The sequence below is a fragment of the Streptomyces sp. NPDC101132 genome (assembly GCF_044759225.1).
In the GTDB taxonomy this organism is placed as follows: domain Bacteria; phylum Actinomycetota; class Actinomycetes; order Streptomycetales; family Streptomycetaceae; genus Streptomyces.
This window is the reverse complement of sequence record NZ_JBIVYX010000003.1, coordinates 81,641-136,947: the sequence shown is the minus strand read 5'-3', so window position 1 is coordinate 136,947 and position 55,307 is coordinate 81,641. Positions and strand designations below refer to the sequence as shown.

Genomic DNA, 55,307 nt, shown 5'->3' with positions numbered 1-55,307 from the left:
CTGAACATCGCCGCCGGGCAGGGTGCGTGGGCGAAGGTCGCGCACGGCACGATGCCGCTGCTGTGGGTGGTCTTCTCCGAGATCGGCGCCCATATCTACGCCGTCCGCATCGGCGCCGTGACCGGCCGGCGGATGGACAAGATTCGGGCCTCCCGCTGGCTGCTCGCCTTTCCCTCGACCTTCTCCCTGTGGCGCCGGATGACCCTATGGGAGATCACCTCCTATGCCGATGCCCTGGCACGTGAGAAGGAGCGCCAGCTCGCCCGCGCCGACCTGCGCGAAACCTACGGGCGGCGGTGGCGGGCAAAGACCCCACGCCGGGAGCGTGTCCTGCTCCGGCTCGGTGAACTCGCCCCCGAAGGCTCCCAGGAGGCGCCCGAACCTCCCCTTCCGCCGGAACCGCCACAACGACCGGAGGTACCGACGAAGGAGCACAAGGCGCCGCGGAAGCGCTCCAAGACCAAGAAGGCGCCACGCACTGCTGAGGAGCTGCTGGCTGAAGCCCGCGAGGTCACGGCGGCCTGGCCCGATGCCGCGATCAACGCCGAGGCGCTCCGCACGCACCTGCGCTGCTCGGCCGCTAACTCGCGCGCCCTGCGAGACCAGCTCCTCGCCGACCTCGCCACGGACCGAGCCCTCAGGCCGATCGGATCCGACACCGACGAAACCGCCGCCGAGGTGGCTGAGGAGGTCGCAGCATGAACACCTTGTTCACCACTCTCGGCACGGCCTTACCTCTCGCGGCTGGCTGGTCCGGCCACGTGCTGTGGCTCCGGCGCCGCCTGCACGCCGCCCGCCGCGACCCGCTCACGGGCCTGCGGACCCGCGACGCATTCACCCACCGTGCGGCCGCCCTGCTGCGTGACGAGCGGGCGGTCGTCCTCCTGGCGGATGTGGACGGCTTCAAGCAGATCAACGACCGGCACGGCCACGCCGCTGGCGATGCCCTGCTGAGGGCGACCGCGGACCGTCTCGCCCACTACGTCGGCCCCGACGGGGTCGCCGGACGCCTCGGGGGCGATGAGTTCGCCGCCGTCGTCCTCGACCCGCACGGCACCGCCGAGGACCTCCTCGCCGCACTCCATGCCGTCCTCGCCCGCCCTGCCGACCCCGCACACCCGCAGGTCCGTACGACGGTCTCGCTCGGCTGGGTGCGGGCGGCGGACTTCCGCGGCGAGGACCTCTCCCAGCTCCTCGGGCGAGCGGACGAAGCGATGTATGCGGCGAAGCAGGCTCGCGCCGGCATCAAGCGAGCAGGCCTCGGGCGGCTGTTCGCCTCCATGGCCGGCCGTCGCTCCGGCCGCCGAGGCGCCCGCACCGATACGACCGCGACCGGGGTGGCCGCCTGATGGGCCCCCTCACCTTCGCCAAGTGCTTCGACCCGACCGGGGCGGTTCACGGGATACCGACTTACCCATGGCGCTGCGCCCCCGCGGGCCTGGCCTCCCGCCGTCAGCTCCGCGCGCAGGGGTTGCGACCAGGCGGCCAGCCCGTTGCCGCGCAGCTGATGCGACCCCGCTTCCGGCGCGAGCCGCTGGTGGCCTACCTCTACCGGATCGACCGTGCCAAGCCCGTCCGCCCGATGACCTCCCGCAAGTGGGGCGCCCTCGCCCTGGCGATGCTCGCCCGCCGCACCTGCCCGCAGTGCCGGACCGACGCCGGATACGTCATCCCCGCCTCGCTCGGCATGTGCGTGTCCTGCGCCTACCCCGACGACCAGCACGCTGCCTGAAACCCCGACTCAAGGAACCTGAACATGCGTCCCGTCACCCTCTACAGCCTGATGCACCGGACCGGAGAGACCCGCACCGCCCACTGGAGGCCGGAGCGTCTATCGACCGACACCGCCCGCTCGTGCATCCGGCGCGGCCGCCGCAACGCCGCGACCGTGAACGTCTACGAGACCACCGACCGCCAGGGCACCGCCCTGCACGTCGCCTACGTCCACCACGGGTCCGACCTCTACGAGGGGGTCGACTTCGTCACCGACATCTACGAGATCCCCACGACGGCCCTCACCGACCTGTAGGGGCGCTCGGCACATCGTCACGCCATGGCCAGAGCTATCACCACTTGGTGATAGTTACGGCCCCCTGGCTGCCTGACCATCGACGTCACGGGCCCGGCCGCTCACCTCTCACAGCGCCGGCCGGGCCCGCCTTTCCCTTCACTTCGGAAGGACCCTTCAGTGAAGCACCCCGACGACGAGAACGAACTCTTCTCCCGACTCGAAGCCGACATGGCCGCCGACTTCGGCGCCGACGTGGTCGACCTCGACAAGGCCCGCACAGCCCGCGCCGAGTCGCCCGACTCCGCCACCCGCCCCGGACCCGACCCGTCGGGCATCGGCACCGCCGACGAGTCGGGCGACCCGTCGGCCCGCCGGTTGGTCGACGGCCCGGACGTGGCCGGGCCCGGCTACCTCGGGCGACTGGCCGGGGCCAAGCGGCGGGCGATCGTGCCCGCGTGGCTCAAGTCGACGGCCGAGTTGAAGACCGCGGCCGGGTGGGTGGCCGGTCACTACGCCCACCTGACCGGGTACCACGCTCTCCGAACCCCGGTCTATGCCGGGCGTCTCGTGTTCCAGGCGCCGCGTGGGGCCGCCCGATTCGTGGGCGGGACGCTGCGGTGGGTGGCCGACCGGGAGGGCGAGCCGGTCCGACTGGCCGCGGTCCGGCGCGAGGACGTCGGCGAGTACCTCAAGCTCTCCCGCCAGCGCGACGGCCGCGTGCGCCTGCGGACCCTGGTCGCCACCCTCGCCAGCCTGATCGGGTTGGGCGCTGCCCTCGCCCTCTACGTCCTGGCCCCTGGGTGGCTCCAGGCCGTCTCCCTCAGCGCGCTGCTACTGGCCCTTGGCGCGGCCGGCGAGCAGGCCGACGCCCCGGTGGTCCACAGGGCTGTGGAGATGACCAAGGCACCCAAGCTCACCTCCGACATCGTCCTGCGCGCCCTCGGAGCCCTGGGCATCGCCCCGATCTCGCAGGCGCAGGCCAAGGGCCGCGATGGGTTCACCTTCACCGCCCCGATCACCCGCGACGGGCCCGGCTGGCGAGCCGAGGGAGACCTCCCCTACGGCGTGACCGTCACCGACGTGATCGAGCGCCGCGACAAGCTCGCCTCCGGCCTGCGCCGGCCGCTGGGGTGCGTGTGGCCCGAGGCCGTCCCCGACGAGCACACCGGCCACCTCGTCCTGTGGGTCGGGGACCAGGACATGACCAAGGCCAAGAAGCCCAAGTGGCCCCTGCTCACCGCCGGGTCCGTGGACCTGTTCAAGCCCGTCGCGTACGGCACCGACCAGCGCGGACGCTGGGTGGAAGTCACGCTCATGTTCATCGCCGGGGTGATCGGTGCGATCCCGCGCATGGGTAAGACGTTCCTGCTCCGCCTGCTCCTGCTGATCGCTGCTCTGGATCCGCGGGCGGAGCTGCACACCTACGACATGAAGGGCACCGGCGACCTCGACCCGGTCGGCAACGCCGTCTCCCACCGCCACGCCGCCGGTGACGACGACGAGTCGATCGCCTACACCCTCGCCGACTTCCGCAGCCTGCGGGAGGAGCTGCGGCGGCGGGTGAAGGTAATCCGCTCCTTGCCGCGGGATATCTGCCCCGAGAACAAGGTGACCAGCTCACTTGCCGACAAGCGGTCGTTGGGGCTGCACCCGATCGTGGTCGGGGTGGATGAGTGTCAGGTGTTGTTCGAGCACCCCGAGCACGGCAAGGAGTTCGAGGAGATCGCCACCGACCTGGTCAAGCGCGGCCCGGCCACCGGGATCGTGCTGCTGCTGGCCACGCAGCGGCCGGACGCGAAGTCCTTGCCCACGGGCATTTCGGCGAACGCCTCGGCCCGCTGGTGCCTGAAGGTCATGGGACAGACCGAGAACGACATGGTCCTGGGCACCTCCTCCTACAAGCGCGGCATCCGGGCCACGATGTTCGCCTGGGGAGACAAGGGCATCCACTACTTCATGGGTGAAGGCGCCGACGCCCGGATCGTCGCCTCCACCTACATCGACGCCCCCGGCGCCGAAGCCATCGCCGCCCGCGCCCGCACCGTCCGCCAGAAGGCCGGACTCCTGACCGGTCACGCCCTCGGCGAGGCACCCGAGGCCGTCACCGGGCCGTCGTACGACTTGCTCGCCGACATCCTCGCCGTCGTCCCCGCCGCCGAGAAGCGGGTGTGGAACGAGCGGATCGCCGCCCGCCTCGCCGACCTGCGGCCCGAGGTCTACGACGGGTGGAAGGGCGAGAACGTCACCAGCGCCCTCAAGCCCCACGGCATCAAAACCGTCGACGTCGCCGGCACCACAGACGAGGGACAGCGCACCACCCGCCGCGGCATCGCCCGCGCCGACCTCACCAAGGTGGTTGCGGAGCGTAGCGATAAGCCGGGCGCCGCATAGTCCCGAACTGGTGCTACCGGTAGCAGGACGACCTGCTACCGGTAGCACCCCCGCTAGCACCCCAAACCGCATCTGATCTGGTCGCTAGCGCATAGCAGTCCACCTGCGAAAACCCTGGAAACCTGCCTGGGAGGGCCCTTCATGACCCCTGCCCTGCTCGCTATCGCATGCCTGCTTGCCGTCACTCTCTGCTACAGCGGTCTGTGTGCGGTCTCGCCGTTCGGGGCCTGCCGCAAGTGCCGAGGCTTCGGCTTCGCCCTCACCACCGACCGCAAGGGCCGCCCCAAGCGCGGCAAGCACTGCCGCCGATGCGACGGCCACGGCAAACGCATCCGCCTCGGCCGCTGGCTCTACAACCGCGCCGCGCGCATCCACCGCGCCGGCACCCGCTAACCCACGGAAGGCACACCAATGATCTTCACCATCTCGGCCGTTCTGCTCTTCGGCGCCGGATCGTATGTCGCCATCCGCACCAAGGCCGCTGGCGCCGGCGCCGCGGTCGTGCTGTTCCTCTTCGGCTTCTTCGCCGCCGGCACCGGCGCGTACGAGCCCATCACCAACGTCGTGAAGTCCACCGCCGAAGCCCTCACCGACCTCGCCAACTAGGAGCCCCGGTGCACGAGAACAAGCCGGTCGTCCACCACACGGTGCCGCTCCCGCCGCCCGCGGCGCCGTTGGTACCGCAGCACCACGTCAACCCGCCCGCGACGCTGCCCGAGGTGCAGACCGTCCAGCTCCCCGACGGCCGTCTCATCACTGGCTACGCCCTCACCCCCACCAAGACTCCGGAGCCCTACCGCGCCCGCCCGGCCATCAGTCCGCTCGCGGTGAACGTCGCCGTCGGCGGCATCGGCTTCCTCGCCGTCTGCGGCGGCCTGCTCCTGCTCACCACGTTCCTCACCGCCCTCGCGGCGCTGGTCCAGCAGCTCGTCATTCTCGCCGCGGTCCTCTTCGGCGGACTCATCGTCGTCGCGGCTCTGCGCCCCGGCTACGGCAGCCGCGCGCCGGCCGGGACGACGGTCCACATCCGGCGGGCCGTGATCAAGCGCAACCACTTCCACCACTAGCCAGGAGGAGCAGTGTTCGAGATCCGCATCATCTGCGAACCCACGGACAGCGACCGCGTCAGCGCTGCCCTGGCCACAGCCTTCACCACCGGCCACGTGCGTCAGTACGCCACCCGCGACGGCCGGCGTGCCCGCCTCTACCTGACCGCGAACCACCGCGCCGAGCCCGAGCAGCAGCTCACTCCCGAGGAGGCGTACGCGCTCGCCCCCAGCATCATCAGCGAGATCGGCTGGACCGCCCGGACCGCCGCCGACCGCCCGCTCTACGAGCAGCACGACCGGGAGTTCTGGCTCCGCAAGGCCGCGTTGCTGGACCGGATCGCCCTGAACGACGAGACGGACGGCACCCCCAACGACGCCGCCGACTTGGCCGTCCGCGCCGCACAGCGACTGATCGAGCTGGACGCCGCGCCCGCCAACAGCGACCCGCGCCAGTACATCCGCCAGCAGTACGCCACCTGGATCCACCAGCAGTAGCAACGCCGCGGCGGCGGGACTCCCCACCAAGGTCGCCCGCCGCCGCGGCCCTCCCTGCCGTCCGAAGACAGACAGGAGACCTCAAGCATGACCGAAGCTGTCCCCATCCGGCGAGAGCGCACTCCGCGCCTGCTGGATGCGTACTGCTGCCAGGGCGGCGCCGGCATGGGCTACCACCGCGCCGGGTTCGCCGTGACCGGCGTCGACAAGGACGCCCAGCCCCGCTACCCCCTCGCCTTCCACCAGGGCGACGCCATCGACTTCATCCGCACCTACGGACCAGGCTTCGCCTTCATCCACACCTCGCCGCCGTGCCAGCACGACACCGACTGCCAGCGCATCCAGGGCAACACCCACCCCGACCTGATCGCCCCCACCCGCGACGCCCTCAACTCGACGGGGCGGCCGTGGGTGATGGAGAACGTCCGGGGCGCCGCCCACAAGCTCCGCGAGCCGGTGATGCTGTGCGGGGCGATGTTCGGCCTGGCGACGTACCGGCACCGGTACTTCGAGACCGGCGGCGGCTTCACCCTCACCCCACCCCCGCACCCGGCCCACACCGCGCCGCAGGCCAAGATGGGCCGCCCAGTCCCCGACGGCTGGTACGGGCAGTTCGTCGGCAACTTCTCCGGCGTCCCCCACGCCCGCCGCGTCATGGACGTGCCGTGGATGAACCGCGACGGCATCCGCGAATGCATCCCCCCGGCCTACGCACAGTGGATCGGCCGCCAGGCCCTCGCACACCTCAGCGCAGGGGCGGTGGCCGCCTGACCGCCACCGGGCACCTGAACACCGCGCTCCGGCTCGCAGGTGCCGGCCTGCGGGTACTTCCGCTGCGGCAGGTCAAGCCGCGGTTTGAGAACTGCCCGGCGCCGTGGCACGACTGGGCCGCCGTCACGCCGACCCGGATGTCCTCACCTCGCCCTCGTGGGCAGGGGCCTGTCGGCAGGCCCACGCCGTCGCCTACCACCCCGGCGGCGCCGGGCTGACGGTTCTGTGGATCTCGATAGCGCCGAGCCGTCGCCTGAGCCTAGGAGGGCCTTCCGGCGACGAAGGTCGTGGCCACCCCCCGCGGCGAGCATCGGATCTGCCAGGGCGCCAAGGCTTCGGCGAACGGCGTCCGCAACGCCGTCGCCATCAAGTCCACGAGCGCTAACCCATCAACCAGATGGCCGCGACCTTCGTGCAGGCCGTCCCACGTCTGACCGGGACGGGCTGTCAGGCGCCTCGGTGGGCGCGCCAATGTGCGGCGAGCCAAACCTCGTGCTCCGGCCTGAGCTGGGCCACTGGCCGCTTGTCCTGCAACGCTGCATACATCGGGTAGCTGGCCAGTTCGTCAGCAACATCGATGAGCCCGGTATCCGGTTTGACGGTGATCTGGCCGCGGTCGAAGAGGCTGTGAATGTCGTTCCTCAGCAGCAGTCCGCCCCAGTCATGGTGCTCGCTCTCATCGGCATAGCTGTACAGGTGCGCTGCCTGGAGTGCTGCCGCGGGCGTCGGCCCGGTGAAAGCGCATACCTGGCCGTGGTCCTTGAGCAGCTGCTTGCGAAAAGGGGCTTGGCCCACCCGAGTACGGACGGTCGCCGTGCGGTGCCCACCTGCGATGCGCCGCCGGGATCCCGACGGCTCGCTGTCTCCCCCGCCCGCGGCAGGCTCTTCCGCCGGGGCCAAGTCGGCGGCCTCGACGGGGGCGAGTGCGAGGAGCGCATCACGCAGTGCCTCCCAGCGGGCCGAGCGCATGCTCAGCTGGGAGTCGGGCGAGTCACACAGGGCCCGCAACTGGGCACCGGTCAGCAGGCCTCGGCCGTCCATCCAGGTTTCGCCGTGCTGAGACCGGTAGGTGGTGACCTGCTTGGACCGGCTGGCCGGCACCTCGAAGAGAGCACCGCACTTGTTGCACCGGCAGGCGGGCTTGAGCTTCTTGCGCCTCTTGAAATCGGCCTTGCCGCAGTGCGGGCACGAGTAGAGCGTCTTGACCGTCGAGCCGGTCTCGATCCCGGAGATCACCCCAAGGCCCAGCAGCTGTTTCTTGTCCCACAGGGCAATCACGTCGCCCGCCTTCAAGTTTGCGTGGTTGGGAACGGTGTCGTCCCAGCTGTAGTGCCGGGACGGGTCGTCGTCATAACCGTCGTTCCCTCCGTGCTGCCGGTCCTCTCCCACAGCCAGCACCAGCCACGCCGTCGTCACAACGCCCCCCGAACCATCTGCTGAGCAACCCGGGACAGCCGCCCTCTCGCCAAAGAAACGCGGCTGCCCCGGCCAGTCCCTTCCACTGAACTGGAGGCATCCAGCATGACCCAACCCACCCACATCCGGCGAGGCCGAAGGCCCCGCCTTCTGGATCTCTGCTGCGGCGCAGGCGGCCTCGCGTCCGGATACCAGCGGGCCGGGTTCGACGTCGTCGGCGTCGACATCGCCCCGCAGCCCAACTTCCCCTTCGCCTTCCACCAGGCCGACGCCCTCACCTACCTCGCCCACCTGATCGACAGCGGCGAGATTCACCGCTACGACTTGGTCCACGCCTCGTGGCCCTGCCAGCGCTTCGCCCGCGTCACCGCCTGGCGCGGCGACCGGGACGAGCACCCCGACCTCCTCACCCCCGGTCGCCAGCTCCTGGACCAGGCGGGAGTGCCCTGGGTCATCGAGAACGTCCCGGAGGCGCCCCTGCGGCCCGACTACGTGCTGTGCGGGACGCAGTTCGGCCTGCGCGTGCGGCGCCACCGGGTCTTCGAGACGTCCTGGGGCGGCGGCGGGGACCTCCTTCCGCCCTGCTGGCACCACAAACAGCTGCTGGCCTTCGAGCACAAGGGCGAACGCGCCTACGCCAACGCCATGGGCTGCACATGGATGACCAACAAGGAAGCCCGCCAAGCCGTACCCCCCGCCTACAGCCACTGGATCGGCCAGCAGTACACCGCCCTGACCCGGGAGACCGCCGCATGAGCAGCCAGCTCGACATCGCCCTCGATCTGGCCACCATCGGCCTGCCGGTCCTGCCCCTGCGCGCCGGGAAGCGCCCCCTCAGGAACTGCCCGGCCTGCGCCCGCAGCGCGTGCGGCGACCGGCCGCACATGAAGGCCGCCGGTCCCTGCCAGTGCCCGGCCCCTTGCCACGGTTGGGCCGCGGGCACGACCGACCCGGACGTCCTCACGTCCGCAGCGTGGGCGGGAGCCTGGCGGCAGGCTCACGCGGTCGCCTACCACCCCGGCGGCGCCGGGCTCACCGTCGTGGACCTCGACAACACCGACGCAGTCGCCTGGGCCCGGGAAAGCCTTCCCCCGACCAGGACCGTGGCCACCACCCGGGGTGAGCACTGGATCTACCGCGGTGCCATGGGATCGGCAAACGGCGTCCGCGAGGCCGTCGACATCAAATCCACGAGCGTCTACGCCCGCTGGTGCGGTCCCGGCACCGGCACCATGGCGCCGCTGCCGGATGCCGTGCGCGCGCTCGTGGTGAAGGCGCCCAGGATGTTCCGGCCGGTGCCCTGCGCCGTGACCGTGCCCGCCGGCGGCGGGGAGTGCCGGCACCTCTCACCCACGTATCTGGAGCGGGGTATCGCCATGGCGGAGCAGCGCATCACCGAGGCCACCAGCGCGGTCCATGCCACCACGTACCGCACGTTCCTCGCGGTGCTGTCCGCGCACGGCCGATGCGGGTGCCTCACCGAGGCACACATCAGGCGCCTGTTCACCGCCGCGCAGGGCAAGGGCGAGTCCCTGCGGCACTGCGAGGCCGCCTGGGCCAACGCCCGTACGACGTTGGGGATGTAGATGTCCGACGACGACAAGACTCCGGCCCGCGAGGTCATCACCGACTACGCACGGGCCCACTTCCGATACTTCCGCACCGTCGAAGGAACCGTGTACGCGCAGCGCAACGGCCACCCCGTGGCCCGACCGATCCGCTCCCAGGGCACGACCGGCAGCCACCGCCAGGAACTCATGGTCGGCCTCTTCAACGACGGCCACGGCGTCTTCAACGGAACTTCCCTCAAGGAGGCGTTGGACTTGATCGAAGCACTCGCCCTCAGCCAGAACGTACAGCCCACCCACATCCGAGTAGCCCCCGGATTCGACGGCGCGACGTGGCTGGACCTGGGCCGCGACGACGGCAAGTCCGTCCGCATCCACCCCACCGGCTGGGACATCCTCACCCCCGACCCCCGCGAGGTGTCCTGGCGCCGCACCCAGCTCACCGGCGAACTTCCCCTTCCCGAGAAGGACACCAACGGCAAGGGCATCGACGCGCTCCTGCGGCTATGCAACTTCGCCAACGCCGAGAGCGAGTGCCTGGCCGTCGCGTGGCTCATCGGCTGCCTGGAGCCGTCCGTGCCCGTGCCGGCGCCGTTCCTGACCGGCCCCCAGGGCGCAGGCAAGTCGACCGGCGGGCGGATGCTGGTGCGGGTCATCGAGGGCATGAGCGGTGACCTGCGCCGCGCCCCCAGGGACGAGGAGAACCTCATCACCGCGGTCGCCGCCGGGTGGGTCACCGCGCTGGACAACCTCTCCCACCTGCCGCCGGACCTCTCCGACCTGATGTGCTGCATCGTCACCGGCGCCGAGACCATCAAGCGCGCCCTGTTCACCGACGGCGACGTCGTCCGCTCCCGCTACCGCCGCCCCCTGCTCCTGACCGGCATCGACGTGGGCGTCATCCGCCCCGACCTCGCCGAACGACTCCTCCCCCTGCGCCTGGAGCGGCCCAAGGTTCGCAGGACGGAAGCGGAGCTGTGGGCCGAGTACGGGCAGATCCTGCCCGTCATCCTCGGCTCGCTGCTCGACCTCACCGTCAAGGTGCGCGCCACCCGGGCCGACATCCCCACCGACCTGCGCATGGCCGACTTCGCCCACCTGTGCGCGCAGCTCGACGCGGCCACGGGCCTGGCCGCGCTGACCGCCTACCGGGCCAACCTCGACGACCTCAACGACGACGTCATCGAAGGCGACCTGCTCGCCCAGACCGTCCTCAAGCACGCCGCCGGCATCGACCCGGGCATGGATGTGCGGATGACGTCCACGGAGTGGCTGCACACCCTCACCCAGCTCTACAGCGGTGAGGACTGCCGGCCCCTGCCCAAGGGGTGGCCCACCACCGGCAAGGTCCTCTCCGACCGCCTCAAGCGCCTTCAGCCAACCCTCGCCGCCCGCGGCGTCCTGGTGGACTGGGGCCGCACCCGCGCCGCCCGCTACATCGAGATGGCGCGACCTGCCGCCCCGGCGCCCGACCAGCCGGACCCGATGTTCTGACCGGCGCCGCCGCCACGGTCCGGGCACAAGCAAGAGGAGCACCCCGCCCCCGGGGAGGCGTGCTCCTCTTGCTCTTCGGCGGCCGCGCCGCCGACCGAAGGACGCGCCGCGCAGCGGCTCCTTCTTCGCTCTTGAAGACCGCGCACCACAACAGACACCCCCCCTTCTCTTTTCCTAAGAGAAGGAATGCTGCGTCACCAGTGTCACGACGGCCCTGAAATGGCCTGTGACCTGCGCTCTCGCGGGTGACGCATCGGCCCACGGCTGTGTCATCGTGCGTCACTCGCGTCACCCGCCGACGTCCTCGGCGACCCGGGTGACACAAGCCGGTGACACACATCCGCACCCCTTGTCACCGAAAGCCGCAGGCCAGGCCCACAAATGACGCCGGTGACTTAGTGACGCAGAAATCCGGACCTCGGACACGCACGGACCTCCGAGAAGCCCAGAACCCAGCCCCGCAGCACGTCGGCAGGGGCACAGCACTCCCGCCAAGTCGCAACCACCGGAGGAGCAATGCTCGCCCAAAGCGACCTCCGCGCAACCCTGCGCGGCGGACTCCCCGACCGCTACCTCACCCCCGACGACATCGCCGAACTCTTCGGCGTGCCCGTGGAGACCGTCTACCAGTGGCGCAAGAAGCGCACCGGGCCGCCCGGATTCCGCGTCGGCAAGCACCTGCGCTACGACCCCGCTGACGTCTCCGCGTGGATCGCCGAACAGAAGCGGACGGACCTCAGCCAGGCCGCCTGACACCACCCATTGCCCAGGGGCGGGCCCACTCGGGTCCGCCCTCCTGCTTCCCAGAAAGGCCCAGAGTGGCAGGCCACATCCAGGACCGCTGGTACAAGACGGAGATCGGCCCCAACGGCAAGCCCCACCGGATCAAATCCGAGCGCCATGGCACCGGCATGCGGTACCGCGCGCGGTTCATCGGGCCCGACGGCACGGAGAAGTCCAAGAGCTTCCGCGACAAGCAGAAGCGCCTTGCCGAGAAGTGGCTGTCCAACATCGAGGCAGACATGTCGCGGGGGCAGTACATCGACCCCGCCGCCGGCCGGATCACGTTCAAGGAGTACGGGGAGAAGTGGCTCGCGTCGCAGACGACGGACGCGACCACGAGAACGTCCGTCGAAGTGCAGATCCGCAAGCACGCGTTCCCGTACCTCGGGACGCGACCGATGGACTCGTTCCGTCCGGAGCACATCCGCGACTGGCTCAGCGAGCTGGAGCAGGTCTTGCCGGCGTCCTCGTACCGCCGGGTCATCTTCGCGAGCGTGTCGGCCGTGCTCGCGGCCGCCGTCGATGACGAGCTGCTGGCGAGGAACCCGTGCAAGGCCCGTACGGTCCGGGCGCCCGCCCTGGTGGCTCCCAGGGTCAGGCCGTGGACGCCCCAACGGCTCCTCGCCGTGCGGGCAGCGCTGCCCAAGCGGTACCAGGCGATGGCTGACGTCGGCGGCGGCCTCGGGCTCCGGCAGGGCGAGATCTTCGGTCTGCCGGACGATCCGGACGACTTCCGGGGCGAGTGGCTCCGGGTGGCGAACCAAGTGAAGGTAGCGAACGGGCGGCTGGTCTTCGGCCCGCCCAAGCGGGGGAAGGAGCGCGACGTCCCGCTCCCCCGCCATGTCGCGCAGGCTCTACGGGAGCACCGGGAGGAGTTCCCGCCCGTGGACGTGACGCTGCCGTGGTTGAAGCCCGATGGGCCGCTGGTCACCAGACGACTGCTGTTCTCACTCCCGGGCGGGGGCGCGGTGCGGCGGACCGACTTCAACACGCGGGTGTGGAAGGCCGCTCTCGTCCAGGCCGGTGTCATTCCGGAGCCGCGGAAGGGCGAGCGTCACCAGGCCGCGCGCGAGCACGGGATGCACGCGCTGCGGCACTTCTACGCGTCCGTGCTGCTGGACGCCGGCGAGAACATCAAGGCGCTGAGCACGTACCTCGGGCACGGCGATCCAGGGTTCACGCTCCGGGTCTATACGCACCTGATGCCGAGCAGCCACGAGCGCACGCTGCGGGCGCTGGATGAGGTCTACCGGGCCGCCGGCGCGACGGCTGACGGCCCACAGACGGCCCAGGAGGGGTGAGACGGCTCCGGGCCGGTGGTCGATGACCACCGGCCCGGAGTGACGTGCGCGTCGAGAACCGCCGCTGACCTGCGGCTACAGCACCGGGAGGTTCTTGCGGAGTTCGAAGGCGGTGACCTCCGAGCGGTATTCCTCCCACTCCTGCTTCTTGTTGCGGAGGAAGAAGTCGAAGACGTGCTCGCCGAGGGTTTCGGCGACCAGTTCGCTGCGCTCCATCAGGGCGATGGCCTCGCCCAGGTTCTGGGGGAGGGGTTCGATGCCCATCGCGCGGCGTTCCGAGTCGGAGAGGGCCCAGACGTCGTCGTCGGCGCCGGCCGGGAGTTCGTAGCCCTCCTCGATGCCCTTCAGGCCGGCCGCCAGCAGGACGGCGTACGTGAGGTACGGGTTGGCGCCCGAGTCGATCGAGCGGACCTCGATGCGGGAGGAGCCCATCTTGCCCGGCTTGTACATCGGGACGCGGATCAGGGCCGAGCGGTTGTTGTGGCCCCAGCAGATGTACGAGGGGGCCTCGCCGCCCGCGCCGGCGCTGCGCGAGGAGCCGCCCCAGATGCGCTTGTACGAGTTGACCCACTGGTTCGTGACCGCCGAGGTCTCGCCCGCGTGCCGGAGGAGGCCCGCGATGAAGGAGCGGCCCACCTTGGAGAGCTGGTACTCGGCGCCGGACTCGTAGAAGGCGTTGCGGTCGCCCTCGAAGAGGGAGAGGTGGGTGTGCATGCCCGAGCCGGGGTACTCCGAGAACGGCTTCGGCATGAAGGTGGCCTGGACGCCCTGCTCCAGGGCCACCTGCTTCATGACCAGGCGGAAGGTCATGATGTTGTCCGCCGTGGACAGGGCGTCGGCGTAGCGGAGGTCGATCTCCTGCTGGCCCGGGGCGCCCTCGTGGTGGCTGAACTCCACCGAGATGCCCATGGACTCCAGCATCGTGATGGCCTGGCGGCGGAAGTCCATCCCCACGTTCTGCGGGGTGTGGTCGAAGTAGCCGGAGTTGTCCGCCGGCACCGGACGGGAGCCGTCCAGCGGCTTGTCCTTCAGCAGGAAGAACTCGATCTCGGGGTGGGTGTAGAAGGTGAAGCCCAGGTCGGAGGTCTTGGCCAGGATCCGCTTCAGGACGAAGCGCGGGTCGGCGAAGGACGGGGACCCGTCGGGCATCAGGATGTCGCAGAACATCCGGGCGGTGCCCGGTGCCTCCGCGCGCCACGGCAGTATCTGGAAGGTCCCCGGGTCCGGCTTGGCGATCATGTCCGACTCGTAGACACGGGCGAAGCCCTCGATCGCGGAGCCGTCGAAGCCGATGCCCTCGTCGAAGGCCTGCTCCAGCTCGGCGGGCGCCACGGCGACCGACTTCAGGAAGCCGAGCACGTCGGTGAACCACAGGCGCACGAAGCGGATGTCGCGCTCCTCGAGCGTCCGGAGGACGAATTCCTGCTGCTTGTCCATGCCTTCATCCTCGCAGTTCAGAGGGCCTGTGCACCACCAGCCGGGCATCGGGGGGCCGCCCCAGTATCGCCAGCCGTGGTTTCGGCCACATTACGGGCCCCCCGGTCCCTGTGACACCCCGCACTGACCGCGGCGCCGTCCTGCCCACTACCATCGGCGGCCATGGGGGGCGGGCAGCACATCCGACACGGGCGCACCAGGCGCCACGTCGCCCTGCTGTGCGCCCTGGGCACCCTGCTGGCGGCTCTCTTCCTGTGTACGGGTACGGGGTCGTCCGGCCCGGTACGGGACCCCGGCGCCGCCGCCGCGCGCCACGCCGCCGAGGTGCACCGCGCCGCGTACGTCTGCCCGTACGACCTGCCGGGCTGCTCGCCCTTCTCGCACCTGACGCCGGGTGTCCTGACCGCGCCCCCGCCCGCCGCCGCGCTCCCCGCGGTGGTGCCGCCGCCCCCCGGGCCCGACCTCCCGGCCGGCCGGCGGCCGCCCCCGGAGCCGTTGGCGCGCGCCCCCGACCTCCACGTCCTTCAAGTGCTGCGGACCTGAGGCGGACCGTTTCTCCCGCTCATCCCGCCAACCCCCACATACGAGAAGGACCAGCCATGGGCAGCAAGACCTCCAACACCTCCCGCCAGGCGCGCATAGCCGAGATGCGGCGCGCCGAGCAGGCCCGCGACCGCCGCAACAAGATCATCGCGATCACCGTCTCCGTCCTCGTCCTCGGCGGCCTCGGCGGCTTCGGCGCGTACGTCCTCAACAAGAAGGCGGACCAGGTCCAGGCCAAGGAGGACCTCGTCAAGAAGCCGGTCTCGGCCGAGCAGAGCTGGGACGTGAAGAAGCTGGGCCGCAACCACGTCACCAAGGCCGTGTCGTACCCGATGAAGCCCCCGGTCGGCGGCGACCACAACCCGGTCTGGATGAACTGCAACGGCGACGTCTACACGACCGCGATCCCCGACGTGAACGCCGTCCACTCGCTGGAGCACGGGGCCGTCTGGATCACGTACAACACCAAGGCCGCCAAAGGCGACGTCGAGAAGCTCGCCAAGAAGGTCAAGAAGACCCCGTACACGCTGATGAGCCCGGTCGACGGCCAGGCGGGCGCGATCATGCTGAGCGCCTGGGGCAAGCAGGTGTCGGTGGACGGGGCGGACGACGCGCGGGTGGACCAGTTCCTCGCCAAGTACGTCCAGGGCCCGCAGACGCCCGAGCCGGGTGCCGCGTGCACGGGCGGAATGGCCGCCCAGTGAACCGGGCGCGGTGGGCCGCCGTGACGGCGGTCGTCGGGGCCCTGCTCTTCGCGGGCGCGGCGACCGTGGCGACCGCGGGCGACGGGTCCGGGGAGGACCGCGTCCCGGCCGTCACCTCGGCGGACGCGGGGTTCGCGCGGGACATGTCGGTGCACCACCAGCAGGCGGTGGAGATGTCCTTCATCGTCCGTGACCGCACGCAGGACGAGGCGGTGCGCCGCCTCGCGTACGACATCGCCAACACCCAGGCCAACCAGCGCGGCATGATGCTCGGCTGGCTCGACCTGTGGGGGCTGCCGAAGGTGTACCCGGCCGCCGAGCCGATGGCCTGGATGGCCGAGGGCGGCGAGGACGGTAAGGGCGGCGAGGACGGCGAGGGCGGTCACGCCGGGCACGGGGAGGCCGCCGGCGGGCACGGTGGGCACGATGCCGGGTCCGGTGGGCACGGCGGCCACGGCGGTGTCGCCGCCAAGGAGGGCGCGCTGATGCCGGGCATGGCCACGCCGGCCGAACTGGAGCAGCTGCGCAAGGCCGGGGGCAAGCAGGCCGAGATCCTCTTCCTGCAGCTCATGACCGACCACCACAAGGGCGGCGTCGCCATGGCCCAGGGCTGCGTGGAACTCTGCGAGCCGGGTGTGGAACGCGACCTCGCCCAGGGGATGGTCGAGGCCCAGCAGTCCGAGCTGACGCTGATGGCGGACATGCTCCGGGAGAGGGGCGCGGCGCCGCGCCCCTGAGTCCCCCGAGGAACAGGCCTACGCCTCCACGGCCGCCACGACCGCCCGCGCCACCTGGCGCGGGCGGTCGCGCATGACCAGGTGTCCCGCGGGCTCGGCGACCTCGAAGCGGGCGCCGAGGGCGTCGGCCAGGGCCGCCTGCGCGGCCAGCCAGCACAGCGCGGGGTCGCGGGCGGAGCCGTCGTACCCGGCGAGGACGGTGACCGGGAGGCCGGCCGGGAGCGGGCGGGCGGCGCGCAGCGCGAGGACCTCGGCCGCCATGGCGGGGTACCGGGCGTTCTCCAGCAGCATCCCGCGCCAGACCCGGCCGGTGCGGTAGCAGCGGCGCACGAGGCGGGCATCGGCGGCGCCGCGGTACGGGGCGGGGGCGCCGTACGGGGCCGGAGCGACGTCGGATGCGGCCGGGGCGACGCCGAGCGGTGCCGGGGCGACGTCGTGCGGGGCCGCGCTGCCGCCGGAGGAGGTCCGGGCGCTGCCGTACGGGGCCGCGGTGCCGTGGGACGCGGCCGCTGTGCCGCCGAAGGAGGTCCCGGCGCCGGCGGGCGCCGCCGCGGTGCCCTCGTACGAAGCCAGGGCGACGTCGGACGCGGCCGCGGTGCCGTCGTACCGGGGCGGGGCGTCGCCGTACCGGCCACCCGCACCCGTGGCCCGTTCCGCGGCGCCGTCGTACGGGCCCACCGTGCCCAGTCGCAGCATCGCGCGCCGGGCCGCCGGGCCGAGGGCCGCCGGCAGGCCCGCTGCGGTGGCGAGGGCGCCCAGGGCCCGGGCGGCGGCGGTGCGCAGGGCCGGCAGAGGTGCGGCGGCCGCCCCGGCGACGCTGCCGTCGACCAGCAGCAGGGCGGCGGTGCGGCCGGGGTGCAGGCGGGCGAAGGCCTCGGCGTGGAACCCGGCGGCGGAGTGCCCGGCCACCGTGACCGGTCCCCGGTCGGAGAGGCCCAGGGCGTCCAGGACCGCGGCGATCCGGCGGGCCTCCCCCGCGGCCGTGGGCGGCGCGGCCGCGGGGCCGCTCAGTCCGTGCCCGGGACGGTCGAAGCGGACCACGGTCCGGTGCGGGGCCAGGAAGGGCACGACGGGGTCCCAGTCGTACCAGCCGAGGCCCAGCCCGGCGCTGAGCACCGCCACCGGCCCCGAGCCCTCGACCCGTACGTGCACCGGCACCCCGTCCACCCGCACGAAGCCGTCCCTTCCGGCCCCGGTCACCGAGCCGTCTCCCCCGCCACCCGTCACCAAGCCGTCCCTCCAGCACGCGGCACCGAGCCGTCTCCCACAACACCCGTCACGAAGCCGTCTCCCCCGCCGCCCGTCACGTCCGGCGCTCCTTGGCGACCGCCCAGGCCAGGGTGGCGAGCCAGACGGCCACGAGCAGCACCTGGAGGCGCTGTCCGGCCCCGAGGGACCAGGTCCCGCGCCCGGCGGTGAAGGCGGCGACGGCGCCCAGGGTCCAGACCGTGGCGAGGAGTTCGAGTACGACGAGGACCGGACCGGTACGGGCCACGGGCGACCACCACCGGTAGCGGCGCGCGGCGACGGTCAGGCAGATGATCCCGGCCAGGGCACCCGTCATGGCGAGGCTGCTGCTGACGGCGTGGGCCTGGTGGGTGGCCGGCACCAGGCCGGCGGTCTCGCGGGCCGCGCACTCGGGGTCGACGGTGGGCGCGCAGCTGAGGGGGAGCCAGGCGTCGGCGGCCGTGGCGGCGCCGAACAGGGTGAGGCCGGCCCAGCCGGCCAGGGCCCAGGGGCGGCGGGACTCGGGGTGGCGGACGGTACGCAGCAGGGCGAGGAGCGCCCCGGCCAGGACGAGCAGGCCGGCGGTGAAGTCGGTGGCGCGGAAGAGGCCTCCCATGGGCTGGTCCTGGGCGGCGAGTTCGCTGACGTAGGTCTGGACGGGGTCGAGGCCGGTGGAGAGGACGACTTCGAGGACCCAGGCGGTGTAGGCCGCAGCGCCGAGACCGAGGAGGGCGGCGACGGGCCGCGTACCGATTGTGGACATAGTGGGAGCAATCCTAAGAGCCGACGCCGCACCCTTACGTCACGCATACCCTCCGGGGGTAAGCTGCGCCGCATGACCGTCCGCCCCGCCCTCACCCGCGCGCTGCTGCTCGCGGGGCTGCTGCTGGGGCTGGTCACCATGCACACGCTCGGCCACCCGGCCCCGGCCCGTGCCGCCGCCGACGCCCCCACGGCTCCCGGTGCCGCGCATCCCGATCATGCCGGGCGCGGAATGCACGGCCGGCACGGGCAGTACGAGCAACCCCCCACCGCACCCGCCGGGGCCGCGAGGCCCGGCCACGAAGGGCACGGGGTCGCCGCGGCACCCACCGCCGCCGAGGCGCCGCACGCGAACGCCACGCACGCCACGCACGCCACGCACGCCACGCACACGAACGCCGCACACGCCGGCACCGATCCCACCGGCACCGCGCACACCGGTGGTGGCACCGGCGGGCTCGATCCGATGGCCGTGTGCCTGGCCGTACTCGGGGCACTGGTCCTGGTGGCGCTGGCCGGCGGGCATCCGCTCGCCCGGCGCGCCCGCCCTGCCCCGCACCCCGGCCGGACCGGCCGACGGTGGGCGGCGGGCAGGGCGCCGCCCTCCCGGACGGTGGTCCTGCGGGTATAGGACGGACCGGCACCAGACGCGTCCACCCCACACCCGCCACCCTCCACGAGGTGCACACCCATGCGCACGCCCACTTCCCTCACCCGACGCGCCCTGCTCGGCACCGGCGCGGCCCTCGCCGCCGGCACCGTCCTGTCCGCGTGCTCCACCGGCTCCGGCGAGAACGGCCACGGCGGCCACGCCATGCCGGGCTCGACCCCCGGCACCGCCGCCACCCCCGCCGGCTACGTCGCCCCGGACGGCCCCGAGGTCAGGGCCGCCGAGGCCGCCCGCCCCGACAGCGGCCGGGTCCGCGAGGTGCGGCTCACGGCCACCCCCGGCACCCTCGACCTCGGCGGCGGCCGCACCGTGTCCTCCTGGTCGTACGGCGACCGGCTGCCCGGCCAGGAGGTACGGGCCACCGCGGGCGACACCCTGGCACTCACCCTCGCCAACCACCTCCCGGAGGCCACCTCCCTCCACTGGCACGGGCTCGCCCTCCGCAACGACATGGACGGCGTGCCCGGCCTGACCCAGCGGGACATCGGGCCGGGCCGGTCCTTCCCGTACCGGTTCAAGCTCTCCCACCCGGGCACCTACTGGTTCCACCCGCACTCCGGCGTCCAGCAGGACCGGGGTCTGTACGCACCGCTGGTCGTCGAGGACCCGAAGGAGCCGCTGCGGTACGACGCGGAGTGGGTCGTCGTCCTCGACGACTGGCTGGACGGGGTCGACGGCTCCACCCCGGACGCCGTCCTCGCAGAACTGTCCAAGGGCATGCCGGGCCACGGCTCGGGCGGTACGGGCGGTACGGGCGGCCACGCCGGCCACGGCCCGGCAGGTCCGGGCGCCACCCCCGCCCGCACCCCGTCCCCCGCCCCCACCGGCCCGTCCCGCGTCCTCATGGGCGCCCGCAGCGACGCCCTGATGGGCGACGCGGGCGACGTCGCGTACCCCCACTACCTGGTCAACGGCCGGGTCGCGGAGGACCCGCAGACCTTCCGCGCCCGCCCCGGCGACCGCATCCGCCTCCGCATCGTCAACGCGGGCGGCGACACCGCCTTCCGGGTGGCTCTGGGCGGCCACGAGCTGACCGTCACGCACACCGACGGCTTCCCCGTCACCCACGCCCCGGCGGACGCCCTGCTCATCGGGATGGGCGAGCGGTACGACGTCCTCGTGACCGCCGGGGACGGGGTGTTCCCGCTGACGGCGGTGGCGGAGGGCAAGGGCGGCGCGGCCCTGGCGGTGCTGCGCACCGGCAGCGGCGCCACCCCCGCACCGGGCACCCGACCGGCCGAGCTGACCCGCCGCCTCGTGGCCGGCAAGGACCTCCGGGCCGCACCCTCGGCGGCCCTCGCCGAGCGCGCCCCGGACCGTACGGTCAAGATCCGGCTCACGGGCGGCATGGCGGCGTACGACTGGGCCTTCGACGGCAGGCCGTACACCCCCGACCAGCGGCACCCGGTCGAGGCCGGCGAGCGCGTCCGGCTGGTCTTCGCCAACTCCACGTCCATGTGGCACCCGCTGCACCTGCACGGGCACACCTTCGCGCTCGGCGGCGTCCGGGGCGGGGCGCGCAAGGACACGGCGCTGATCCTGCCGAACGGCACGCTGGTCGCGGACTTCGAGGCGGACAACCCCGGCTTGTGGATGATCCACTGCCACAACGTCTACCACGCGGAGGCGGGCATGATGACGGTCCTCGGCTACCGCCGCTGACCTGAGGGAACACCCGCCGGCGCGCCCCCGCGCCGAAGCCCGTCCGGGGCCCGGAAGGACCCCCGGACGGGCTTCGGACGGGCTTCGGACGGACCTCGGACGGCTCCCGGTAGGCCCCCCGAACGCAGACTCCGCCACCCCCACCCAGGACATCGCGTCAGAAAGACGATTACACTGGCGGCGTGCCTCAACTTCGCCTCGCTCTGAATCAGATCGACTCGCACGTCGGCGACATCGCCGCCAACGCCGAGGCGGTCGTGCACTGGACCCGGCACTCCGCCGAGCAGGGCGCCCACCTGGTGGCGTTCCCCGAGATGGTGTTGACCGGCTACCCCGTCGAGGACCTCGCGCTGCGCGGGTCCTTCGTGGACGCCTCCCGCCGCGCCCTGCGCGACCTGGCCGCCCGGCTGGCGGCCGAGGGCTTCGGGGAACTGCCCGTGGTGGTCGGCTACCTGGACCGCTCCGAGCACGCGGCCCGCTACGGCCAGCCCGCCGGCTCCCCGCAGAACGCGGCCGCCGTGCTCCACCGCGGCGGCGTCGCCCTGCGCTTCGCCAAGCACCACCTCCCCAACTACGGCGTCTTCGACGAGTTCCGCTACTTCGTGCCGGGCGACACCCTGCCGGTGGTCCGGGTGCACGGCGTCGACGTGGCGCTCGCGATCTGCGAGGACCTCTGGCAGGAGGGCGGCCGGGTCCCGGCCACCCGGTCCGCCGGGGCCGGGCTGCTGATCTCCGTCAACGCCTCCCCGTACGAGCGCAACAAGGACGACGTCCGCCTCGAACTGGTCCGCAAGCGCGCCCAGGAGGCCGGCTGCACCCTCGCCTACCTGGCGATGACCGGCGGTCAGGACGAGCTGGTCTTCGACGGCGACTCGATCGTCGTGGACCGTAACGGCGAGGTCGTCGCCCGCGCCCCGCAGTTCACCGAGGGCTGCGTCCTGGTGGACCTCGACCTCCCGGCTGCGGCCGCCGAGCCCGTCGAGGGCACGGTGGACGACGGCCTGCGGATCGACCGCGTGGTCCTCTCCGAGGAGCCGGTGCCGGCCTACGCGCCCGAGGTGACGGGCGGCTACGCGGACCGCCTGGAGGACGACGAGGAGGTCTACTCGGCGCTGGTCGTCGGCCTGCGCGCGTACGTCCGGAAGAACGGTTTCCGCTCGGTCCTGATCGGGCTGTCCGGCGGCATCGACTCCGCGCTGGTCGCCGCGGTCGCCTGCGACGCGGTGGGCGCGGCCAACGTGTACGGCATCTCCATGCCGTCCAAGTACAGCTCGGACCACTCCAGGGGCGACGCGGCGGACCTGGCGCGCCGCACCGGCCTCAACTTCCGCACCGTGCCGATCGAGCCGATGTTCGACGCGTACATGGGCTCGCTCGGGCTCACCGGCCTGGCCGAGGAGAACCTCCAGTCCCGGCTGCGCGGCACGATGCTGATGGCCGTCTCCAACCAGGAGGGCCACCTCGTCCTCGCGCCGGGCAACAAGTCGGAGCTGGCGGTGGGGTATTCGACGCTGTACGGCGACTCGGTCGGCGCGTACGGGCCCATCAAGGACGTCTACAAGTCGGACGTCTTCCGCCTCGCGCGCTGGCGCAACAGGGCCGCGGAGGAGCGCGGGCAGGTGCCCCCCATCCCCGAGAACTCCATCGTGAAGCCGCCGAGCGCCGAACTGCGCCCGGGCCAGGTCGACACGGACTCGCTGCCGGACTACGAGGTGCTGGACGCGGTGCTCGCCCTGTACGTGGACCGCGACCAGGGCATGGAGCAGATCGTGGCCGCCGGCTACGACCCGGAGCTGGTCGCCCGGACGCTGCGGATGGTGGACACGGCGGAGTACAAGCGCCGCCAGTACCCGCCGGGCACCAAGATCTCCGCGAAGGGCTTCGGCAAGGACCGCCGCCTCCCGATCACCAACGGCTGGCGCGAACGCGCCTGAGCCCGCCACCGGCCGGGAGGAGTACGGGGTTCCCCGATCCCCCTCCCGGCCGGTCCCGGGCCGCGGCCCCCGGCTCAGACGGTCAGGCGGGCCGCCACCGGGAGGTGGTCGCTGCCGGTGGCCTGGAGGGTCCAGGAGGCCTCCGGCTTGATGCCGCGGACCATGATCTGGTCGATGCGGGCCATCGGGAAGTCCGCCGGCCAGCTGAAGCCGAAGCCGTCGCCCGCCGCACCCTGGGTCGAGCGCATCTGGGAGGTGATCGGGGACAGCGCCCGGTCGTTCATGGTGCCGTTGAGGTCACCGAGCAGCACCACCTTGTCCAGGGGCTCCGCGGCCAGGGCGTGGCCGAGGGCGTCGGCGCTGTTGTCGCGCTGGTTGGCGGTGAAGCCGGCCCGCAGCTTGACCCGGACGGACGGCAGGTGGGCGACGTACACGCCGACCGGGCCGTGCGAGGTTTCCGCGGTGGTGCGCATCGCCCGCGTCCAGCCCATCTTTATGTCCACCGGCGCGGTGTTGCCGAGCGGGTACTTGCTCCACACCCCGACCGTGCCCTCGACCGCGTGGTACTTGTACGTCTTCGCCAGCTCGCGGGAGTACACGGGGACGGCGCTCGCCTTGAGCTCGGTGAGGGCCAGGATGTCGGCGCCGGAGGCGGCGATCTTGGCGGCGGTGCCGTGCTGGTCGGGGTTGTCGGCGTCGACGTTGTGGGTGGCGACCGTCAGGTTGCCGCCGGCGCCGGACTTGTCGGTGATCAGGCCGCCGAAGAGGTTGACCCAGACCGCGGCCGTCAGCGCTATGGCGATCAGCGCGGTCGCCGACACCCGCCACACGGCGATGACCAGCAGCACCGGCACGAACAGGCCGAGCCAGGGCAGGAAGGTCTCGATGAGGCTGCCGGTGTTGCCGACGCTGTTGGGGAGCTCCGCGTGGAAGATCATCACCAGGGACAGCACGACGGCGAAGGCCGCGGTGACGATGCCGCGCCGCCAGATCCCGGGGTCCCTGCGCAGTCCGGCCCAGCGGCGCCGGAACCGGGACCCGGTGCGCTCGTCCTCCGCGCCGCCGTTCCCCGTCTCCGCCATGTACGCCTGTGCCATGCCACTGCCCTCACTGCCTTGCTCGCGCACCGTCCCCGCCCCTTGACCCTAGGCGATGATCGGCTGCTTCCGTGCCGTCCGGGGACGGCCGTACGGGCACGAGGACGACGATCGAAGGGACGAGCGTTGCACTTGTAGCGAAACGCTCACATTCGCGGTGGCCGGTCATCCGTCCGGGCGGTCCGCGGTAAACGTGATCAGGCAGACAGCCGGGCCGCGTGCGCTCCACTTCCGGTCCGGCCCGGCGTGATGCCACCATGGGGAGTGAGTCCGGGGACGCCGTGAGGGCGCCACGAGATGACACAAGGAGTCGTTGCGATGACGCACGCCGTTTCGCCTGCCCGTGAGACCTCCCTGTACGGAGGGAAGGGCAACCGCCGCATCACCGTCCGTGATCTGACCGCCGCCAAGGAGCGGGGCGAGAAGTGGCCCATGCTCACGGCCTACGACGCGATGACCGCCTCGGTGTTCGACGAGGCCGGGATCCCCGTGATGCTCGTGGGTGACTCCATGGGCAACTGTCACCTCGGTTACGACACCACCGTGCCGGTCACCATGGACGAGATGACGCTGCTCTCCGCGGCCGTCGTGCGCGGCACCAGGCGCGCCCTGATCGTCGGCGACCTGCCCTTCGGCTCGTACCAGGAAGGTGCCGTGCAGGCCCTGCGCAGCGCCACCCGCCTCGTGAAGGAGGCCGGCGTGCACGCGGTGAAGCTGGAGGGCGGCGAGCGCTCGCTGCGCCAGACCGAGCTGATCGTGCAGTCCGGCATCCCGGTCATGTCCCACCTGGGCCTGACCCCGCAGTCCGTGAACGCCATGGGCTACCGCGTCCAGGGCCGTACGGACGAGGCCGCGCACCAGCTGCTGCGCGACGCCAAGGCCGCGCAGGACGCCGGCGCCTTCGCGGTGGTCCTGGAGCTGGTGCCGGCCGAGCTGGCCGCCGAGGTGACGCGCTCGCTGCACATCCCGACCGTCGGCATCGGCGCGGGCTCGGACTGCGACGCGCAGGTGCTGGTGTGGACCGACATGATGGGCCTGACCGGCGGGAAGATGCCGAAGTTCGTCAAGCAGTACGCGAACCTGCGGCAGACCATGGGGGACGCGGCCAGGGCGTTCGCCGAGGACGTGGTGGGCGGCACGTTCCCGCAGGAGGAGCACTCCTTCCACTGAGCCGCCGGGCCGCGTGACCGCGTGAGCCGCGTGACCGCGTGAGCCGCGTGACCGCGTGCCGAGTGACCGAGTGACCGGATGCCCGCCGGCACGGACGCCCCGTGCCGGCGGGCTTCGGCGTTCCCGGGCGCGGAGGCGGCGGGGCCCGCGGCCGGACCGCCGTCGGGCCCTCGGCGAAACCGTCGGGGAACGTCGCGGTCGCGGAACGTCGCGGAACGTCGGCGGAACGTCGGCGTCCGGACCCTCCCCAGTCCCGCTCCCTCCCCCGGTCCCGCCTCCTGTCGGCGACCTGTCGGTGCGTTGTCGGTGGCGGCTGGTCCCATGGTCCGCATGACGCGAATCGACAAGAACCCCGGAAGCGGCCCCAACGCCGTCGAGGTGCGGGGGCTGGTCAAGCACTACGGCGAGACGAAGGCGCTCGACGGAGTCGACCTGGACGTGCGCGAGGGCACCGTCCTCGGCGTGCTCGGCCCCAACGGCGCCGGCAAGACCACCCTGGTGCGCTGCCTGTCCACCCTGATCGTCCCGGACGCCGGCACGGCCACCGTGGCCGGCTTCGACGTGGTCCGCCAGCCCCGCCAGCTGCGCCGCACCATCGGCCTGACCGGCCAGTACGCCTCGGTCGACGAGAGGCTGTCCGGCTGGGAGAACCTCTACATGATCGGGCGCCTGCTCGACCTGTCCCGCAAGGACGCCCGCCGCAGGGCGGACGAGATGCTGGAGCGGTTCTCGCTGGCGGACGCGGCCAAGAAGGTCGCCGGGCTGTACTCCGGCGGCATGCGCCGCCGTCTGGACCTCGCGGCCTCCCTCATCGGGAACCCGGCCGTGATCTACCTGGACGAGCCCACCACCGGCCTGGACCCGCGCACCCGCAACGAGGTGTGGGACGAGGTGCAGCGCCTGGTGGCCGAGGGCGCGACCGTCCTGCTCACCACCCAGTACATGGAGGAGGCCGAGCAGCTGGCGAGCGAGCTGACGGTCATCGACCGCGGCAAGGTCATCGCCAACGGCAAGGTCGACGAGCTGAAGGCCCGCGTCGGCGGCCGCACCCTGCGGATCCGCCCGGCCGACCCGGCGGACCTGCCCGGCATGGCCCGGTCGCTGGCCGAGGCGGGCCTCGACGGCCTCGCCGGCTCGCAGGCGGTGCCGGACGAGGGCGTGCTGCTGGTCCCGATCCTGAGCGACGAGCAGCTGACCGCCGTGGTCGGGCTGCTGGCGGCCCGCGGCTACGGGATCGCCGACCTGGGCACGTACCTGCCCAGCCTGGACGAGGTGTTCCTCTCCATCACCGGCCACAAGCCCCTGTCCGTGGACGGCTCCGCGGACTCCGTCCCCACCGGCACGACCGAGGAGGTCGCGGCATGAGCACGACGACTACCGCTCCGGCCCGCGACGCGGCCCCCGGCGCCCCCTCCCCCGCCGCGTCCACGGCCGCCGACAGCCGGATCGGGCTGCGCGGGAACCTGCGGCACATCGGCGCCCTGGCGCGCCGCAACGCCCTCCAGATCAAGGCGAACCCGGAGTCGATCTTCGAGGTCGTCCTGATGCCGATCGTCTTCATCCTGCTCTTCGTCTACGTCTTCGGCGGCGCGATCGCGGGCAAGGGCAACCAGGACGCGTACGTCAACTACCTGGTGCCCGGCATGATGGCGATGATGGGCCTGAACATCGCCATGGCCGTCGGCACGGGCGTGAACGAGGACTTCCAGAAGGGCGTGATGGACCGGTTCCGGTCCATGCCGATCGCCCGCTCCTCGGTCCTCATCGCCAAGATCGTGGTCGAGATCGGCCGGATGCTGGTGGCCACCGCCATCCTGCTCGGCATGGGCTTCCTGCTGGGCCTGGACATCAAGACCTCGGTGCTCGACCTGTTCGCCGCCGTCGGCCTCTCGATGGTCTTCGGCGCCTCGCTGATGTGGATCTTCATCCTGCTCGGTCTGACCATGAAGACGGCGCAGGCCGTCCAGGGGGTCGCGATGCTCGTCCTGATGCCGCTCCAGTTCGGCAGCTCGATCTTCAGCCCGCCGTCCTCGATGCCCGGCTGGCTGCAGTCCTTCACCGACTACAACCCGCTGTCCAACCTGGCCGACGCGGCCCGCAACCTCATCAACGGCGGCCCGGTCGCCCACTCGGTGTGGATGACGCTGGGCTGGGCCGTGGTGATCACCGCGGTCACGGCTCCGCTGGCGGTCGCGAAGTTCCGCAGGAAGACCTGATCCGGACCGGCACCCGGTCCCGGGGGAAGGACCTGGTCCGGCATCCGGATCGCGTCCCGAAGGCCGGATCAGACGAGGGCGGCGGCCTCCTCCAGGGTGAGGCCGCCGCCTTCGGCGTACGCCGCCTCGTACGCGGCGTCGCCCAGCGCGGCCCGCGCGTTGGCGGCCGCCCAGTCCCTGCCCTCCCGCTCCATCAGGGGCGCGAAGTGCCCGGGAGGCAGCAGCCCCTGGTAGGCGCCCAGCAGCCGGGCGGCCCGGAGGGCGTTCGCCTCGCCGCCCTGGCCGGCCAGCGCGCCCGCGGCCGTCATCAGGTACACGGCCCCCATCTGCGGGGCCACCATCCGCGTCAACGGGTCCGCCGCCTTCTCCAGGGAATCGCGGATCCGGATCAGGGCGGCGTCGTACGCGCCCTCGACGTTGTCGAGCCAGGCCAGTACGCCGAGCACGATGCCGTCGAAGACCGCGTAGGCGCCGTACGCGAACTCCTCGCGCAGCTGCTCCAGCTGCGCCCGGGCTTCGGCGTGCCGGCCGGTGCGCCCGAGCAGCATCGCCAGGAAGATCCGGGCGGCGGGGATCGCCTCGTTGCCGGTGCACTGCCCACGGGCCGCGATCTCGGTGAGGATCTTCTCGGCCTCCGGAGCGTCCGGCCCGTCCGGTTCCTCGGCCAGTACGCCGGCCAGGCGGACCCGCAGCAACGCCACCTGGGCGTCGGCGCCGAGCCGGTGCGCGTACTCCACGGCGGCCCGGAAGTCCCGGGCGGCCTCGGCGAACGCGCCGCGCCGCTCGTGCGCCTCGCCGCGGGCGGACAGCGCCTCGGCGGCACCCCAGTCGTCCCCCAGCTCGGTGTAGATCCGCAGGCTCTCCTCGGCGTCGACGGAGGCCTCCCCGGCCCAGTCGGCCCGGTTGGCACGGATGTTGGCCCGCAGCTGGAGGATGTTGGCCAGCTCCCAGCGGTAGCCGTGCCGGCGGCAGGTGTCCACCGTCTCGTCGATCACGCCGCGCAGCCGCTCGGGGTCCCCGGCGAGCATCACCGCGTACACCCAGAGGGAGCCCGGGGTCCAGCAGGTCTGCGGCAGTCCGGGCCGGTAGGTGGCGACCACGGCCTCGACCAGCGCCCGGGCGGCGGGCGCGTGCCAGGACTCGTAGTTCTGGTCGCGGGAGGCCAGCTGCATCAGCCGCACCCCGCGGCGCGCCTCGGCCAGCAGCTCGCCGGTGAACGGCGGCGCCACCTCGACCACCCTCTGGTGGACGGGCTGCGCGGGGACGACCGGGGTGCCGAACGCCTCGGGGCCCAGGGCGATCGTGGCCTCGGTCCAGTGCCGGGTCTCGGCCCGCAGGTCCCGCATCTGCCAGTACCAGGCGAGGGAGTGGAGCAGGCTGAGGCACTCGTGCTCGTCGCGGCCGGCGACGGCGCGGCGCAGGGCGGTGCGCAGGTTCTCGTACTCGGCGGAGAGCAGCGCGAGGGCGGCGCGCTGGCCGGGTCCGCGGAGCCGGACGTCGGCGGCGCGGGCCAGTTCGCGGTAGTGGACGAGGTGGCGGCGCTCGGTGGCGGCGCGGTCGCCGTCGGCCTCGGCGAGGCGCTCGGCGGCGTACTCGGCGACGGTCTCCAGGAGGCGGTAGCGCATCTCTCCGGTGCCGGTGCCGGCGGCGACGACCAGGGACTTGTCGACGAGGGAGCCGACGAGGTCGGGCACGTCGAGGGGGTCCAGGCCGCCGGGCGCTCCCGGGCCGCCGGCGGTACCGGCCGGAGTGCGGGCCCCGCCCGGGGAGCCGGTCCCGCCCGGGGAGCCGGTCCCGCCCGGGGAGCCGGCCTCGGCGCCCGGCCCGGCGTCGGCGCAGACCGCCTCGGCGGCCGCCAGGTCGCAGCCGCCGGCGAAGACCGACATGCGGCGCAGGACCGCGCGTTCGGGGGCGTCGAGGAGGTCCCAGGACCAGTCGACCACGGCCCGCAGGGTCTGCTGGCGGGGCAGGACGGTGCGGGCGCCGCTGGTGAGGAGGCGGAAGCGGTCGTCGAGCCGGTCGGCGATCTGGCGGGGGGTCAGCAGGCGCAGCCGGGCGGCGGCCAGCTCGATGGCGAGCGGCAGTCCGTCGAGCCGGCGGCAGATCTCGGCGGCGGCCTCGGGGTCCTCGTCCGGGGTGAACCCGGGGCGGGCGGCGGCGCCGCGGTCGGCGAGCAGCCGCAGGGCCATGGGGTCGGGCAGCGGTTCGACCGGACGCAGGCTCTCGCCGGGCACGCCGAGGGGCTCCCGGCTGGTGGCGAGGACCTGTACGCCGGGACAGTGGGCCAGCAGGTGCTCGGCGAGGCGCGCGGCGGCGTCGATCACGTGCTCGCAGTTGTCGAGGAGGAGCAGCAGCCGGCGGCGGCCGCAGTGCTCGACGAGCCGGGCGAGGGGGTCGTCGCCCAGCCGGTCGGTCATGGCGCGCAGTTCCTCCGCGGCCGCGCCGCGCAGCTTGGTCTCCCGGGCGCCGAGGGCGGAGAGCACGGCCTCGGGGACGTCCTCGGGGTCGTCGACGGGGGCGAGTTCGGCCAGCCAGACGCCGTCGGGCCAGCGGTCGCCGATGCCTGCGGTCTCGGCGGCCTCCTGGGAGAGCCGGGTCTTGCCGGCGCCGCCGGGGCCGAGCAGCGTCACCAGCCGGGCCCGCGTCAGGTCCTCGCCGATGACCCGGATGTCCTCGTCCCGCCCGACGAAGGTGGTCAGCCGGGCCCGCAGGTTCCCGGGCACCCGGATGCGCCGGTCCCCGGCGGGGCCCTCGGGGCGGCGCGCGCCGTCCGCGGAGCTCGGGGCGTACGGGCCGTCCGCGGCGTTCCGGCCGTACGGGCCGTCGGCCGGGGCCGCACCCGGGGCCGCCGGGGCGGGGTGGCCGTACCGCCCCGCCGTGGCCGCCCCCGTGGGCCGGCCGCCCCCGGCCGGGGGCTCCCCCGGGCCGGGGTTCAGGAGTTCGGCGTGCAGGGCGCGCAGGGCGGGGCCCGGGTCGGTGCCGAGGCGGTCGGAGAGGTCCTCGCGTACGGACTCGTAGGCGGCCAGGGCCTCGGCGGGGCGGCCCGCGTCGCGCAGCGCCCGGATGCGCAGGGCCTGGAGCGGCTCGTCCAGCGGGTGGTCGGCGCAGAGGGCGGTGAGGTCCGGCAGCGACCGCTCGGCCTGGCCGAGGGCGAGGGCCGCCGCGAAGGCGCCCCGGCGCGCGTCGAGCCGTACGGCCTCCCAGCGGGCGGCCTCGGCGGAGCGGTCCGGCAGGTCGGCCAGGGCGGGCCCCCGCCACAGGGCGAGCGCCCGGTCGTAGAGTGCGGCGGCCTCGGCGGGGCCGCCCGCGGTGCCGGCTCGGGTCACCAGCTGCTCGAAGCGGTAGAGGTCGACGTCCTCCCGCGCGGCGTCGAGGCGGTAGCCGCCGGCCGCCGAGCCGACGGCCGCGTGCCCGAGCGTCCGCCGCAGCCGGCCCACGAGGGCCTGGAGGGCGCCGAGGGCGTCGGCCGGCGGGTCGCCGTCCCACACCTCGGCCACCAGCGTGCCCGCGGCCACCGTGCGCCCGGGCCGCAGCGCCAGCGCCGTGAGCAGCGCCCGCAGCCGCGCGCCGCCGACCGCGACGGCCGTTCCGTCGTCTTTGACCACCTGTGTGGTGCCGAGAATCGCGTAGCGCACCCGCCCATTCTCCCTGCCGTCCCGGCCGGCGGGGGAACCCGGTACGGTCGGACCCGCCCGTCCCGCCGAACGAGGAGCCGCATGGCCACGCCGATCCGCCGCAGCAGCCGGAGCGACCGACGGGTGAGTCCCGTCTTCCTCGGGATCGTGGCCGTCATGGCGGTCACCGGGTGGGCGGTGTGGACGGAGTTCGCGGCCAGCACCGGCTTCGCCGTCTTCCTCTTCGTCACCTCGGCCTGGGTGGTCTCGCTCTGCCTGCACGAGTACGCCCACGCGCGCACCGCCCTGCACGGCGGGGACATCTCCGTGGGCGCCAAGGGCTATCTGACGCTGAATCCGCTGAAGTACACGCACGCGCTGCTGAGCATCGTGCTGCCGGTGGTGTTCGTGATCATGGGCGGCATCGGCCTGCCCGGCGGCGCGGTCTTCATCGAGCGGGGCCGGATCCGGGGCCGCTGGAAGCACAGCCTGATCTCGGCGGCGGGGCCGCTGACGAACGCGCTGTTCGCGGTGGTGTGCACGGCGCCGTTCTGGCTGAACGCGCTGGACGGGGTGCCGTACGGCTTCCGGTACGCGCTGGGCTTCCTGGCCCTGCTCCAGGTGACCGCCGCGATCCTGAACGCGCTGCCGGTGCCGGGGCTCGACGGGTACGGGGTGGTGGAGCCCTGGCTGTCGTACACGGTCCGCCGGCAGGTCGAGCCGTTCGCGCCCTTCGGGCTGCTGGCGGTGTTCGTGCTGCTGCTGGTGCCGGAGGTGAACACGCTGTTCTTCGACGCGATCGACGCGGTGCTGCGGGGGCTGGGCGTGTCGGGCTTCGAGACGGCCTGCGGCCAGGACCTCTACCGCTTCTGGCAGGACACCAACCCGCTCTGCGAGCCGGGCGCCGTACGCCTGGGGGCCTGAGCCCCGCCGCACGCGGCCTGGTCCTGCGGTCCGGCCGGCCCTGCCCGGCCGCGGCGCCGGGCCCGGGCCGCCACGCCCTACTGCTGCTTGGCGGCCTTCGCCTTGCGGAGGTGGAACCAGGCGATGTTGGAGGAGACGCCCGCGAGCAGCACCCAGATGATCCCGAGGTAGTCGCCGTTGACGAAGGCGACCACGGCAGCGGCGGTGGCGAGGACGCAGACGACGAGGGCGAACAGGGCGAGGCGGGGCATGGGGTGTGGCTCCTAGCGGGCGGTCCGGGTCGGGTCGTGCCCGACCAGTGTCCCCCATGCCCCGCAGTGGTCCCGTAAAGAAGCCGCGGGACCGGTGCCGGGTCAGACGTCGGTGACGCGCAGCCCGGCGTGGGCCTTGTAGCGGCGGTTCACCGAGATCAGGTTGGCGACCAGCGCCTCGACCTGATGGGCGTTGCGCAGCCGGCCGGAGAAGACGCCGCGCATGCCGGGGATCCGGGCGGCCAGGGCCTGGACGAGGTCGGTGTCGGCGCGGGACTCGCCGAGGACCATCACGTCGGTGTCGATCTCCTCGACGGACTCGTCCTGGAGGAGCACGGCGGAGAGGTGGTGGAAGGCGGCGGTGACGCGCGACTCCGGCAGGAGCGCGGCGGCCTGCTCGGCGGCGCTGCCCTCCTCGGGCTTGAGGGCGTACGCGCCCTTCTTGTCGAAGCCGAGCGGGTTCACGCAGTCGACCACGAGCTTGCCCGCGAGGTCCGCGCGCAGCGCCTCCAGGGTCTTGGCGTGGCCCTCCCACGGCACGGCGATGATCACGACGTCGCTGCGGCGGGCGCACTCGGCGTTGTCGGCGCCCTCGATGCCGAGGCCGAGTTCCGCCGCCGCGGCCTCGGCGCGCTCCGCGGCGCGGGACCCGATGATCACCTTCTGGCCGGCCCGGGCGAACCGGTAGGCGAGGCCGCGGCCCTGGTCGCCGGTGCCGCCGAGGACGCCGATGACCAGGCCGGAGACGTCGGGGAGGTCCCAGGGGTCCTTGGCGGGGGCCTTCGCGGGAGCCTGTCCCGCGCCGGCCTGAGCACTCTCAGTGGAAGTCATGGGCCGACCTTACTGGTGCTGCGAACGGGTGAGGAGGCGACGACCGCTCCCGTCCGGCCGTCCGGTGCGGCAGGATGCCCGTCCATGGATGCCGTACGTGTCGCGCTGCTGCGCGAGGTCCTCGCCGGGACCGAGTGGCCGGGCGCCGCCCGGCGGTTCGCCGTGGCCCTGAGGACCGCGGTCGTCCCGTCCGGCGGCGGGCTGCTGCTGGTGGGCACGGAGACGTACGAGCCCTGGCACCTGGCGGCGCACCTGGTGGACGAGGCGGCCTGGTCGGGGCTGCCCGAGCTGGCGCCGACGCTGGTCCGGCACCGGGTGCAGCCGGGCGAGCCGCCGCACCTCTCGGTGGGGCTGGGCCGGCTGGAGGCGGCCGGCCGCGGCGAGACGCTGCTGGTGGTGGCGCCGGAGGAGCCGGGCGAGGGGCTGCTGGAGCGGGTGCACGACGCGCGCCGGGGCGGGGCGACCGTACTGTCCCTGGACGGCGGGGACCGGGAGCTGGGGGCGCTGGCGCACGACGCGCTGTCCGTGCCGCCGGCGGCGGGGCTCGACCTGGACACCGTCCAGCACCTGGTCAGCGCGGCGGCCGGGGAGAACAGCCTGCCGGTGCAGCGCACGCCGCGGCGCTTCCGGGACCGGCTGGCACGCGTGGCGGACCAGCTGACGGCACCGCCGCCGAGCCGCTGGTAGCGGCCCGCGGCCCCGGCTGCCCGGGCGGGCGTGCCGGAGCCGGGGTGCCGCGGGCCCGCTCCGAAGGGTGTCGGCCCGGGTCAGGTCGCGGTGCCCTCTTCGTCCTCCCGCGACCTGTCGTTCCACTTCGGGTCGGTCTGCCACTCCAGGTTGCGCTCCTGCGCGGTCTCCATGGCGTGCGCCGCCTCCTCGGGGGTGGCGTACGGGCCGAAGCGGTCCTTCGCGGGGCACTCGGGCCCCTCCTCGACCTTCTTGTGGACGAGGCAGTAGTACCACTCGCCGGGCTTGCCCACCTGGCGCTTCTTGAACAGGGCCATCTGCGGCTCCTCTCTCTGCCGCCATGCTGCCCGATCCCCGCTGGATACACTCGCTTGCATGTCTGGCCAGTCGCTGCTCGTCCCAGGGGAGCTCTCTCCCACCCGTTCCGTCCCCGGCAACATCCGGCGCCCCGAGTACGTGGGCAAGCCCGCGCCGAAGCCCTACAAGGGACCGGAGGTGCAGACCGCCGAAACGATCGAGCTGATGCGCATCGCCGGCCGCATCGCCGCGCAGGCGATGGGCGAGGCCGCGAAGCTGATCAAGCCCGGGGTCACCACCGACGAGCTCGACAGGGTGGCGCACGAGTACATGTGCGACCACGGCGCCTACCCCTCGACGCTGGGCTACCGCGGCTTCCCGAAGTCGCTGTGCACCTCGGTGAACGAGGTCATCTGCCACGGCATCCCGGACTCGACCGTCCTCCGGGACGGCGACATCGTGAACCTCGACGTGACGGCGTACATCGGCGGCGTGCACGGCGACAACAACGCCACCTACCTGTGCGGCGAGGTGGACGAGGAGTCGCGGCTGCTGGTCGAGCGCACCCGCGAGTCGCTGGAGCGCGCCATCAAGGCCGTGAAGCCGGGCCGCCAGATCAACATCATCGGCCGGGTCATCGAGTCGTACGCCAAGCGCTTCGGCTACGGCGTGGTCCGCGACTTCACCGGCCACGGCATCAACTCGTCGTTCCACTCGGGCCTGATCATCCCGCACTACGACAGCCCGCACGCCACCACCGTGATCCAGCCCGGCATGACCTTCACGATCGAGCCGATGCTCACGCTGGGCACCCACGAGTACGACATGTGGGAGGACGGCTGGACCGTGGTGACGAAGGACCGCAAGCGGACCGCGCAGTTCGAGCACACGCTGGTGGTCACGGCGACCGGTGCGGAGATCCTCACGCTGCCGTAGCGCCCGCCGGCGGACGGCCGGGAAGGGGCCGGGCGGGGGCGCTGCTCCCGCCCGGCCCTCCTACGGCTCCACGGGGGCGAAGCGGACCCGGCCGCCGATCTCGACCGTGCCGTCGGGGCCGGGGGCGGTGAGGATCTGGGAGCCCCTGCCCTGTGTGATGTTCAGGGCGCGGTTGAGCTGGGCGGTCAGCAGGAGCGCCGCCGAGCCGGTGGCCTCGTCCTCCACGATGACGCCGTCGGGGCGGCGCGGGAAGCCGCGGGCGCGGACGCGGCCGGCCGCCTCGTCCTCCCAGGCCCACGCGTACAGCCAGCCCTCGCCGGGCGGCGGGCTCGGCAGGGCCTCGACCTCGTCGACGGTGGCGAACTGCTGCGTCCGCTTGCCCTCGACCCACTCGGGGCGGGCGGTGATCCAGGTGAACTCGCCGTCGTCGCGGGCCCAGACCTCCCCGACGGGCGGGTTGAGCAGTTCGACGTCGAGCAGCCAGGCGAGTCCGACCAGCGGGTGCCCGGCGAAGGACATCCGCACCCCGGGGGTCCAGATGTCGACGACGCCGCGCTCGGGGTCGTCCACGAAGACCGTCTCGCTGTAGCCGAGCTCGGCGGCCAGGGCCTGCCGGGAGGCGGCGTCGGGATGGCGGCGGCCGTCGCGGACCACGCCGAGCGCGTTGCCGTGGCGCCCGTCGGCCGCGCAGAACACCTTGAGCACGTCGAGATCGTTCACGCGGGCATTGAAGCACGGAGACACCGGGCCACCAGGGGGTCCATCGCGGAACCTTTGCCTCCGGCAGACCGGCGCAGGGGGACGCCGGCGGACGCAGAGGGACGTCGGCGGACGTCGGCGGACGGCGGCGGACGGGTTGCCGGATCGTGATCTGGCCGGGGGCGTTCCGGCGTACGGAACGGTAACCCCCGCGACCCCGGCCGCTTGACCCTCCCTTTACCTCTCGATGGGGCCCTCGTGGAGCGGCCGTGACGGCCCCGTGTCCGGGCCACGCGGGTGTTAGCCGAATCACTGGACGGGTGGGTATGGGTGAGGTAAGCCTCGGTTAAGTTAGGTCCGCCTCATCGGCCTGCCTCACCCCGAGGCGGTCCCCTGACCCCCGCCTGGAGCCCGCATGCGACCCGTCCGCTTCTCCGTCGTCACCGCTGCCGCCGCCGCGGCCGCCCTGACCGCCGTCACCGGCTGCGCCGAGAAGAGCGACGCGAAAGGCGAGGGCGGCATCAGCGTGACCGCGACCGACACCGCGTGCGAGGTCTCCAAGAAGGAGTTCCCCGCGGGCAAGGTCGTCCTGGAGGTCGAGAACAAGGGCTCCAAGGTCACCGAGGTCTACGTCCTCTTCCCGGACGACCGGATCGTCACCGAGCGCGAGAACATCGGCCCCGGCACCAAGGCCACCATCACCGCCGAGATCAAGGCCGGCGACTACGCCATCGCCTGCAAGCCCGGCATGAAGGGCGACGGCATCCGCCAGGCCGTGAAGGCCACCGGCAAGGGCGCCACCGCCGTCAAGCGCAGCCCCGAGCTGGACGCGGCCGTGGCCGAGTACCGCAAGTGGGTCCAGCAGCAGGCCGACGAGACCCTCCCGAAGGTCAAGGTCTTCACCGACGCCGTCAAGGCCGGCGACATCGAGGCCGCCAAGAAGGCGTACGCCGACTCCCGCATCGGCTGGGAGCGCACCGAGCCCGTGGCCGAGTCCTTCGGCGACATCGACCCGAAGGTCGACGTCCGCGAGGACGGCCTGGAGGCCGGCCAGGAGTGGACCGGCTGGCACAAGCTGGAGAAGGCCCTCTGGGCCGACAAGAAGATCGGCGACGCCGAGAAGAAGCTGGCCGACACCCTGGTCGCGGACCTGACCGACTGGCAGAAGCGCGTCGGCAAGGCCGAGATCACCCCCACCTCGATGGCCAACGGCGCCAAGGAGCTCCTCGACGAGGTCGCCTCCGGCAAGGTCACGGGCGAGGAGGAGCGCTACAGCCACACCGACCTGGTCGACTTCAAGGCCAACGTCGAGGGCGCCCAGAAGTCGTACGAGCTGCTCAAGCCGGTCGCCGCCAAGAACGACCCGGCGCTCGCCGCCGAGCTGGACAAGCAGTTCGCCGCGATGAACACGCTGCTCGACAAGTACCGCGCGGACAAGAACAGCTACGTCTTCGTCTCGTACGACACGGTCGGCAAGGACCAGCGCAAGGAGCTGTCCGACGGCGTCAGCGCCCTGGGTGAGCCGCTCTCCAAGCTCGCCGCCGCGGTCGTCAAGTAACCCGAGCCCGCGTCCTCACGTCCCGCGTCCAGGGGGTGCAGCCCGATGTCCGGAAAGCCTGAGATGAGCGAAGAGAACACCACGGTGTCCACCGAGTCCGAGTCCGCCGCCGCGGCCGAGCCCAGCGGCCCCTCCCGCCGGTCCGTCCTGGGCTGGGGCGGCGCGGGCCTCGCGCTCGGCGCCGCGGCCGCGGGCGGCACCGCCGCCGCGCTGGCCGGCTCGGGCGAGACCGTACCGGCCGCCCTGACGGGCGCCGCGGTGCCCTTCCACGGCGCCCACCAGGCGGGCATCGCCTCGGCGGTCCAGGACCGCCTGCACTTCGCCGCCTTCGACGTGAAGACCACGGACCGCGCCGAGCTGGTGCAGCTCCTGAAGGACTGGACCCGGGCGGCCGAGCGGATGACCGCCGGCCTCCCGGTCGGCGAGGGCGCGGTCGGCGGCCTCCCGGAGGCCCCGCCGGACGACACCGGCGAGGCCCTCGGCCTGAAGCCGTCCCGCCTCACCGTCACCATCGGCTTCGGCGCCTCGCTCTTCGCCAAGGGCCGCTTCGGCCTGGAGGGCAGGCGCCCCGAGGCCCTGGTCGACCTGGAGCTGTTCCCCGGCGACAACCTGGACCCGGCCCGCTCCGGCGGCGACCTCTGCATCCAGGCCTGTGCCGACGACCCGCAGGTCGCCGTCCACGCCATCCGCCAGTTCGCCCGCATCGGCTTCGGCAAGGTCGTGGTGCGCTGGTCGCAGCTCGGCTTCGGCAAGACCTCCTCGACCACCCCCGAGGAGCAGACGCCGCGCAACATGATGGGCTTCAAGGACGGCACCCGGAACATATCGGGCACCGACACCGCCGCCCTGGAGAAGCACGTCTGGGTCGCCCCGAAGGACGTGCCGGGCGAGTCGGCCTGGATGGCCGGCGGCTCGTACCTGGTGGCGCGCCGGATCCGGATGAACATCGAGATCTGGGACCGTACGCCGCTCCAGGAGCAGGAGGACATCTTCGGCCGGGACAAGGCCGAGGGCGCCCCGGTGGGCAAGTCCAAGGAGCGCGACGAGCCGTTCCTGAAGGCGATGAAGCCCGAGGCGCACGTCCGCCTCGCGCACCCCGACAGCAATAACGGCGCGACCATCCTGCGCCGCGGCTACTCCTTCACGGACGGCACGGACGGGCTGGGCCGCCTCGACGCGGGCCTGTTCTTCCTCGCGTACCAGCGGGACGTGCGCAAGGGCTTCATCCCGGTCCAGCGCAGCCTCGCGCGGGCCGACGTCCTGAACGAATACATCCAGCACGTGGGCTCGGCCGTCTTCGCCGTCCCGCCGGGCGTCCGCGACAAGGACGACTGGTGGGGCCGGGCGCTGTTCTCCTGACGAGCGCGGGGAGGGAACCGACGTGTTCAGCAACTACCTGATCGGCCTGCGTGAGGGCCTCGAAGCCAGCCTGGTCGTCTGCATCCTGGTCGCCTATCTGGTCAAGACCGGCAACAAGGGCAGACTGCCCGCCATCTGGACCGGCGTGGGCATCGCCGCCGCCATCAGCCTCGCCTTCGGCGCGGGCCTGGAGTTCGGCAGCCAGGAACTGACCTTCGAGGCGCAGGAGGCCCTGGGCGGCACCCTGTCGATCGTCGCGGTCGGCCTGGTGACCTGGATGGTCTTCTGGATGAAGCGCACCGCGCGGCACCTGAAGGCCGAACTGCACGGCAAGCTCGACGCCGCGCTCGCCATGGGCACCGGCGCGCTCGTCACCACGGCCTTCCTGGCCGTGGGCCGCGAGGGCCTGGAGACCTCCCTCTTCGTGTGGCGCTCCGTGAAGGCCGCCGGCGACGGCACCAGCCCGCTGGTCGGCGCCCTGCTGGGCATCGCCTCCTCGGTGGTGCTGGGCTGGCTGTTCTACCGGGGCGCGCTGAAGATCAACCTCGCGAAGTTCTTCACCTGGACCGGCGGCATGCTGGTCGTCGTGGCCGCGGGCGTGCTCGCGTACGGGGTCCACGACCTCCAGGAGGCCAGGTTCGTCGGCGGCCTCCAGGACAAGGCCTTCGACATCAGCACGACCATCCCCCCGGACAGCTGGTACGGCACCCTTCTGAAGGGAACCTTCAATTTCCAGCCCGACCCGACGGTGCTTCAGGTCACGGTGTGGGCGCTCTACCTGATCCCGGCGCTCGCTCTGTTCCTGCTCCCGGTAGGGTTCGGACGGTCGGCGGGGGCGAAGGAGCAGAAGAGTAGCCATGAGCAGGCTGAGCAGGCTGAGGCGGCCGGGGGCGGTGACGGCCGCGACGGCGGTGCTGGCGCTGACGGCGAGCGCGTGCGTGACGGTGCACGGGGCGGAAGCAGTCGTTCCGTCGGCGACGAAGGCTGAGGCCGCGCAGGCGCTGACGGACTTCCTCGCCGCCTACAACCGGGCCGAGAAGGTCTACGACGAGACGCTCATCGCCTCCTCGGTGACCGGCCCGTACGGCGACGCCAAGAAGGCCAACCTGCGCGCCAACAAGGCCCTCAAGCCCGGTGGCAACACGAAGTTCAAGCCGCTCCAGCTGACCGACGTCGCCTACACCATCCCGAAGAAGGCCGGCTGGCCGCGCTTCTTCGTCGCGGACACCGACAGCAACAAGGACGCGGGCACCGACAAGGCCGACAGCCGGGTCGTGCTGACCTTCGTCAAGAGCGCCCCCCGGCAGCCCTGGCAGGTCGCGTACGTCTCCGTGCTGATGCCGGAGGAGGTGCCGGTCTTCAAGACGGACGCGGACGGCTGGGCCGAGCCGGTGGACCCGGCCGCCAAGGACGTGGCGATACCCCCCGGCGAGCTGAGCAAGCGGTACGCCGCCTACCTCACCGACGGGCGGCCGAACGGCTTCGCGCCGGGCAGCCAGACCACCGGCCGCCGCGCCGTCCGGGCCCGAAACGCGGAACGGCAGGGCCTGACCACGCGCTGGGTCGACCGGGCCGCGGACACCGGGTCCTACGCGCCGCTCGGCCTGCGCACGCAGAACGGCGGGGCCTTCGTCTTCTTCGCCTCCCGCCACTTCGAGCAGCAGCGGATCGACAAGTCGGTCAAGGGCGCGAAGCTGCCGCTGACCTCCGGGGTCAAGGCGATCATGACGGGCACGGCGGACACCACGCTGGTGCGCGAGTTCGTCTCTGCCCAGACCGTCTCCCTGCCGCCGGCCACCGAGACCAACCCCCGGGCGCTGTTCCTCAGCCGCACCCAGGGGCTGGTCGTGGCGAAGGGCTCGTAGGCCCCGCCCGGCCGGACGGACCCGTCCGCCCGGCCCCGGTCCGGTCCGTCAGGCGGCCGGGATGCGGGTGCCGGTGCCGGAGACGCGCACCCGCGGGTCGCCGGCCACGAGCGAGACCGTCAGCTCCCCCGGCCGGCCCATGTCCGCGCCCTGGTGGAGCGTGAGCACCGCCTCCTCGCCGACCAGGCCGCGCTCCCGGGCGTACGCGCCGAAGGCGGCCGCCGCGGCACCGGTGGCCGGGTCCTCCACGACACCGCCCACCGGGAACGGGTCCCGCACGTGGAAGACGTGGTCCGACTCGCGGTACACCAGCTGCACGGTGGTCAGGTCCAGCCGCAGCATCAGCGCCTCCAGCCGCCCGAAGTCGTACGCCAGGTCCGCGAGCCGCTCGCGGGTGCCGGCCGCGAGCACCAGGTGCCGGGCCCCCGCGTAGGCGATGCCCGGGGTGAACGCCGGGTCCAGGTCGGCCGCCGGCCAGTCCAGCGCGGCGAGGGCCTCCGCGAGGTCGTCGGCGCCGATCTCCTCCACCCGGGGCTCCACGCTGGTGAGCGTGGCCCGGTAGCGGTCCCCGCCGTCGGCGGTCACCGACACCGGCACCGTCCCGGCGCGCGTGGCGAAGAGCAGCTCGCCGGGGCCGTTCCGCTCGCCCAGCGCCACGGCGGTGGCCACGGTGGCGTGCCCGCAGAACGGCACCTCCGCCTTCGGGCTGAAGTACCGGATCGTGAACGCCCGGCCCGGCTCGCCGGCCAGCTCCGCGGGCGGGGGCGTCAGGAAGGCGGTCTCGCTGTAGCCCAGCGCGGCGGCGGTCTCCAGCATGGCGGCGTCGTCCAGGCCGGACGCGTCGAGCACCACCCCGGCGGGGTTGCCGCCCTCGGGGTCGGCGGAGAAGGCCGTGTAGCGCAGCACCTCGGCGGAGGCGTCGGAAGTCGTCATGATCGGGCCAACTCCGGTACCGGCCGCGGCATTCCCCGGCCGGGGCCCCGGAGTCAGCCGCGCCCGATGAACGGCATGTTCGTCGCCATCACCGTGGCGAACTGCACGTTCGCCTCCAGCGGCAGCTCCGCCATGTGCAGCACCGTGCGCGCCACGTCCCCGGCGTCCATCACCGGCTCGACCGCGAGCTGCCCGTTGGCCTGCAGGATGCCGGTCTGCATCCGCTCGGTCATCTCGGTGGCCGCGTTGCCGATGTCGATCTGCCCGCAGGCGATCCGGTACGGCCGCCCGTCCAGGGACAGCGACTTCGTCAGCCCCGTCACCGCGTGCTTGGTCGCCGTGTACGCCACCGAGTGGGGGCGCGGCACCTGGGCCGAGATCGAGCCGTTGTTGATGATCCGGCCGCCCTGCGGGTCCTGCTCCCTCATCTGGCGGAACGCCGCCTGCGCGCACAGGAACGCCCCGGTCAGGTTGACGTCCACCACCGTGCGCCAGTCCTCGTACGACAGCTCGTCGAGCGGCACCCCGCCCGGGCCGAAGGTGCCCGCGTTGTTGAAGAGCAGGTCGAGCCGCCCGTACCGCTCGCGCACCGCGGCGAAGAGGGCGGTCACGGACGCCGGGTCGCTCACGTCGGCCGGTACGCACAGCACGTCGGCCGTCTCCCCGGCCGCCTCCGCCGTCTCCTCCAGCGCCTCCCGCCGGCGGCCGGCGAGCGCCAGGGACCAGCCGGCCGCCGCCAGGGCGAGCGCCACGGACCGGCCGATGCCGGAGCCCGCGCCCGTCACTACAGCGATTTTCTTCCGAGGTGCGTTCATGAGGCCGCAATGTACGTGACCTGAAGTCCGGACCCACGGACGTTCCACAGGCTGAGAGCATGGGTGCCGTCCCGGGTGACGCGTGTACACGAGACTTGGAGTTCGCATGACGGAGAGCGGCCGCCCCACCGTCCCCGACGAGGAGATACCCGGTGGTCCCGCACCACGGGAACCCGCACCCCCCGAGACCCGGGCCGACCCTCTGGGAGCACCGGTCGCCGGGCCCCCGGCGGCGCGCCGCACACCGCTCCTGGTGGTCCTGATCCTCGGCGGGCTCGTCGCCCTGACGCCGCTGTCGATGGACATGTACCTGCCCGCCCTGCCGGAGATCGCCGGCGCCCTGGGCACCCCGGCGGCCACGGTCCAGCTCACCCTCACGGCCTGCCTGGCCGGCATGGCCCTGGGCCAGATGGTGATCGGCCCGATGAGTGACAAGTGGGGCCGCCGCCGCCCGCTGCTGATCGGCATGGCCGTGTACGTGGTGGCCACCGCGGTCTGCGCGCTGGCGCCCAGCGCGGAGCTGCTCATCGGGTTCCGCCTGGTCCAGGGCCTGGCCGGCTCAGCGGGCGTGGTGATCGCCCGGGCCGTGGTGCGCGACATGTTCGACGGCGTCGCGATGGTGCGGTTCTTCTCCACCCTGATGCTGGTCTCCGGGGCGGCGCCGATCGTCGCGCCGCTGATCGGCGGGCAGGTGCTGCGCTTCTCCGACTGGCGGGGCGTCTTCGTGGTGCTGACGGCCGTGGGCCTGGTGCTGACCGTGCTGGTCTGGCGGCTCCTCGACGAGACGCTGCCGCCGGAGCGCCGGCAGGCCGGCGGGGTGGGCGCCTCGCTGCGGGCGGTCCGGGGGCTGCTGGCCGACCGGGTGTTCACCGGCTACACGCTGGCGGGCAGCTTCGCGTTCGCGGTGCTCTTCTCGTACGTCTCGGCCTCCAGCTTCGTGGTGCAGGAGATCTACGGCGCCTCGGCACAGACCTTCAGCCTGCTGTTCGGCCTGAACGCGATCGGCCTGATCACCGCCGGACAGGTCAACGGCAAGCTGCTGGCGGGCCGGGTCAGCCTCGACAAGGTGCTGGCCGGCGGTCTGGCGGTGATCTCGCTGGCCGCGACGGCGCTGCTGCTGATCACCACCGGGGTGTTCGGCGAGGTGGGCCTGGCGCCGGTGGCCGGCTGCCTGTTCGTGCTGATGTCGGCCCAGGGCGTGGTGCTGCCCAACACCAACAGCCAGGCCCTGCTGCGGGCCCCGCACGCCGCCGGTTCCGCCTCCGCGCTGCTCGGCAGCAGCTCGTTCCTGGTGGGCGCGGTGGCCTCGCCGCTGGTGGGCATCGCGGGCGAGCACACCGCGGTGCCGATGGCCGTCGTGCAGGTGGGCAGCGCCCTCGCGGCGGTGGCCTGCTTCGTCTTCCTGTGCCGCCCCGGGCGGAGCCGGGCGCAGGTGGCAGCGGCTTAAACTCTCGGGGTGAACGCCTCTGTCCCCACCGCCGACGCGCTGCGCGGCGCGCTCGCCGGCCTCCTCGACGGGCTGCCGCCGAAGCAGGCCACCGCCGCCGTCGACCGGCTCATCGCCAACTACCGGGGACGCACCCCGACCGACGCGCCCGTGCTGCGCGACCGCTCCGACGTGGTCGCGTACGCGGCGTACCGGATGCCCGCGACCTTCGAGGCGGTACGGGCCTCCCTGGCCGGCCTCGCGGACGCGGCCCCGGACTGGTCCCCCGCCTCGCACGTGGACGTCGGCGGCGGCACCGGCGCGGCGACCTGGGCGGTGGACGCCGTCTGGGAGGGGCCGCGCGAGACGACGGTGCTGGACTGGGCCGAGCCGGCCCTGGCGCTGGGCCGGGAGCTGGCGGGGGCCGCGCCCTCGCCGGTGCTGCGGGGCGCGCGCTGGCAGAAGGCCGTGATCGGTACGGCGCTGAGCCTGCCCGAGGCGGACCTGGCGACGGTCTCGTACGTCCTGGGCGAGCTGACCGCGGAGGCCCGGGCGGCGGTGGTGGCCGAGGCCGCGCGCAGCGCCCGCGCGGTGGTGGTCATCGAGCCCGGCACCCCCGAGGGCTACCTGCGCGTCCGGGAGGCCCGGGACCGGCTGATCGAGGCGGGCCTGCACGTGGCCGCCCCCTGCCCGCACGACGGGGCCTGCCCGATCGTGGTCGGCGAGGACTGGTGCCACTTCTCGGCGCGGGTCAGCCGGTCCTCGCTGCACCGGCAGGTGAAGGGCGGCTCGCTGGCGTACGAGGACGAGAAGTTCAGCTACGTCGCCGCCACCCGCTTCCCGGTGGCCCCGGCCACGGCCCGGGTCACCCGGCGGCCGCAGATCCGCAAGGGCCTGGTCATGCTGGACCTGTGCGGCCCCGACGGCCTGGTCCGGGAGACGGTCTCGAAGCGGCACGGCGCCCTCTACAAGTCGGCGCGCGACGCCGAGTGGGGCGACGCCTGGCCCCCGGCGCAGTAGCCGGGGGCCCGGGCCGGGCTACATCCGGAGCTCCTGGGTGCAGCACTTCACGCTGCCGCCGCCCTTGAGGAGTTCGCCCAGGTCCATGCCGATCGGCTCGAACCCGCGGGCGCGCAGCGGCTGGTAGAGGCCGACCGCCGCCTGCGGGAGCAGGACGTGGCGGCCGTCGGAGACCGCGTTGAGGCCCAGGGCCGCGGCGTCCTCCTCCGTCGCGATCAGCGCGTCGGGGAAGAGGCGGCGGAGCACGGACCGGCTGCCGGGCGAGAACGCCTCGGGGAAGTACATGATCTCGTCGCCGTCGAGCACCGAGAGCGCGGTGTCGAGGTGGTAGTAGCGCGGGTCCACCAGGTCGAGCCCGATGACGGGCCGGCCGAAGAACTCCTGGGCCTCGTCGTGGGAGAGCGGCGAGGACCGGAATCCGCGCCCGGCCAGGACGTACGAGGCGGTCACGGCGAAGTCGCCCTCCCCCTCGTTGATGTGGGACGGCTCGTGGATCTCGGTGAAGCCGTTCGCCCGGAACCAGTCCAGGTGTTCCTGCGCCTCGGCGGTCCGCTCGGGATAGGCGAAGCGGGCGCCGAGCACACGGCCGTCGATGACGGTGGCGCCGTTGGCGGCGAAGACCATGTCCGGCAGGCCGGGGCGCGGCTCCAGGAGCTCCACGGTGTGGCCGAGGGCGCGGTAGCGGTCGCGCAGGTCTTCCCACTGGGTCAGGCACAGTTGCAGGTCCACCGGCTTGTCCGGGTCCATCCACGGGTTGATGGAGTAGGTGACCCTGAAGTGCGTGGGTGGGCACATCAGGTACCGGCGGGGTGTGGCGTCTCTGCGCAAAGAGGGCTCCTCACGGGACACGACGGCCGCGCCACCGGGTTGGGCGACGCGCGAAGAGAATCGTCTCTCCTGAACGCGCGCGGCGCATTGAACTGATCGGGTGGTTTTCGCGACGCCCCCACGAAATCCCGCCCCCCGCACCGAATCTCCGCTACGGGGCCAACAGACCGCCGGGCCTCCACCGAGGGCACACGTCCGCCCGTCGCCTCCCCTTGGCAGGGCCAGGTGGGTCGCGTGGTGTGTGGGGGAGGTGCTTGAGGCGTGGTCCGGAGGAAGGCCCGGGCCTGGGGTGGCCGAAGGCCAGGGCGAAGCGCTCCAGCCCCCCCGCCAGGGCAATACCGGCGTGGCCGCGCCCCACCCCACTCCCCCGCACTTCCCTTGGCCGCCCAGGTGGGTCGTGTGGTGTGTGGGGAAGGTGCTTGAGGCGTCGTGGCAGGCTGGTCCGGAGGCAGGCCCGGGCCGGGGGTGGCCGAAGGCCAGGGGCGCAGCCCCCCTGCCCCCGGGGTGGGCCTGCCGCTGGGCCTGCAGGCCACGACGGGTCAAGCACCGAGGGGACCCACACACCACACGACCCACCCCCGAAGCTCCGGCGGGCCGTGCCCCCGCGCCAGCACGAGGCGGCGGCATCCGGACGCAGCGGGTCTGCAACGGCGCGGCTATGCAACGACGTGACGGTAGCTCCGCCACAGCACGAGGCCGTGTCAGCCAGCGGCGCGAAGGCGCGGCCCCGCCCGACGCAGCTCCGCCACAGCACGAGGCCGTGTCAGCCGGGCAGCGCAGCGGCACAACAGGGCGACAGCGGCGCGCCACCGCGACGGCGCACCCACGTACCCACGCGACATCGCGGTGCACCCCACGGCGCGCCCGCGTACCCACGCGACGCCGCGCCCCCGCGGCAGCCCGACGGCGTGACAGCGTGGATCCGCCCGGCGCGGCGCGCGACAGCACGAGGTGGTAGCAGCCCGGCGGCCTGACGGCGTAGCGAGGCGACAGCTCGACGGCGTAGCGGCCACGGCAAGAGGCCGTGGCAGCTGCACAGCGCCCCGCCGGTAGCTCCGCGGCAGCCCGACACCGCGGCGCCGTGGCGAAAGTCACGGGCCGGCAGTGAAGAGGTCGGCGTGAGGGAGACAGGCGGCAGTGACGCGAGGAGCCGTCCAGCCGGGTGCCCCCGCGGGCGCCCCCGGGCCGGATGGCCGGGAGGCGCCGCCGATCAGGGGCGCCATCCGACCGAGGCGCCACGCGACCAGGGCGCCACGCGGCCAAGGGCGCCATCCGCCCTCCCACCCACCACCCCCACCCCTTGCCCCCATATAACCCTTTTCACCCCGCAATGCCCTCCACCCCAACCCCCGTCCCCCCGCCCCCCGGTTGGGAAGTGCGGTCACCCGGGGCGCAGGATGGTGGGACGATGGAACGGTCTGCCGGGGCCAACGGTGAGGTGAGGGGATACATGGGGTCTGAGTCCGGCCGCGTCAAACGCGGTGAGCAGAGCAGGATTTCCCAGTGGCTGCGCGGTCTGCGCAAGCCCGCGGCCGAAGACCCCGGCCGGCAGCGCGAGTCCCTGCTCCTGGCCACGGCCTCCGCGGGCCTCCCGATCGCTCCGGCCGCGCACCCCGCCGGCTACCGCTGTTCGTGCGAACGCATCGGCTGTCCCACGCCCGCCCGGCACCCGCTCTCCTTCGCCTGGCAGACGCAGTCCACCACCGACCGCGCCCAGATCGAGCGCTGGGCCCGCAACCACCCCTCGGCCAACTTCATCACCGCGACCGGCATGGTCCACGACGTCCTGGACGTCCCGCTGGAGGCCGGCCGGGCCGCGCTGGAGCGGCTGCTCGCCGCCGGGGTCGAGGTCGGCCCGGTGGCCGAGTCGGGCGCCGGTGACGAGGGCGGCCACGGCCGCATGCTGTTCTTCACCGCCACCCGCGGCACCCCCGAGGACGAGGACGAGTGGTGGCCCTGCGAACTGGACTGCCATCCCGAGACCATGGACGAGCATCCGGGCCTGCGCTGGCACTGCCGGGGCAGCTACGTGCTCGTACCGCCGGCGGCCCTGCCCGGTGAGCTGACCGTCGACTGGGTACGCGGGCCCGAGCACCCCCTCCCCGATCCGCTGACCCTCCTGGAGACGCTCACCGACGCCTGCGCCCAGCACCTGGCGGACGCCGACCACGACGCGCACGCGGTGGCCTGGCCGCTCAGCCGGTAGGCGGCACCGCCGCGGCGGTCCCCACAGGCACCCAGTCCCCACGGGCACACCCATCCCCACGGGAACCCAGTCCCCCACGGGAACCCAGTCCCCACAGGCACCCCATCCGCAGGGGCACCCCCGCCCTCACCCCCACACGGCCGGCCCCGTCACACCACCGGCCCACCGGACGCTGCCCGCCCACCCACACCTGCCGCCCGGCCCACACCTGCCGCCCGGCCCACACCCGCCACCCCGCCCAACCCGGTCGCCACCCCACCCAGCCCCGCCGCCGCACGGGCCAGTTCCGTCACGCGGTCCCAGTCCCGGGTCGCCAGCACCTCGTCCGGGACCAGCCAGGTGCCGCCCACGCAGGCCACGTTGGGCAGCGCCAGGTACTCCGGTGCCGTCGCGGCCGTGATGCCGCCGGTCGGGCAGAACCGCGCGGCGGGCAACGGCCCGGCCAGCGCGCGCAGGTAGCGCGTGCCGCCGGCCGCCTCGGCCGGGAAGAACTTCAGGTCCGTCACGCCCTGTTCCAGCAGCCCCAGCACCTCCGACGCGGTCGCGGCGCCCGGCAGGTACGGGACCCCCGTCCCCCGCATCGCCGCCAGCAGCCCCGCCGAGCAGCCTGGGCTGACCAGGAACCGCGCCCCCGCCGCCACCGCCCGTTCCGCGTGCCGCGCACCGACCACCGTGCCCGCGCCGACCACCGCCTCCGGGACCTCCGCGGCCACCGCCCTGATCGCGTCCAGCGCGGCCGGTGTGCGCAGGGTCACCTCGATCGCCGGCAGGCCGCCGGCGACCAGCGCCCGGGCCAGCGGCACCGCGGCGGCGCGGTCCTCCAGCACCACGACGGGCAGGACGGGGGCATGGTCCAGCACGGACACCTCGGCCGGTGACGACATGCCGCCATCCTCACGAGTCCGCACGCACAGCGCAACGCCCGTTGCGCTCTGTGCAACGGGCGTCGATGTGAAGGAGCCGGCCGCCCCCTCAGTGGATCTCCGTCACCACCACGTCCAGCGACCACGCCTTGCCGGCCTTCGCCGGGGCCTCGCCCTCGACCACGTACCCCAGGTCCCGCAGCGCGACGAGCAGCTCGGCGGGGTCCGCGGGGGCCGCGCCGGCCCGCAGCAGGTCGCGGACCAGCCGTCCCTTGGTGGCCTTGTTGAAGTGGCTCACCACGGAGCGCTTCTCCACGCCGTCCACCATCTGCGACTGCAGCACCCGCACCGTGGCCGTCCGCCCGGCCACCTCGCCCTTCGGCTTCCACGCGGCCCCGTACGCGGAGGACCGCAGGTCCAGCACCAGGCCGTCGCCCGCCGCCTCCGGCATCACCTCGGCCATCGGCGTCCGCCAGTACGCGCCGAGCGCGCCGAGGCCGGGCAGCTTCACCCCCATCGAGCAGCGGTACGAGGGGATCTCGTCGCCGATCCGCACCGCACCCCACAGCCCCGAGAACACCACCAGCGAGGCCTCGGCGCGGGCCCGGGCGGCCGGCTCCAGGCCGGCCAGGTCCAGGGCGTCGTACAGCACGCCGGTGTAGATCTCCCCGGCCGGGCGGGCGCCGGCGGTGCGCAGCTCCGCGTTCTTGGCGACCTCGCCGCGCAGGCCCTCGCTGAGGCCGAGCACCTCGCGGGCCTTCAGCTCGTCGGCCGCGCACAGCTCGACCAGCTCGTCGAGCACGGCGGCGCGGGCCGCGGCCAGGCCCGGCAGGGAGAGCCCCTCGGGCTTGAGGGGCGAGCCGGAGCCACTGGCGGCCTTTCCTTCGGACGGCGGCAGCAGCACGAGCACGGCGGTTCTCCTTCGGGTACGGACGGGCGAGGGGTGCGGCCCCCAGAAGAGCGTAGCCGCGCCCCCGCCCCGCTCTCGCCGTGCCGGTCCCCGCCCCCGCCCCTACGCTCGGGTACATGCCACGCCGTCAGATGCACATGACCGGCGCAGCGGCGGCCCCGCTGCGGGACGCCCTGCGGGACCTGCGCCGGGAACTCGACGTGCCGGAGGGCTTCCCGGCGGCGGTCCTGGAGGAGGCGGAGCGGGCCGCCCGGGAGCCGCGGCTGCCCGCGGAGGACGCCACCCACGTCCCCTTCCTCACGATCGACCCGCCCGACTCCGTGGACCTCGACCAGGCCCTGCACCTGGAGCGGCGGCCCGGCGGCGGCTACCGCGTCCACTACGCCATCGCCGACGTGGCCGCCTTCGTCGTGCCGGGCGGCGCGGTGGACGCCGAGGCGCACCGCCGGGTGACCACCCTCTACTTCCCCGACGAGAAGGTGCCGCTGCACCCGGCCGTGCTGTCCGAGGGGGCGGCCAGTCTGCTGCCGGACCACACCGCGCCCGCACTGCTCTGGCGGCACGACCTCGACGGGGACGGCCGGGTGGAGGTCACCGAGGTGCGGCGGGCGCTGGTGCGCAGCCGGGCCAAGCTCGACTACACCGGGGTGCAGCACGCGCTGGACGCCGGCACCGCCGAGGAGCCGCTCGCCCTGCTGCGGGAGGTCGGGCAGCTCCGGGAGGCGCTGGAGGTCGAGCGGGGCGGCGTCTCGCTGAACGTACCGGAGCAGGAGATCAGCAGGCGGGACGACGGCTTCGAGCTCGCGTACCGGGCGCCGCTGCCCGTGGACGGCTGGAACGCGCAGCTCTCGCTGCTGACCGGAATGGCGGCGGCCGGGCTGATGCTGGACGCCGGTACGGGGATCCTGCGCACCCTCCCCATGGCCCCGGACGGCGCGGTCGGCCGCCTGCGCCGGGCGGCGCAGGCGCTGGGCATCGACTGGCCGCACCACGTCCCGTACGCCGAGCTCGTCCGCTCCCTCGACCCGAGGCTCCCCCGGCACGCCGCGTTCCTCCAGGAGTGCACGGCACTGCTGCGGGGCGCGGGGTACACGGTGTTCCGGAACGGCGCGGCCCCGGACCCGGCGGTGCACGCGGCCGTGGCCGCCCCGTACACCCACTGCACCGCGCCGCTGCGCCGCCTGGCCGACCGGTACGCGGGTGAGCTGTGCCTGGCGTTCAGCGCGGGCCGGGAGCCGCCGGAGTGGGCGCTGGCCGCGCTGGACGCGCTCCCGCGCGAGATGGCGGAGGGCACCCGGCGGGCCAACACGGTGGAGCGGGAGTGCGTGGACCTGGTGGAGGCGGCCCTGCTGAAGGACCGGGTGGGCGAGGTCTTCGACGCGACGGTGATCGACGTGAAGGAGCGCGAGCCCCGGGTGGGCACGGTGCACCTGGAGGAGCCGGCGGTGGTGGGGCGCGTCGAGTCCGCCGACGGGGCGCTGCCGCTGGGCGAGCGCATCCGGGTCCGGCTCGCCCAGGCCGACCCGGGCCGCGCGAAGGTCCTCTTCGCCCCGGCCTGAGGCCGGCCCGGCCCCGCCCGGCCTCCGCCCCCGCCCCCTCACCACCTCCGCCCCACCCGGCCTCCGCCTCCGCCCCCTCACCACCTCCCCCTCCTCACCACCTCCGCCCCTCCGTCCCTCCTCACCGCCGCCGCCCCGCAGCCGGCCGCCGGCCGCCGGCGGTCAGAGGTCCGTGCGGGGGCATCTGGCATGGTTTGCGGTGGTTTCGAGGGATGAGCGTCGATCATCCGTGGATAGTGCGGGCATGACGCGTACCCCCCGGCCCACCGCCGCCCCGTCCTCGCCCCCGCCCTCGCCCCCGTCCCCCGCCCCGTCCGGGGCACGGCGCGCCCGTCCGCGCGCCCGCCGGGCCCTGATCGGCGCGGCGCTGCTCGCCCTCACCCTCCAGAGCACCGCCCTCGCCGCACCCGCCGCACCCACCGCCCCCACCGCACCCGCGGCGGACGCGCGGGGCGGCGGCAAGGGCGGCCCCGACTGCGTGCGGACGCAGGGGCCGCTCGGGCCCGACGGCCGGAAGGTGCGGGAGATCGTCCGCCTGGCCAAGGAGGAGCTCCACCTGAACTCCGTCGAGGTGAAGGTCGCGGCGGACGGGCGCGACGTCTACACCGACGCCCTCGGCGAGTCCATGACGGGCGTGCCGGCCCGGCCCGACATGCACTTCCGCGCCGGATCGGTGGTCTTCGCCCACATCGGCACGCTCCTCCTCCAGCTGGCGGAGGAGAAGCGGCTCCGGCTCGACGACACCGTGGAGCGCTGGCTGCCGTACCTGCCCAAGGCGGACCGGATCACCCTGCGGATGCTGGCCACCAACACCAGCGGCCTGCACGACTACGTCACCGACCCGGCCTTCCTCGCGGAGCTGCCGAAGGACCCGTTCCGCCAGTGGACGCCGCAGGAGCTGCTCGCGTTCCCCTTCAGCCACTCCTTCTGGTACGAGCCGGGCACCAGCTGGAGCTACTCGCACGCCAACTACGTGCTCCTGACCGACGCGCTCCAGAAGATCACCGGGACCCGGATCGACGTCCTGCTGAAGGAGCGGATCTGGGGTCCGCTGGGGCTCCGGAACACCCGGAACGACTTCACGCCCGACATCCCCTCCCCCGTCCTGCACGCGTACACCTCCGACCGCGGCTTCTACGAGGAGTCCACCTTCTGGAACCCGTCGTGGACCACGGCGCCCGGCGCCGTCATCACCAGTCACATCTGCGACCTGGCGCGCTCGGCGCAGGGCATCGGCAGCGGTGAGCTGATCTCGCCCCGCTCGTTCCGCACCCTGCTGAACCCGGGCACGGTCGGCCTCGGCGGCGGCACGGCGACCTGCCCCGCGGACGTGTGCCTGAAGCAGACCGACGACTTCCACTTCGGCATGGGCGTGATCGTGGTCAAGGACTGGACCGTGCAGAACCCGTCGTTCTCCGGCTACGCGGCGATCCAGGCGTACCTGCCGGCGGAGCGGCTGGCCGTCGCGGTCTCGGCCACGCAGACCCCGACCACGCCGGAGGGGAACCAGGCCGAGGTGGTCGCGAAGCGGATCGCGGCCGCGCTGGCGCCGGACCACCCGCTGTAGGAAGGGCCCACGGGCGGCCGGGGCCGGGGCTGCCGGGGCTCTCTGCCCCGGGGCCCCCTGCCGCGTCCGTCAGGCCGGCAGCGCCGCCCGGACCCTCGCCACCAGGGCGGCCGGGTCGTCGGCGTGGAAGCGGAGGGTGCGGGCCTCGGTGCGGGCGCCGAGGGGGCGTACGACGGGCAGCGGCCGGGTGAGTTCGAGGGTGACGGTGGTCTGGCTGCCGACGATCAGGTCCAGCGCCCCTTCCCCGTCCTCCCGCACCAGCCGCCCCTCCGGGTAGCGCCGGTCCACCCGTACCGAGGCGATGGCGTCGGCGGGCACCTCCAGGTCGAAGAGCGCGCCGTACCGCACCCGCACCGAGCCGTCCGGGCGGACCAGGTGGGGGCGGGTGACGCAGGCGGCGTGCATCGCGAGGACGAGCACCACCCCGTACACGTCGAGGACCAGCAGCACCCGGTGCACCGCGGGCCAGGGGATCAGATGGGCCAGCGCCACGGTCTCGACGACGGAGACGAAGAGGAAGCCGTACGTCATCGCCGTCTGGGGCGAGGTGTACGGGACGGCGAGGTCGCCCTCGCGCACCCCGTGCCGGCGGTGCGCCACCCACAGGAACAGCGAGCGGGTGGCCCGCAGTTCGTGGACCAGGAGCCTCCGCAGCCACACGGGTGTCCGCAGCCACAGGGCGGTGAGCGTCCTCATGCGCGTCCTCTCTCGATCATGCCGTCCATCACCAGCCGGACCACCTCGGCCTGCGCGGGCTCGAAGTCGGCCAGCAGGGCCTCCTTGAAGCCGGGCACGGCCGGCCCCTCCGCCGGGATCGCGGCGAACACCTCCGCCGGTACCGCGGCGATCAGCGCCGCGGCGAGCGGGCCGATCCGCGGGTCGTCCGCGGGCGCGTCGGCCAGCTCGTCGAGGCGCTCGTACAGCCCGAGTACGGCGGGGTCGGCGGCCAGCGCGCCGAGCGCGGCGTACAGCTCCGCGCCCCCGCGGCCCGCCGTGTCCAGCAGCAGCAGGTGCTCCCGGTCCTTGGCGGCCGTGGGGGAACCGGTGACCGGCACCCGGGCGAGCAGGGCCGCGAGCGCGGGCGGGACGGCCTCGGTGTCGCCGCCCGCCTCCCGCAGCGCGGCCAGCCGCTCCCGGCGTTCCCGCAGCGCGGCCTCCTGGCGGGCCAGGTCGGCGTCCAGCTCCTCCAGTACGTCGGCCAGCTCGCGGCCGGCGTCGTCGGCGAGCACGTCCCGCACCTCGTCCAGGCTCAGGCCCAGCTCGGTCAGCCGCCGGATGCGCGCCAGCAGCACCGCGTCCCGCACGGTGTAGGCGCGGTAGCCGTTGGCCAGCCGCCGGGGCTCGGGCAGCAGCCCGACGTGGTGGTAGTGCCGGACCGCCCGGGTGGTGACCCCGACCAGCGCGGCGATCTCTCCGATCCGCATGCGCCCAGTAGAAACGTTGCCGCTGCGGCAAGGTCAAGCGACGCCGCGGTGCCGGGTAGCATGGTCGGCACGGCAGACGAGCCGGCCGGGCGGCCGCGTCGGGCCCCGCGAGGGGACCGCCGAGGAACGTCCGGGCTCCACAGGGCAGGGTGGTGGGTAACGCCCACCCGGGGTGACCCGCGGGACAGTGCCACAGAAAACAGACCGCCGGGGGCTTCGGCCTCCGGTAAGGGTGAAACGGTGGTGTAAGAGACCACCAGCGCCTGGGGTGACCCAGGCGGCTAGGTAAACCCCACCCGGAGCAAGGTCAAGAGGGGCCGGAGGAATCCGGCCCTGCGCGGACGATCGAGGGCTGCCCGCCCGAGTCCGCGGGTAGACCGCACGAGGCCGGTGGCAACACCGGTCCTAGATGGATGGCCGTCTCCCCGGCGACCGCGAGGTCTCCGGGCGACAGAACCCGGCGTACAGGCCGACTCGTCTGCCACACCCGCACTGACCTGGGGAATCCCCGGTCGGGGCGGGTTTTTGCATACCGGGGCCGGACGTGACGGTGCCCCCGTCCGCTGCTCGGGCAGCGGACGGGGGCACCGTCGGTCCCGGCCGGGCCGCGCCGGGCCCGGCCGGCTCGGCGTCAGCCGGTGGGCTGGCAGATCGTGTAGACGCGTACGCCGGTGTCCGCCGCGACGGGCGGGTTCTTCAGCCACACGTCCCACCGGTTGGCCTCGGTGTTGGGGTGGCTGGTCAGCAGGTTCGCGTCGGACGGGGTGCCCGTCTGGTAGAAGCCGCCGCCGATCACGTCCGTACCGGCGGGGCAGACGGGACCGGCGTAGTTGCGCGAGGTGTTCCGGGACACGGCCTGGACCTCACCGACGAGCGTGACCGGCTTCCGAGTCGGCCCTGCCGCCCCGGTGTCCCCCTTGGGCCCCTGAGCTCCGGTGTCACCCTTCGGCCCCGCGGACCCCTGAACTCCGGTGTCACCCTTCGGCCCCGCGAGACCCTGGGCTCCGGTGTCGCCCTTCGGCCCCGCGGGACCGGCAGGACCCGCGGGACCCGCCTCGCCACGCTCGCCCTTCAGGCCCTGGGCACCGGTCTGACCCACATCACCCTCGTCGCCCTTGGGCCCCTGCGCGCCGGTGTCGCCCTTCGGCCCCGCGGGACCGGCAGGACCCGCCGGACCCGCCTCGCCACGCTCGCCCCTCGGGCCCTGGGCACCGGTCTGACCCACATCACCCTCGTCGCCCTTGGGCCCCTGCGCGCCGGTGTCGCCCTTCGGCCCCGCGGGACCGGCAGGACCCGC

At 73.4% G+C, this 55,307-nt stretch carries 54 protein-coding genes and 1 other RNA gene (1 of these 55 cut by a window edge); 37 read left to right on the top strand and 18 right to left on the bottom strand.

The features are described 5' to 3' along the window. The 10 genes from ACIQUR_RS08235 to ACIQUR_RS08190 form a co-directional block, all read left to right on the top strand. Positions 1–702 carry the 3' portion of a DUF2637 domain-containing protein gene (locus tag ACIQUR_RS08235; RefSeq protein ID WP_403660247.1) on the top strand. 315 nt of this gene lie to the left of the window's left edge, so the window shows 702 of its 1,017 coding nt (coding positions 316–1,017); its start codon lies beyond the left edge, outside the window; its stop codon occupies positions 700–702. After that, positions 699–1,349 carry a GGDEF domain-containing protein gene (locus ACIQUR_RS08230; RefSeq protein WP_403660244.1) on the top strand — a complete coding sequence of 217 codons (651 nt, stop codon included), beginning with the start codon at positions 699–701 and terminating at the stop codon, positions 1,347–1,349. Before ACIQUR_RS08235 ends, ACIQUR_RS08230 begins: the two co-directional genes overlap by 4 nt. Continuing rightward, positions 1,349–1,732 carry an RRQRL motif-containing zinc-binding protein gene (locus tag ACIQUR_RS08225; RefSeq protein ID WP_403660241.1) on the top strand — a complete coding sequence of 128 codons (384 nt, stop codon included), beginning with the start codon at positions 1,349–1,351 and terminating at the stop codon, positions 1,730–1,732. Before ACIQUR_RS08230 ends, ACIQUR_RS08225 begins: the two co-directional genes overlap by 1 nt. A gap of 24 nt (positions 1,733–1,756) precedes the next feature. Beyond that, positions 1,757–2,029 carry a hypothetical protein gene (locus tag ACIQUR_RS08220; RefSeq protein ID WP_403660238.1) on the top strand — a complete coding sequence of 91 codons (273 nt, stop codon included), beginning with the start codon at positions 1,757–1,759 and terminating at the stop codon, positions 2,027–2,029. 159 nt (positions 2,030–2,188) lie between these two features. Then, positions 2,189–4,402 (top strand): cell division protein FtsK, encoded by a 2,214-nt coding sequence (locus ACIQUR_RS08215; protein ID WP_403660235.1) that lies wholly within the window; start codon positions 2,189–2,191, stop codon positions 4,400–4,402. 141 nt (positions 4,403–4,543) lie between these two features. Next, positions 4,544–4,795: a hypothetical protein gene (locus tag ACIQUR_RS08210; protein ID WP_403660232.1), complete on the top strand. Its 252-nt coding sequence runs from the start codon at positions 4,544–4,546 to the stop codon at positions 4,793–4,795. A gap of 18 nt (positions 4,796–4,813) precedes the next feature. Beyond that, the gene (locus tag ACIQUR_RS08205) at positions 4,814–5,008 is read left to right on the top strand and encodes a hypothetical protein (RefSeq protein WP_403660229.1); all 195 of its coding nucleotides are present in this window, start codon (positions 4,814–4,816) and stop codon (positions 5,006–5,008) included. 8 nt (positions 5,009–5,016) lie between these two features. After that, positions 5,017–5,469, top strand: a complete 453-nt coding sequence (locus ACIQUR_RS08200; RefSeq protein ID WP_403660226.1) for a hypothetical protein — start codon at positions 5,017–5,019, stop codon at positions 5,467–5,469. A 12-nt stretch (positions 5,470–5,481) separates the two neighbouring features. Further along, entirely contained in the window at positions 5,482–5,946 is a 465-nt protein-coding gene (locus tag ACIQUR_RS08195; RefSeq protein WP_403660223.1) for a hypothetical protein, read from the top strand. Positions 5,947–6,033: 87 nt separating this feature from the next. After that, positions 6,034–6,717 carry an SAM-dependent methyltransferase gene (locus tag ACIQUR_RS08190; RefSeq protein WP_403660220.1) on the top strand — a complete coding sequence of 228 codons (684 nt, stop codon included), beginning with the start codon at positions 6,034–6,036 and terminating at the stop codon, positions 6,715–6,717. A 447-nt stretch (positions 6,718–7,164) separates the two neighbouring features. Here the strand turns inward: ACIQUR_RS08190 and ACIQUR_RS08185 are convergent, their stop codons facing one another. Next, positions 7,165–8,133 (bottom strand): HNH endonuclease, encoded by a 969-nt coding sequence (locus ACIQUR_RS08185; protein WP_403660217.1) that lies wholly within the window; start codon positions 8,131–8,133, stop codon positions 7,165–7,167. 105 nt (positions 8,134–8,238) lie between these two features. On the opposite strand from ACIQUR_RS08185, the gene ACIQUR_RS08180 reads away from it, so the two are divergent. The 5 genes from ACIQUR_RS08180 to xerC all read left to right on the top strand — a co-directional run bounded on the left by ACIQUR_RS08180 (position 8,239) and on the right by xerC (position 13,279). Then, positions 8,239–8,889 (top strand): DNA cytosine methyltransferase, encoded by a 651-nt coding sequence (locus tag ACIQUR_RS08180; RefSeq protein WP_403660214.1) that lies wholly within the window; start codon positions 8,239–8,241, stop codon positions 8,887–8,889. After that, positions 8,886–9,719: a bifunctional DNA primase/polymerase gene (locus ACIQUR_RS08175; RefSeq protein ID WP_403660211.1), complete on the top strand. Its 834-nt coding sequence runs from the start codon at positions 8,886–8,888 to the stop codon at positions 9,717–9,719. Before ACIQUR_RS08180 ends, ACIQUR_RS08175 begins: the two co-directional genes overlap by 4 nt. Then, positions 9,720–11,195, top strand: coding sequence for an ATP-binding protein (locus ACIQUR_RS08170; protein ID WP_403660208.1), 1,476 nt, complete (start codon positions 9,720–9,722; stop codon positions 11,193–11,195). A 516-nt stretch (positions 11,196–11,711) separates the two neighbouring features. Continuing rightward, complete coding sequence (locus ACIQUR_RS08165; protein ID WP_403660205.1) at positions 11,712–11,948, top strand: helix-turn-helix transcriptional regulator; 237 nt, start codon at positions 11,712–11,714, stop codon at positions 11,946–11,948. 65 nt (positions 11,949–12,013) lie between these two features. Continuing rightward, positions 12,014–13,279: a tyrosine recombinase XerC gene (gene xerC, locus ACIQUR_RS08160; RefSeq protein ID WP_403660202.1), complete on the top strand. Its 1,266-nt coding sequence runs from the start codon at positions 12,014–12,016 to the stop codon at positions 13,277–13,279. Between the two features lie 75 nt (positions 13,280–13,354). Here the strand turns inward: xerC and ACIQUR_RS08155 are convergent, their stop codons facing one another. Further along, the gene (locus ACIQUR_RS08155; RefSeq protein ID WP_403660199.1) at positions 13,355–14,716 is read right to left on the bottom strand and encodes a glutamine synthetase family protein; all 1,362 of its coding nucleotides are present in this window, start codon (positions 14,714–14,716) and stop codon (positions 13,355–13,357) included. A gap of 162 nt (positions 14,717–14,878) precedes the next feature. Here ACIQUR_RS08155 and ACIQUR_RS08150 point away from each other — a divergent pair, with 162 nt between their 5' ends. The 3 genes from ACIQUR_RS08150 to ACIQUR_RS08140 are packed head-to-tail and all read left to right on the top strand — an operon-like array spanning position 14,879 to position 16,700. Continuing rightward, on the top strand, positions 14,879–15,259 hold the full coding sequence (locus tag ACIQUR_RS08150) for a hypothetical protein (protein WP_403660196.1): 381 nt from the start codon (positions 14,879–14,881) through the stop codon (positions 15,257–15,259). A 56-nt stretch (positions 15,260–15,315) separates the two neighbouring features. Then, the gene (locus ACIQUR_RS08145; protein WP_403660193.1) at positions 15,316–15,963 is read left to right on the top strand and encodes a DUF3105 domain-containing protein; all 648 of its coding nucleotides are present in this window, start codon (positions 15,316–15,318) and stop codon (positions 15,961–15,963) included. A gap of 20 nt (positions 15,964–15,983) precedes the next feature. Continuing rightward, on the top strand, positions 15,984–16,700 hold the full coding sequence (locus ACIQUR_RS08140) for a DUF305 domain-containing protein (RefSeq protein WP_403660190.1): 717 nt from the start codon (positions 15,984–15,986) through the stop codon (positions 16,698–16,700). 18 nt (positions 16,701–16,718) lie between these two features. On the opposite strand, the gene ACIQUR_RS08135 is transcribed toward ACIQUR_RS08140, so the two are convergent. Continuing rightward, positions 16,719–17,900 (bottom strand): alpha/beta fold hydrolase, encoded by a 1,182-nt coding sequence (locus ACIQUR_RS08135; RefSeq protein WP_403660187.1) that lies wholly within the window; start codon positions 17,898–17,900, stop codon positions 16,719–16,721. A gap of 103 nt (positions 17,901–18,003) precedes the next feature. Continuing rightward, the gene (locus ACIQUR_RS08130) at positions 18,004–18,690 is read right to left on the bottom strand and encodes a DUF998 domain-containing protein (RefSeq protein ID WP_403660184.1); all 687 of its coding nucleotides are present in this window, start codon (positions 18,688–18,690) and stop codon (positions 18,004–18,006) included. A gap of 72 nt (positions 18,691–18,762) precedes the next feature. On the opposite strand from ACIQUR_RS08130, the gene ACIQUR_RS08125 reads away from it, so the two are divergent. The 3 genes from ACIQUR_RS08125 to ACIQUR_RS08115 all read left to right on the top strand — a co-directional run bounded on the left by ACIQUR_RS08125 (position 18,763) and on the right by ACIQUR_RS08115 (position 22,955). Beyond that, on the top strand, positions 18,763–19,320 hold the full coding sequence (locus tag ACIQUR_RS08125) for a hypothetical protein (protein WP_403660182.1): 558 nt from the start codon (positions 18,763–18,765) through the stop codon (positions 19,318–19,320). A 60-nt stretch (positions 19,321–19,380) separates the two neighbouring features. Beyond that, positions 19,381–21,021, top strand: a complete 1,641-nt coding sequence (locus ACIQUR_RS08120; RefSeq protein ID WP_403660179.1) for a multicopper oxidase family protein — start codon at positions 19,381–19,383, stop codon at positions 21,019–21,021. A 182-nt stretch (positions 21,022–21,203) separates the two neighbouring features. Beyond that, positions 21,204–22,955: an NAD+ synthase gene (locus ACIQUR_RS08115; RefSeq protein ID WP_403660176.1), complete on the top strand. Its 1,752-nt coding sequence runs from the start codon at positions 21,204–21,206 to the stop codon at positions 22,953–22,955. A gap of 74 nt (positions 22,956–23,029) precedes the next feature. Here ACIQUR_RS08115 and ACIQUR_RS08110 read toward each other — a convergent pair whose 3' ends face one another. Then, positions 23,030–24,052 carry an endonuclease/exonuclease/phosphatase family protein gene (locus tag ACIQUR_RS08110; protein ID WP_403660174.1) on the bottom strand — a complete coding sequence of 341 codons (1,023 nt, stop codon included), beginning with the start codon at positions 24,050–24,052 and terminating at the stop codon, positions 23,030–23,032. A gap of 318 nt (positions 24,053–24,370) precedes the next feature. On the opposite strand from ACIQUR_RS08110, the gene panB reads away from it, so the two are divergent. The 3 genes from panB (at position 24,371) to ACIQUR_RS08095 (ending at position 27,438) form a co-directional block, all read left to right on the top strand. After that, entirely contained in the window at positions 24,371–25,222 is an 852-nt protein-coding gene (gene panB, locus ACIQUR_RS08105; protein WP_403660171.1) for a 3-methyl-2-oxobutanoate hydroxymethyltransferase, read from the top strand. A gap of 321 nt (positions 25,223–25,543) precedes the next feature. Further along, entirely contained in the window at positions 25,544–26,587 is a 1,044-nt protein-coding gene (locus tag ACIQUR_RS08100) for an ATP-binding cassette domain-containing protein (protein WP_403660169.1), read from the top strand. Further along, positions 26,584–27,438, top strand: a complete 855-nt coding sequence (locus tag ACIQUR_RS08095) for an ABC transporter permease (RefSeq protein ID WP_403660166.1) — start codon at positions 26,584–26,586, stop codon at positions 27,436–27,438. Before ACIQUR_RS08100 ends, ACIQUR_RS08095 begins: the two co-directional genes overlap by 4 nt. 68 nt (positions 27,439–27,506) lie before the next feature. Here ACIQUR_RS08095 and ACIQUR_RS08090 read toward each other — a convergent pair whose 3' ends face one another. Continuing rightward, the gene (locus ACIQUR_RS08090) at positions 27,507–31,073 is read right to left on the bottom strand and encodes an AfsR/SARP family transcriptional regulator (RefSeq protein ID WP_403660163.1); all 3,567 of its coding nucleotides are present in this window, start codon (positions 31,071–31,073) and stop codon (positions 27,507–27,509) included. Between the two features lie 81 nt (positions 31,074–31,154). Between ACIQUR_RS08090 and ACIQUR_RS08085 the strand changes: the two genes are divergently transcribed. Continuing rightward, positions 31,155–31,976 (top strand): site-2 protease family protein, encoded by an 822-nt coding sequence (locus ACIQUR_RS08085; RefSeq protein ID WP_403660160.1) that lies wholly within the window; start codon positions 31,155–31,157, stop codon positions 31,974–31,976. Between the two features lie 77 nt (positions 31,977–32,053). Here ACIQUR_RS08085 and ACIQUR_RS08080 read toward each other — a convergent pair whose 3' ends face one another. Both ACIQUR_RS08080 and npdG read right to left on the bottom strand, forming a co-directional pair. Beyond that, positions 32,054–32,227: a hypothetical protein gene (locus tag ACIQUR_RS08080; protein ID WP_399939406.1), complete on the bottom strand. Its 174-nt coding sequence runs from the start codon at positions 32,225–32,227 to the stop codon at positions 32,054–32,056. Between the two features lie 102 nt (positions 32,228–32,329). Continuing rightward, positions 32,330–33,058 (bottom strand): NADPH-dependent F420 reductase, encoded by a 729-nt coding sequence (npdG, locus tag ACIQUR_RS08075; RefSeq protein WP_403660157.1) that lies wholly within the window; start codon positions 33,056–33,058, stop codon positions 32,330–32,332. Between the two features lie 84 nt (positions 33,059–33,142). Between npdG and ACIQUR_RS08070 the strand changes: the two genes are divergently transcribed. Beyond that, the gene (locus tag ACIQUR_RS08070) at positions 33,143–33,745 is read left to right on the top strand and encodes a hypothetical protein (protein WP_403660154.1); all 603 of its coding nucleotides are present in this window, start codon (positions 33,143–33,145) and stop codon (positions 33,743–33,745) included. 80 nt (positions 33,746–33,825) lie between these two features. Here ACIQUR_RS08070 and ACIQUR_RS08065 read toward each other — a convergent pair whose 3' ends face one another. Beyond that, entirely contained in the window at positions 33,826–34,062 is a 237-nt protein-coding gene (locus ACIQUR_RS08065) for a hypothetical protein (protein ID WP_403660151.1), read from the bottom strand. Positions 34,063–34,120: 58 nt separating this feature from the next. Between ACIQUR_RS08065 and map the strand changes: the two genes are divergently transcribed. Beyond that, entirely contained in the window at positions 34,121–34,978 is an 858-nt protein-coding gene (gene map / locus ACIQUR_RS08060; RefSeq protein ID WP_403660148.1) for a type I methionyl aminopeptidase, read from the top strand. 60 nt (positions 34,979–35,038) lie between these two features. On the opposite strand, the gene ACIQUR_RS08055 is transcribed toward map, so the two are convergent. After that, entirely contained in the window at positions 35,039–35,698 is a 660-nt protein-coding gene (locus tag ACIQUR_RS08055) for a PhzF family phenazine biosynthesis protein (RefSeq protein ID WP_403660145.1), read from the bottom strand. A gap of 394 nt (positions 35,699–36,092) precedes the next feature. Between ACIQUR_RS08055 and efeO the strand changes: the two genes are divergently transcribed. From efeO to ACIQUR_RS08035, 4 genes are all read left to right on the top strand, one after another. Beyond that, positions 36,093–37,235, top strand: coding sequence for an iron uptake system protein EfeO (gene efeO / locus ACIQUR_RS08050; RefSeq protein WP_403660142.1), 1,143 nt, complete (start codon positions 36,093–36,095; stop codon positions 37,233–37,235). A 63-nt stretch (positions 37,236–37,298) separates the two neighbouring features. Then, the gene (efeB, locus tag ACIQUR_RS08045) at positions 37,299–38,594 is read left to right on the top strand and encodes an iron uptake transporter deferrochelatase/peroxidase subunit (RefSeq protein WP_403660139.1); all 1,296 of its coding nucleotides are present in this window, start codon (positions 37,299–37,301) and stop codon (positions 38,592–38,594) included. Positions 38,595–38,616: 22 nt separating this feature from the next. After that, complete coding sequence (gene efeU, locus ACIQUR_RS08040) at positions 38,617–39,582, top strand: iron uptake transporter permease EfeU (protein ID WP_403660136.1); 966 nt, start codon at positions 38,617–38,619, stop codon at positions 39,580–39,582. After that, positions 39,488–40,459: a hypothetical protein gene (locus tag ACIQUR_RS08035; RefSeq protein WP_403661406.1), complete on the top strand. Its 972-nt coding sequence runs from the start codon at positions 39,488–39,490 to the stop codon at positions 40,457–40,459. Before efeU ends, ACIQUR_RS08035 begins: the two co-directional genes overlap by 95 nt. 48 nt (positions 40,460–40,507) lie before the next feature. Here ACIQUR_RS08035 and ACIQUR_RS08030 read toward each other — a convergent pair whose 3' ends face one another. Together ACIQUR_RS08030 and ACIQUR_RS08025 are read right to left on the bottom strand one after the other, a co-directional pair. Then, entirely contained in the window at positions 40,508–41,392 is an 885-nt protein-coding gene (locus tag ACIQUR_RS08030; protein ID WP_403660133.1) for a PhzF family phenazine biosynthesis protein, read from the bottom strand. Positions 41,393–41,445: 53 nt separating this feature from the next. Then, complete coding sequence (locus tag ACIQUR_RS08025) at positions 41,446–42,207, bottom strand: SDR family oxidoreductase (RefSeq protein ID WP_403660130.1); 762 nt, start codon at positions 42,205–42,207, stop codon at positions 41,446–41,448. 106 nt (positions 42,208–42,313) lie between these two features. Between ACIQUR_RS08025 and ACIQUR_RS08020 the strand changes: the two genes are divergently transcribed. Next, positions 42,314–43,654, top strand: coding sequence for a multidrug effflux MFS transporter (locus tag ACIQUR_RS08020; protein ID WP_403660127.1), 1,341 nt, complete (start codon positions 42,314–42,316; stop codon positions 43,652–43,654). A 9-nt stretch (positions 43,655–43,663) separates the two neighbouring features. After that, positions 43,664–44,653: a small ribosomal subunit Rsm22 family protein gene (locus tag ACIQUR_RS08015; RefSeq protein WP_403660124.1), complete on the top strand. Its 990-nt coding sequence runs from the start codon at positions 43,664–43,666 to the stop codon at positions 44,651–44,653. 18 nt (positions 44,654–44,671) lie between these two features. On the opposite strand, the gene ddaH is transcribed toward ACIQUR_RS08015, so the two are convergent. Further along, positions 44,672–45,481, bottom strand: coding sequence for a dimethylargininase (gene ddaH, locus ACIQUR_RS08010; protein WP_403660121.1), 810 nt, complete (start codon positions 45,479–45,481; stop codon positions 44,672–44,674). Between the two features lie 1,450 nt (positions 45,482–46,931). On the opposite strand from ddaH, the gene ACIQUR_RS08005 reads away from it, so the two are divergent. Further along, positions 46,932–47,687, top strand: coding sequence for a bifunctional DNA primase/polymerase (locus ACIQUR_RS08005; RefSeq protein WP_403660118.1), 756 nt, complete (start codon positions 46,932–46,934; stop codon positions 47,685–47,687). Between the two features lie 149 nt (positions 47,688–47,836). Here ACIQUR_RS08005 and eda read toward each other — a convergent pair whose 3' ends face one another. Continuing rightward, positions 47,837–48,571, bottom strand: coding sequence for a bifunctional 4-hydroxy-2-oxoglutarate aldolase/2-dehydro-3-deoxy-phosphogluconate aldolase (gene eda, locus ACIQUR_RS08000; protein WP_403660115.1), 735 nt, complete (start codon positions 48,569–48,571; stop codon positions 47,837–47,839). Positions 48,572–48,659: 88 nt separating this feature from the next. Next, complete coding sequence (yaaA, locus tag ACIQUR_RS07995; protein WP_403660113.1) at positions 48,660–49,460, bottom strand: peroxide stress protein YaaA; 801 nt, start codon at positions 49,458–49,460, stop codon at positions 48,660–48,662. A gap of 116 nt (positions 49,461–49,576) precedes the next feature. Here yaaA and ACIQUR_RS07990 point away from each other — a divergent pair, with 116 nt between their 5' ends. Together ACIQUR_RS07990 and ACIQUR_RS07985 are read left to right on the top strand one after the other, a co-directional pair. Then, positions 49,577–51,019: an RNB domain-containing ribonuclease gene (locus ACIQUR_RS07990; protein ID WP_403660110.1), complete on the top strand. Its 1,443-nt coding sequence runs from the start codon at positions 49,577–49,579 to the stop codon at positions 51,017–51,019. Between the two features lie 244 nt (positions 51,020–51,263). Then, the gene (locus ACIQUR_RS07985; protein ID WP_403660107.1) at positions 51,264–52,586 is read left to right on the top strand and encodes a serine hydrolase domain-containing protein; all 1,323 of its coding nucleotides are present in this window, start codon (positions 51,264–51,266) and stop codon (positions 52,584–52,586) included. Between the two features lie 69 nt (positions 52,587–52,655). Here ACIQUR_RS07985 and ACIQUR_RS07980 read toward each other — a convergent pair whose 3' ends face one another. Together ACIQUR_RS07980 and ACIQUR_RS07975 are read right to left on the bottom strand one after the other, a co-directional pair. After that, positions 52,656–53,282, bottom strand: coding sequence for a hypothetical protein (locus ACIQUR_RS07980; protein WP_403660104.1), 627 nt, complete (start codon positions 53,280–53,282; stop codon positions 52,656–52,658). After that, the gene (locus ACIQUR_RS07975; RefSeq protein ID WP_403660101.1) at positions 53,279–54,010 is read right to left on the bottom strand and encodes a MerR family transcriptional regulator; all 732 of its coding nucleotides are present in this window, start codon (positions 54,008–54,010) and stop codon (positions 53,279–53,281) included. The genes ACIQUR_RS07980 and ACIQUR_RS07975 overlap by 4 nt, the downstream gene beginning before the upstream one ends. Before the next feature lie 77 nt (positions 54,011–54,087). Here ACIQUR_RS07975 and rnpB point away from each other — a divergent pair. Then, positions 54,088–54,491, top strand: an RNA gene (gene rnpB, locus ACIQUR_RS07970) — RNase P RNA component class A. 150 nt (positions 54,492–54,641) lie between these two features. Here the strand turns inward: rnpB and ACIQUR_RS07965 are convergent. Next, complete coding sequence (locus ACIQUR_RS07965) at positions 54,642–54,863, bottom strand: hypothetical protein (RefSeq protein ID WP_403660098.1); 222 nt, start codon at positions 54,861–54,863, stop codon at positions 54,642–54,644. Between the last annotated feature and the right edge of the window lie 444 nt (positions 54,864–55,307).

Coding starts and splice junctions, on each gene's coding strand:
- ACIQUR_RS08230 (WP_403660244.1), top strand. CDS start 699: ATGAACACCTTGTTCACCACTCTCGGCACGGCCTTACCTCTCGCGGCT.
- ACIQUR_RS08225 (WP_403660241.1), top strand. CDS start 1,349: ATGGGCCCCCTCACCTTCGCCAAGTGCTTCGACCCGACCGGGGCGGTT.
- ACIQUR_RS08220 (WP_403660238.1), top strand. CDS start 1,757: ATGCGTCCCGTCACCCTCTACAGCCTGATGCACCGGACCGGAGAGACC.
- ACIQUR_RS08210 (WP_403660232.1), top strand. CDS start 4,544: ATGACCCCTGCCCTGCTCGCTATCGCATGCCTGCTTGCCGTCACTCTC.
- ACIQUR_RS08205 (WP_403660229.1), top strand. CDS start 4,814: ATGATCTTCACCATCTCGGCCGTTCTGCTCTTCGGCGCCGGATCGTAT.
- ACIQUR_RS08190 (WP_403660220.1), top strand. CDS start 6,034: ATGACCGAAGCTGTCCCCATCCGGCGAGAGCGCACTCCGCGCCTGCTG.
- ACIQUR_RS08180 (WP_403660214.1), top strand. CDS start 8,239: ATGACCCAACCCACCCACATCCGGCGAGGCCGAAGGCCCCGCCTTCTG.
- ACIQUR_RS08175 (WP_403660211.1), top strand. CDS start 8,886: ATGAGCAGCCAGCTCGACATCGCCCTCGATCTGGCCACCATCGGCCTG.
- ACIQUR_RS08170 (WP_403660208.1), top strand. CDS start 9,720: ATGTCCGACGACGACAAGACTCCGGCCCGCGAGGTCATCACCGACTAC.
- ACIQUR_RS08165 (WP_403660205.1), top strand. CDS start 11,712: ATGCTCGCCCAAAGCGACCTCCGCGCAACCCTGCGCGGCGGACTCCCC.
- ACIQUR_RS08155 (WP_403660199.1), bottom strand. CDS start 14,716: ATGGACAAGCAGCAGGAATTCGTCCTCCGGACGCTCGAGGAGCGCGAC.
- ACIQUR_RS08150 (WP_403660196.1), top strand. CDS start 14,879: ATGGGGGGCGGGCAGCACATCCGACACGGGCGCACCAGGCGCCACGTC.
- ACIQUR_RS08145 (WP_403660193.1), top strand. CDS start 15,316: ATGGGCAGCAAGACCTCCAACACCTCCCGCCAGGCGCGCATAGCCGAG.
- ACIQUR_RS08130 (WP_403660184.1), bottom strand. CDS start 18,690: ATGTCCACAATCGGTACGCGGCCCGTCGCCGCCCTCCTCGGTCTCGGC.
- ACIQUR_RS08125 (WP_403660182.1), top strand. CDS start 18,763: ATGACCGTCCGCCCCGCCCTCACCCGCGCGCTGCTGCTCGCGGGGCTG.
- ACIQUR_RS08120 (WP_403660179.1), top strand. CDS start 19,381: ATGCGCACGCCCACTTCCCTCACCCGACGCGCCCTGCTCGGCACCGGC.
- ACIQUR_RS08110 (WP_403660174.1), bottom strand. CDS start 24,052: ATGGCACAGGCGTACATGGCGGAGACGGGGAACGGCGGCGCGGAGGAC.
- panB (WP_403660171.1), top strand. CDS start 24,371: ATGACGCACGCCGTTTCGCCTGCCCGTGAGACCTCCCTGTACGGAGGG.
- ACIQUR_RS08100 (WP_403660169.1), top strand. CDS start 25,544: ATGGTCCGCATGACGCGAATCGACAAGAACCCCGGAAGCGGCCCCAAC.
- ACIQUR_RS08095 (WP_403660166.1), top strand. CDS start 26,584: ATGAGCACGACGACTACCGCTCCGGCCCGCGACGCGGCCCCCGGCGCC.
- ACIQUR_RS08085 (WP_403660160.1), top strand. CDS start 31,155: ATGGCCACGCCGATCCGCCGCAGCAGCCGGAGCGACCGACGGGTGAGT.
- ACIQUR_RS08080 (WP_399939406.1), bottom strand. CDS start 32,227: ATGCCCCGCCTCGCCCTGTTCGCCCTCGTCGTCTGCGTCCTCGCCACC.
- npdG (WP_403660157.1), bottom strand. CDS start 33,058: ATGACTTCCACTGAGAGTGCTCAGGCCGGCGCGGGACAGGCTCCCGCG.
- ACIQUR_RS08070 (WP_403660154.1), top strand. CDS start 33,143: ATGGATGCCGTACGTGTCGCGCTGCTGCGCGAGGTCCTCGCCGGGACC.
- ACIQUR_RS08065 (WP_403660151.1), bottom strand. CDS start 34,062: ATGGCCCTGTTCAAGAAGCGCCAGGTGGGCAAGCCCGGCGAGTGGTAC.
- map (WP_403660148.1), top strand. CDS start 34,121: ATGTCTGGCCAGTCGCTGCTCGTCCCAGGGGAGCTCTCTCCCACCCGT.
- efeO (WP_403660142.1), top strand. CDS start 36,093: ATGCGACCCGTCCGCTTCTCCGTCGTCACCGCTGCCGCCGCCGCGGCC.
- efeB (WP_403660139.1), top strand. CDS start 37,299: ATGAGCGAAGAGAACACCACGGTGTCCACCGAGTCCGAGTCCGCCGCC.
- ACIQUR_RS08030 (WP_403660133.1), bottom strand. CDS start 41,392: ATGACGACTTCCGACGCCTCCGCCGAGGTGCTGCGCTACACGGCCTTC.
- ACIQUR_RS08025 (WP_403660130.1), bottom strand. CDS start 42,207: ATGAACGCACCTCGGAAGAAAATCGCTGTAGTGACGGGCGCGGGCTCC.
- ACIQUR_RS08020 (WP_403660127.1), top strand. CDS start 42,314: ATGACGGAGAGCGGCCGCCCCACCGTCCCCGACGAGGAGATACCCGGT.
- ACIQUR_RS08005 (WP_403660118.1), top strand. CDS start 46,932: ATGGGGTCTGAGTCCGGCCGCGTCAAACGCGGTGAGCAGAGCAGGATT.
- eda (WP_403660115.1), bottom strand. CDS start 48,571: ATGTCGTCACCGGCCGAGGTGTCCGTGCTGGACCATGCCCCCGTCCTG.
- ACIQUR_RS07990 (WP_403660110.1), top strand. CDS start 49,577: ATGCCACGCCGTCAGATGCACATGACCGGCGCAGCGGCGGCCCCGCTG.
- ACIQUR_RS07985 (WP_403660107.1), top strand. CDS start 51,264: ATGACGCGTACCCCCCGGCCCACCGCCGCCCCGTCCTCGCCCCCGCCC.
- ACIQUR_RS07980 (WP_403660104.1), bottom strand. CDS start 53,282: ATGAGGACGCTCACCGCCCTGTGGCTGCGGACACCCGTGTGGCTGCGG.
- ACIQUR_RS07975 (WP_403660101.1), bottom strand. CDS start 54,010: ATGCGGATCGGAGAGATCGCCGCGCTGGTCGGGGTCACCACCCGGGCG.